Origin of the sequence: Nonomuraea sp. NPDC049625 (assembly GCF_040675285.1) — a bacterium.
Lineage (GTDB): Bacteria > Actinomycetota > Actinomycetes > Streptosporangiales > Streptosporangiaceae > Nonomuraea > Nonomuraea angiospora_A.
Genome location: NZ_JBFAOQ010000027.1, coordinates 43,842 through 98,186, shown reverse-complemented (window position 1 = coordinate 98,186; position 54,345 = coordinate 43,842). Strand labels below are relative to the sequence as shown.

The 54,345-nt window shown below is 69.9% G+C and carries 57 protein-coding genes and 1 pseudogene (1 of these 58 cut by a window edge); 30 read left to right on the top strand and 28 right to left on the bottom strand.

Going from position 1 to position 54,345, the window contains the following annotated elements; genetic code table 11:
- The 3 genes in view from AB0J87_RS59010 to AB0J87_RS59000 are tightly spaced (at most 49 nt apart) and all read left to right on the top strand, a layout consistent with a single transcriptional unit that may run on beyond the window.
- On the top strand, positions 1-241 hold the final stretch of the coding sequence (locus tag AB0J87_RS59010; RefSeq protein ID WP_363983989.1) for an adenylate/guanylate cyclase domain-containing protein. It extends 1,772 nt beyond the left edge of the window; only the last 241 of its 2,013 coding nucleotides appear in the window; its start codon lies beyond the left edge, outside the window; it ends in the stop codon at positions 239-241.
- Positions 242-274: 33 nt separating this feature from the next.
- On the top strand, positions 275-937 hold the full coding sequence (locus AB0J87_RS59005) for a Crp/Fnr family transcriptional regulator (RefSeq protein WP_363983987.1): 663 nt from the start codon (positions 275-277) through the stop codon (positions 935-937).
- Between the two features lie 49 nt (positions 938-986).
- Positions 987-2,456, top strand: a complete 1,470-nt coding sequence (locus tag AB0J87_RS59000; RefSeq protein ID WP_363983985.1) for an MFS transporter — start codon at positions 987-989, stop codon at positions 2,454-2,456.
- On the opposite strand, the gene AB0J87_RS58995 is transcribed toward AB0J87_RS59000, so the two are convergent.
- Together AB0J87_RS58995 and AB0J87_RS58990 are read right to left on the bottom strand one after the other, a co-directional pair.
- Positions 2,417-3,163: a methylenetetrahydrofolate reductase gene (locus AB0J87_RS58995; RefSeq protein WP_363983983.1), complete on the bottom strand. Its 747-nt coding sequence runs from the start codon at positions 3,161-3,163 to the stop codon at positions 2,417-2,419. The genes AB0J87_RS59000 and AB0J87_RS58995 overlap by 40 nt on opposite strands.
- Before the next feature lie 10 nt (positions 3,164-3,173).
- Positions 3,174-3,812, bottom strand: coding sequence for a TetR family transcriptional regulator (locus tag AB0J87_RS58990; RefSeq protein WP_350737639.1), 639 nt, complete (start codon positions 3,810-3,812; stop codon positions 3,174-3,176).
- A gap of 67 nt (positions 3,813-3,879) precedes the next feature.
- On the opposite strand from AB0J87_RS58990, the gene AB0J87_RS58985 reads away from it, so the two are divergent.
- Positions 3,880-5,298, top strand: a complete 1,419-nt coding sequence (locus tag AB0J87_RS58985; RefSeq protein WP_363983981.1) for a DHA2 family efflux MFS transporter permease subunit — start codon at positions 3,880-3,882, stop codon at positions 5,296-5,298.
- On the opposite strand, the gene AB0J87_RS58980 is transcribed toward AB0J87_RS58985, so the two are convergent.
- Both AB0J87_RS58980 and AB0J87_RS58975 read right to left on the bottom strand, forming a co-directional pair.
- Positions 5,265-7,139: an ABC transporter ATP-binding protein gene (locus AB0J87_RS58980; protein WP_363983979.1), complete on the bottom strand. Its 1,875-nt coding sequence runs from the start codon at positions 7,137-7,139 to the stop codon at positions 5,265-5,267. The two genes, AB0J87_RS58985 and AB0J87_RS58980, sit on opposite strands and share 34 nt — an antisense overlap.
- Before the next feature lie 35 nt (positions 7,140-7,174).
- The gene (locus tag AB0J87_RS58975; protein ID WP_363983977.1) at positions 7,175-9,238 is read right to left on the bottom strand and encodes a PhoX family phosphatase; all 2,064 of its coding nucleotides are present in this window, start codon (positions 9,236-9,238) and stop codon (positions 7,175-7,177) included.
- Positions 9,239-9,352: 114 nt separating this feature from the next.
- On the opposite strand from AB0J87_RS58975, the gene AB0J87_RS58970 reads away from it, so the two are divergent.
- Entirely contained in the window at positions 9,353-9,799 is a 447-nt protein-coding gene (locus AB0J87_RS58970) for a sterol carrier family protein (protein WP_350737399.1), read from the top strand.
- Here the strand turns inward: AB0J87_RS58970 and AB0J87_RS58965 are convergent.
- Positions 9,796-10,692 (bottom strand): DUF4190 domain-containing protein, encoded by an 897-nt coding sequence (locus tag AB0J87_RS58965; protein WP_363983975.1) that lies wholly within the window; start codon positions 10,690-10,692, stop codon positions 9,796-9,798. The two genes, AB0J87_RS58970 and AB0J87_RS58965, sit on opposite strands and share 4 nt — an antisense overlap.
- Before the next feature lie 138 nt (positions 10,693-10,830).
- On the opposite strand from AB0J87_RS58965, the gene AB0J87_RS58960 reads away from it, so the two are divergent.
- The 4 genes from AB0J87_RS58960 (at position 10,831) to purM (ending at position 14,586) form a co-directional block, all read left to right on the top strand.
- On the top strand, positions 10,831-11,238 hold the full coding sequence (locus AB0J87_RS58960; RefSeq protein ID WP_350737404.1) for a MarR family transcriptional regulator: 408 nt from the start codon (positions 10,831-10,833) through the stop codon (positions 11,236-11,238).
- Positions 11,239-11,329: 91 nt separating this feature from the next.
- Complete coding sequence (locus tag AB0J87_RS58955; protein ID WP_363983973.1) at positions 11,330-12,076, top strand: SDR family NAD(P)-dependent oxidoreductase; 747 nt, start codon at positions 11,330-11,332, stop codon at positions 12,074-12,076.
- A gap of 51 nt (positions 12,077-12,127) precedes the next feature.
- Entirely contained in the window at positions 12,128-13,564 is a 1,437-nt protein-coding gene (purF, locus tag AB0J87_RS58950; protein ID WP_355207726.1) for an amidophosphoribosyltransferase, read from the top strand.
- On the top strand, positions 13,561-14,586 hold the full coding sequence (purM, locus tag AB0J87_RS58945) for a phosphoribosylformylglycinamidine cyclo-ligase (protein ID WP_363983970.1): 1,026 nt from the start codon (positions 13,561-13,563) through the stop codon (positions 14,584-14,586). The genes purF and purM overlap by 4 nt, the downstream gene beginning before the upstream one ends.
- 7 nt (positions 14,587-14,593) lie before the next feature.
- Here the strand turns inward: purM and AB0J87_RS58940 are convergent, their stop codons facing one another.
- Complete coding sequence (locus AB0J87_RS58940) at positions 14,594-15,319, bottom strand: TetR/AcrR family transcriptional regulator C-terminal domain-containing protein (protein ID WP_363983968.1); 726 nt, start codon at positions 15,317-15,319, stop codon at positions 14,594-14,596.
- Between the two features lie 106 nt (positions 15,320-15,425).
- On the opposite strand from AB0J87_RS58940, the gene AB0J87_RS58935 reads away from it, so the two are divergent.
- From AB0J87_RS58935 to AB0J87_RS58920, 4 genes are all read left to right on the top strand, one after another.
- Positions 15,426-16,019 (top strand): NAD(P)H-dependent oxidoreductase, encoded by a 594-nt coding sequence (locus AB0J87_RS58935; RefSeq protein ID WP_363983966.1) that lies wholly within the window; start codon positions 15,426-15,428, stop codon positions 16,017-16,019.
- Positions 16,020-16,025: 6 nt separating this feature from the next.
- The gene (locus tag AB0J87_RS58930; RefSeq protein ID WP_363983964.1) at positions 16,026-17,576 is read left to right on the top strand and encodes an MDR family MFS transporter; all 1,551 of its coding nucleotides are present in this window, start codon (positions 16,026-16,028) and stop codon (positions 17,574-17,576) included.
- Between the two features lie 83 nt (positions 17,577-17,659).
- Positions 17,660-17,959, top strand: coding sequence for a hypothetical protein (locus tag AB0J87_RS58925; protein ID WP_363983962.1), 300 nt, complete (start codon positions 17,660-17,662; stop codon positions 17,957-17,959).
- Positions 17,956-18,177, top strand: coding sequence for a hypothetical protein (locus tag AB0J87_RS58920; protein ID WP_363983960.1), 222 nt, complete (start codon positions 17,956-17,958; stop codon positions 18,175-18,177). Before AB0J87_RS58925 ends, AB0J87_RS58920 begins: the two co-directional genes overlap by 4 nt.
- Before the next feature lie 171 nt (positions 18,178-18,348).
- On the opposite strand, the gene AB0J87_RS58915 is transcribed toward AB0J87_RS58920, so the two are convergent.
- Entirely contained in the window at positions 18,349-18,600 is a 252-nt protein-coding gene (locus AB0J87_RS58915) for a hypothetical protein (RefSeq protein ID WP_363983958.1), read from the bottom strand.
- A 319-nt stretch (positions 18,601-18,919) separates the two neighbouring features.
- Between AB0J87_RS58915 and AB0J87_RS58910 the strand changes: the two genes are divergently transcribed.
- The 3 genes from AB0J87_RS58910 (at position 18,920) to AB0J87_RS58900 (ending at position 21,146) form a co-directional block, all read left to right on the top strand.
- Positions 18,920-20,032, top strand: a complete 1,113-nt coding sequence (locus AB0J87_RS58910) for a helix-turn-helix transcriptional regulator (protein WP_363983956.1) — start codon at positions 18,920-18,922, stop codon at positions 20,030-20,032.
- A 269-nt stretch (positions 20,033-20,301) separates the two neighbouring features.
- Positions 20,302-20,433 (top strand): hypothetical protein, encoded by a 132-nt coding sequence (locus AB0J87_RS58905; protein WP_363983954.1) that lies wholly within the window; start codon positions 20,302-20,304, stop codon positions 20,431-20,433.
- Between the two features lie 155 nt (positions 20,434-20,588).
- Positions 20,589-21,146, top strand: coding sequence for a dihydrofolate reductase family protein (locus tag AB0J87_RS58900; RefSeq protein WP_363983952.1), 558 nt, complete (start codon positions 20,589-20,591; stop codon positions 21,144-21,146).
- A gap of 758 nt (positions 21,147-21,904) precedes the next feature.
- Here the strand turns inward: AB0J87_RS58900 and lpdA are convergent.
- Positions 21,905-23,284 (bottom strand): dihydrolipoyl dehydrogenase, encoded by a 1,380-nt coding sequence (gene lpdA, locus AB0J87_RS58895; RefSeq protein ID WP_355207656.1) that lies wholly within the window; start codon positions 23,282-23,284, stop codon positions 21,905-21,907.
- Positions 23,285-23,304: 20 nt separating this feature from the next.
- Entirely contained in the window at positions 23,305-23,679 is a 375-nt protein-coding gene (locus AB0J87_RS58890; protein WP_363983950.1) for a tautomerase family protein, read from the bottom strand.
- 18 nt (positions 23,680-23,697) lie between these two features.
- Here AB0J87_RS58890 and AB0J87_RS58885 point away from each other — a divergent pair, with 18 nt between their 5' ends.
- Genes AB0J87_RS58885 through AB0J87_RS58875 form a run of 3 tightly spaced genes read left to right on the top strand, consistent with a single transcriptional unit; the run spans position 23,698 to position 25,981 of the window.
- On the top strand, positions 23,698-24,348 hold the full coding sequence (locus AB0J87_RS58885; protein ID WP_350737450.1) for a response regulator transcription factor: 651 nt from the start codon (positions 23,698-23,700) through the stop codon (positions 24,346-24,348).
- 6 nt (positions 24,349-24,354) lie between these two features.
- Positions 24,355-25,407 carry a quinone-dependent dihydroorotate dehydrogenase gene (locus AB0J87_RS58880; protein WP_363983948.1) on the top strand — a complete coding sequence of 351 codons (1,053 nt, stop codon included), beginning with the start codon at positions 24,355-24,357 and terminating at the stop codon, positions 25,405-25,407.
- Between the two features lie 19 nt (positions 25,408-25,426).
- On the top strand, positions 25,427-25,981 hold the full coding sequence (locus tag AB0J87_RS58875) for a GNAT family N-acetyltransferase (RefSeq protein WP_363983946.1): 555 nt from the start codon (positions 25,427-25,429) through the stop codon (positions 25,979-25,981).
- Between the two features lies 1 nt (position 25,982).
- Here AB0J87_RS58875 and AB0J87_RS58870 read toward each other — a convergent pair whose 3' ends face one another.
- The 4 genes from AB0J87_RS58870 to AB0J87_RS58855 all read right to left on the bottom strand — a co-directional run bounded on the left by AB0J87_RS58870 (position 25,983) and on the right by AB0J87_RS58855 (position 29,936).
- Positions 25,983-27,584 carry a beta-N-acetylhexosaminidase gene (locus AB0J87_RS58870; RefSeq protein ID WP_363983944.1) on the bottom strand — a complete coding sequence of 534 codons (1,602 nt, stop codon included), beginning with the start codon at positions 27,582-27,584 and terminating at the stop codon, positions 25,983-25,985.
- Complete coding sequence (locus AB0J87_RS58865; RefSeq protein WP_363983942.1) at positions 27,581-28,420, bottom strand: N-acetylmuramoyl-L-alanine amidase; 840 nt, start codon at positions 28,418-28,420, stop codon at positions 27,581-27,583. The genes AB0J87_RS58870 and AB0J87_RS58865 overlap by 4 nt, the downstream gene beginning before the upstream one ends.
- A 97-nt stretch (positions 28,421-28,517) precedes the next feature.
- Positions 28,518-28,766, bottom strand: coding sequence for a hypothetical protein (locus AB0J87_RS58860; RefSeq protein ID WP_185069048.1), 249 nt, complete (start codon positions 28,764-28,766; stop codon positions 28,518-28,520).
- A gap of 120 nt (positions 28,767-28,886) precedes the next feature.
- On the bottom strand, positions 28,887-29,936 hold the full coding sequence (locus AB0J87_RS58855) for a LacI family DNA-binding transcriptional regulator (RefSeq protein ID WP_350737465.1): 1,050 nt from the start codon (positions 29,934-29,936) through the stop codon (positions 28,887-28,889).
- Positions 29,937-30,083: 147 nt separating this feature from the next.
- Here AB0J87_RS58855 and AB0J87_RS58850 point away from each other — a divergent pair, with 147 nt between their 5' ends.
- The gene (locus tag AB0J87_RS58850) at positions 30,084-30,734 is read left to right on the top strand and encodes a TetR/AcrR family transcriptional regulator (protein WP_350737468.1); all 651 of its coding nucleotides are present in this window, start codon (positions 30,084-30,086) and stop codon (positions 30,732-30,734) included.
- A 133-nt stretch (positions 30,735-30,867) separates the two neighbouring features.
- Here AB0J87_RS58850 and bldC read toward each other — a convergent pair whose 3' ends face one another.
- On the bottom strand, positions 30,868-31,071 hold the full coding sequence (bldC, locus tag AB0J87_RS58845; RefSeq protein WP_013133571.1) for a developmental transcriptional regulator BldC: 204 nt from the start codon (positions 31,069-31,071) through the stop codon (positions 30,868-30,870).
- A 322-nt stretch (positions 31,072-31,393) separates the two neighbouring features.
- A complete protein-coding gene (locus AB0J87_RS58840; RefSeq protein WP_350737470.1) occupies positions 31,394-32,257 on the bottom strand; it encodes a hypothetical protein in 864 nt (287 codons plus the stop codon).
- A gap of 107 nt (positions 32,258-32,364) precedes the next feature.
- Here AB0J87_RS58840 and AB0J87_RS58835 point away from each other — a divergent pair, with 107 nt between their 5' ends.
- Together AB0J87_RS58835 and AB0J87_RS58830 are read left to right on the top strand one after the other, a co-directional pair.
- Complete coding sequence (locus tag AB0J87_RS58835) at positions 32,365-33,444, top strand: Glu/Leu/Phe/Val dehydrogenase (RefSeq protein ID WP_363983938.1); 1,080 nt, start codon at positions 32,365-32,367, stop codon at positions 33,442-33,444.
- A 152-nt stretch (positions 33,445-33,596) separates the two neighbouring features.
- Complete coding sequence (locus AB0J87_RS58830; RefSeq protein WP_350737475.1) at positions 33,597-33,827, top strand: DUF3073 domain-containing protein; 231 nt, start codon at positions 33,597-33,599, stop codon at positions 33,825-33,827.
- An 89-nt stretch (positions 33,828-33,916) separates the two neighbouring features.
- Here the strand turns inward: AB0J87_RS58830 and AB0J87_RS58825 are convergent, their stop codons facing one another.
- Complete coding sequence (locus tag AB0J87_RS58825) at positions 33,917-34,750, bottom strand: alpha/beta hydrolase (RefSeq protein WP_363983936.1); 834 nt, start codon at positions 34,748-34,750, stop codon at positions 33,917-33,919.
- Positions 34,751-34,835: 85 nt separating this feature from the next.
- Here AB0J87_RS58825 and AB0J87_RS58820 point away from each other — a divergent pair, with 85 nt between their 5' ends.
- The gene (locus tag AB0J87_RS58820; protein WP_363983934.1) at positions 34,836-35,393 is read left to right on the top strand and encodes an ABATE domain-containing protein; all 558 of its coding nucleotides are present in this window, start codon (positions 34,836-34,838) and stop codon (positions 35,391-35,393) included.
- Here the strand turns inward: AB0J87_RS58820 and AB0J87_RS58815 are convergent.
- The gene (locus AB0J87_RS58815) at positions 35,378-35,845 is read right to left on the bottom strand and encodes an anthrone oxygenase family protein (RefSeq protein WP_363983932.1); all 468 of its coding nucleotides are present in this window, start codon (positions 35,843-35,845) and stop codon (positions 35,378-35,380) included. The two genes, AB0J87_RS58820 and AB0J87_RS58815, sit on opposite strands and share 16 nt — an antisense overlap.
- Before the next feature lie 70 nt (positions 35,846-35,915).
- On the opposite strand from AB0J87_RS58815, the gene AB0J87_RS58810 reads away from it, so the two are divergent.
- A complete protein-coding gene (locus AB0J87_RS58810) occupies positions 35,916-37,355 on the top strand; it encodes a hypothetical protein (protein WP_363983930.1) in 1,440 nt (479 codons plus the stop codon).
- Here the strand turns inward: AB0J87_RS58810 and AB0J87_RS58805 are convergent.
- Entirely contained in the window at positions 37,326-38,144 is an 819-nt protein-coding gene (locus AB0J87_RS58805) for a hypothetical protein (protein ID WP_363983928.1), read from the bottom strand. The two genes, AB0J87_RS58810 and AB0J87_RS58805, sit on opposite strands and share 30 nt — an antisense overlap.
- Positions 38,145-38,258: 114 nt before the next feature.
- Here AB0J87_RS58805 and AB0J87_RS58800 point away from each other — a divergent pair, with 114 nt between their 5' ends.
- From AB0J87_RS58800 to AB0J87_RS58790, 3 genes are all read left to right on the top strand, one after another.
- A complete protein-coding gene (locus AB0J87_RS58800; RefSeq protein WP_363983926.1) occupies positions 38,259-38,852 on the top strand; it encodes an exonuclease in 594 nt (197 codons plus the stop codon).
- 46 nt (positions 38,853-38,898) lie between these two features.
- Positions 38,899-39,381, top strand: a complete 483-nt coding sequence (locus AB0J87_RS58795; protein WP_363983924.1) for a hypothetical protein — start codon at positions 38,899-38,901, stop codon at positions 39,379-39,381.
- Positions 39,382-39,525: 144 nt separating this feature from the next.
- Positions 39,526-40,257: a hypothetical protein gene (locus AB0J87_RS58790; protein ID WP_363983922.1), complete on the top strand. Its 732-nt coding sequence runs from the start codon at positions 39,526-39,528 to the stop codon at positions 40,255-40,257.
- Here the strand turns inward: AB0J87_RS58790 and AB0J87_RS58785 are convergent.
- Positions 40,254-41,114 carry a fructosamine kinase family protein gene (locus AB0J87_RS58785; RefSeq protein ID WP_363983920.1) on the bottom strand — a complete coding sequence of 287 codons (861 nt, stop codon included), beginning with the start codon at positions 41,112-41,114 and terminating at the stop codon, positions 40,254-40,256. The two genes, AB0J87_RS58790 and AB0J87_RS58785, sit on opposite strands and share 4 nt — an antisense overlap.
- A gap of 123 nt (positions 41,115-41,237) precedes the next feature.
- Between AB0J87_RS58785 and AB0J87_RS58780 the strand changes: the two genes are divergently transcribed.
- Positions 41,238-43,277 carry a cellulose binding domain-containing protein gene (locus tag AB0J87_RS58780; protein WP_363983918.1) on the top strand — a complete coding sequence of 680 codons (2,040 nt, stop codon included), beginning with the start codon at positions 41,238-41,240 and terminating at the stop codon, positions 43,275-43,277.
- A 36-nt stretch (positions 43,278-43,313) separates the two neighbouring features.
- Here AB0J87_RS58780 and AB0J87_RS58775 read toward each other — a convergent pair whose 3' ends face one another.
- Positions 43,314-43,712 carry a DUF1761 domain-containing protein gene (locus AB0J87_RS58775; protein WP_363983916.1) on the bottom strand — a complete coding sequence of 133 codons (399 nt, stop codon included), beginning with the start codon at positions 43,710-43,712 and terminating at the stop codon, positions 43,314-43,316.
- Between the two features lie 123 nt (positions 43,713-43,835).
- On the opposite strand from AB0J87_RS58775, the pseudogene AB0J87_RS58770 reads away from it, so the two are divergent.
- Positions 43,836-45,050: pseudogene (locus AB0J87_RS58770) on the top strand (amidohydrolase family protein); the annotation flags it as partial.
- Between the two features lie 11 nt (positions 45,051-45,061).
- Here AB0J87_RS58770 and AB0J87_RS58765 read toward each other — a convergent pair.
- The 6 genes from AB0J87_RS58765 to AB0J87_RS58740 form a co-directional block, all read right to left on the bottom strand.
- Positions 45,062-45,985, bottom strand: coding sequence for a LysR family transcriptional regulator (locus tag AB0J87_RS58765; RefSeq protein ID WP_363983914.1), 924 nt, complete (start codon positions 45,983-45,985; stop codon positions 45,062-45,064).
- A 140-nt stretch (positions 45,986-46,125) separates the two neighbouring features.
- Entirely contained in the window at positions 46,126-47,334 is a 1,209-nt protein-coding gene (locus AB0J87_RS58760) for an RICIN domain-containing protein (protein WP_363983912.1), read from the bottom strand.
- 124 nt (positions 47,335-47,458) lie between these two features.
- Complete coding sequence (locus tag AB0J87_RS58755) at positions 47,459-48,100, bottom strand: response regulator transcription factor (protein ID WP_363983910.1); 642 nt, start codon at positions 48,098-48,100, stop codon at positions 47,459-47,461.
- Positions 48,093-49,265, bottom strand: coding sequence for a sensor histidine kinase (locus AB0J87_RS58750; protein ID WP_363983908.1), 1,173 nt, complete (start codon positions 49,263-49,265; stop codon positions 48,093-48,095). The genes AB0J87_RS58755 and AB0J87_RS58750 overlap by 8 nt, the downstream gene beginning before the upstream one ends.
- A 6-nt stretch (positions 49,266-49,271) precedes the next feature.
- Positions 49,272-49,967, bottom strand: coding sequence for an ABC transporter permease (locus AB0J87_RS58745; RefSeq protein WP_363983906.1), 696 nt, complete (start codon positions 49,965-49,967; stop codon positions 49,272-49,274).
- A gap of 110 nt (positions 49,968-50,077) precedes the next feature.
- On the bottom strand, positions 50,078-50,986 hold the full coding sequence (locus AB0J87_RS58740; protein ID WP_363983904.1) for an ABC transporter ATP-binding protein: 909 nt from the start codon (positions 50,984-50,986) through the stop codon (positions 50,078-50,080).
- 485 nt (positions 50,987-51,471) lie between these two features.
- On the opposite strand from AB0J87_RS58740, the gene AB0J87_RS58735 reads away from it, so the two are divergent.
- Positions 51,472-52,536 carry a serine hydrolase domain-containing protein gene (locus AB0J87_RS58735; RefSeq protein WP_363983902.1) on the top strand — a complete coding sequence of 355 codons (1,065 nt, stop codon included), beginning with the start codon at positions 51,472-51,474 and terminating at the stop codon, positions 52,534-52,536.
- Positions 52,537-52,787: 251 nt separating this feature from the next.
- Here the strand turns inward: AB0J87_RS58735 and AB0J87_RS58730 are convergent, their stop codons facing one another.
- Together AB0J87_RS58730 and AB0J87_RS58725 are read right to left on the bottom strand one after the other, a co-directional pair.
- Positions 52,788-53,825 (bottom strand): hypothetical protein, encoded by a 1,038-nt coding sequence (locus AB0J87_RS58730; RefSeq protein ID WP_363983900.1) that lies wholly within the window; start codon positions 53,823-53,825, stop codon positions 52,788-52,790.
- 237 nt (positions 53,826-54,062) lie between these two features.
- A partial coding sequence (locus tag AB0J87_RS58725; RefSeq protein ID WP_363983898.1) for a hypothetical protein occupies positions 54,063-54,345 on the bottom strand: 283 nt, incomplete at its 5' end.

The following is a 54,345-nucleotide window of genomic DNA, read 5'->3' as shown; positions in this document are numbered from 1 at the left end:
CACCGGTCCCGCGCTGGTCGGCAACATCGGCAGCCCGGAGCTGCGCGGCTTCAACGCGATGGGCGACTGCGTGAATGTGGCCGCCAGGCTCGAGGGCATCGCCGAGCCGGGCACGGTCGTCATCGGCGAGACGACGCTCCGGCAACTGGGACGTGGCGCGTCGGTGAACCCTCTGGGCCCGCTCAACCTCAAGGGCAAGGAAGAGCTCGTCAATGCGTATGTTCTGACTGATTTGCAATAGAAGGGTGACTCCCGTACCGCCATAATCGGGCGCATGGAGCCAGAGTCCGGCGAGTTTCTGTCCATGCTCACCGAGGAGGAGGTCGCGGCCCTGCGCGCGGCCGGTCGCCCGCGACGCTGGGATCGCGGCACGACCGTGATCAACGAGGGCGACACGTCCGACTGGGTCCTCGTGCTGACGGAGGGCCGGGTCAAGTGCTCGTCGCACACGAGCGCCGGCACCGAGGTGGTGCTGGCCGTGCGCGGTCCCGGCGCGCTGCTCGGGGAGATGTCGGCCATCGACGGATCGCCCCGCTCGGCCACGGTGACCGCGCTGGAGCCGATCGCGGGCATCGTGGTGCGGGACTTCTCGTCGTTCCTGGAGTCCCACGGGCGCATCGCCGTGCTGCTCATGCAGCTCGTCACCGGCAGGCTGCGGGACGCGGACAGGAAGCGCATCGAGTACGGCGCGTTCGACACCACGGGCCGGGTCGCCACGCGCCTGCTGGAGCTCGCCGACCGCTACGGCGAGAAGACCAACAGCGGGGTACGCGTGGCGCTGCCCCTGTCGCAGGACGAGCTGGCCGGCTGGACGGGCGCCTCCCGCGAGGCGGTCAGCAAGGCGCTGCGCACGCTGCGCGACCGGGGGCTCATCGAGACCGGGCGGCGGCGGGTGGTCATCCACGACCTCGACGGCCTGCGCAAGAGGGCCCGCTAGCTCCCGCCCGCCAGAACCGGTACGTACGCCGTACGTCATAGTGGAGGGCATGGTCGCGGTCATTCCTCACGACGCCAGCCGCTTACGCTACGCCTGGCAGGTCTGCGCGGTCACCAGCCTGGGGCTGGTCCTCATCGGCATCGCCGGCAGCACGCTCAACGTCGCGCTCCCGACGGTCGTGCGGCACTTCCACGCCAACGCCCTGGAGTCGGGGTGGATCCTCCTGGCGTTCCTGCTGGTGAACACCGCGAGCCTGGTCTTCTTCGGCCGGGTGGCGGACCTGCTGGGCAGGCGGGAGGTCTACCTGACGGGGTTCGCTATCTTCACGGTGGCCTCGCTGCTGGCCGGGCTGTCGCCGAGCGTGTGGTTCCTGATCGCGATGCGCGTGCTGCAGGCGATCGGGGCGGCGATGATCCTGGCGAACGGCACGGTGATCATCACGGACGCGTTCCCGCGGGACCGGCTGAGCCAGGGCATGGGCGTCTACATCGGCACGCTGTCGGTGGCGCAGCTGGCCGGGCCCACGCTGGGCGGGCTGATCGCGGAGACCGCGGGCTGGCAGTGGATCTTCTGGGTGAACGTGCCCGCCGGGCTGGCCGCGCTGACCGTGGGGGCGGTGATCCTGCGCAGGATGCCCAGGCGGCCGAAGGAGCCCGTGGACGCGCTGGGCAACGTGCTGGTGTTCGCGGCACTGACGGCGGTGCTGCTGGCGCTGTCGGAGACGGGCTCGGCCGGGCTGACCAGCCCCGTGGTGCTGACGGGCGCGGCGGTCTTCCTGGTGCTGCTGCCGCTGATCGCGCTGGCCGAGCGGCGCTCCTCGAACCCGGTGCTGGACCTGCGGCTCTTCGGCGGGCGGCTGCTGGCCTACGCGAATCTGGCCTCGTTCTGCAACGCCCTGGCCCGCTCGGCGCTGATCCTGGTGGTGGCGCTGTACTTCCAGGCGGCCAGGGGGGTGGACGCGTTCACGGCGGGGCTGAGCGTGCTGCCGGTGCCCGTCGGGATCGGGCTGGCCTCGCCGATCGTGGGCCTGCTGGGACGGCGGGTGTCGCCGTACGCGCTGTCCATCGGCGGGGCGGTGCTCAGCGCTCTCGGGCTCGGGACGCTGATGCTGACCGCCGATCCCGCCACGCCGTACTGGGTGATCGGGATCGGCCTGTTCGTGGCCGGCTGCGGCAGCGGAACGTTCCTGACCGGCAACACCACCCAGGTCATGCGGGCGCTGCCGACCGGCAGCCTGGGCGTGGTCAACGGGTTCCGCGTCATGATCATGAACGTCGGCATCGTGATCAGCGTCGGCCTGTCGCTCAGCGTCCTGACCGCCTCCGTGGGGCCCGGGCTGCGGGCCCAGGTGTACGCGGGCACCCTGTCCAGGCTGTCGCCGGTGGCGGTGGGACAGCTCATGGACGGCTTCCAGCGCGCGTACGCCGCGCTCTTCGCCGTGGCCCTCACGGGTGCGCTGCTCGCGGCCCTGGCGCGTCCTCAGAGGGCGGTGGCGAGCCTGGACTCCACGTCGCGGTAGCGGGAGACCGGGATGAGGTGGACGCCGTCGAAGGCGCCCGAGTCGCGCAGGGCGAGCACCTGCTCGCAGGCCGCCTCCACGCCGGCCATGCGGTCCGCGGCCACCTTCGCGATCAGGTCCTCCGGCAGGTGGATGTCGGGGATGGCGGCGGCCAGCATCCTGGCGTGGCGCTCGCTGGCCAGGACCATGACGCCCGCGTAGACCGGCACGTCCACCGGGTGGGTCTCGCGCCAGCGCAGCTGCGCCTCCAGCGAGAAGCCGACCTGAAGGAACAGGAAGTCGGCCGCGCGCTTCCACGCGGGCAGCGAGCGCATCGAGGCCGCCGCGCCCAGCCGCATGCCGGGCGAGAACTCCCTGGCCTCCTCGATCATCGAGCGCACGGTGAGGTCGCTGGTCCGGTTGCCGCTCGTGGGCTTGTCGCCGTAGACGAACAGGAACTGGTCCACCCCGTAGGCCGCCGCCGTGAGCAGGTCGCGGCGGAAGCCCAGCAGGTTGCGGTCGCGTGAGTTGAGGCAGGCGATGCCGCGCCCGCCCATGGCCTCGACCTCGTGCGCCACCGCCACGCTCGACACCGTCGCGCGCCCGATGTGGTTGTCGGGGATGAGGAACGAGTGGGCGATCTTGCTCATGGTGCCGATCTGGTGCCTGACGTGCTTCAGATCGGGCTTGGTGGGAGGTTCGATCTCGCAGATCAGCTCAAAGGGCATGATCGAGACTCTAACCTTTGGGCGCGAGCGCCTCTATGCCGCTGAGCACCAGATCGACGCCGAACGTGTCGTACAACCCCGGCTCCGTCCCCCTGACCAGCGGTGAGGCCATCTCGACCAGGTGCGGGTACGTCTCCTCGGGCAGCGACCGCAGGCCCGCCAGCTTGGTCCTGAGCGCATCCGGGTTGACGGTCTTGACGTGCACGGGGGCGTCGGCGATGGCGATGGCGCTCTGCAGCAGATATTTGCTGATCAGGCAGCTCTCGTCGACGCCGAACCCGGCGCTGCGGGCCAGGCCGAGCGCCTGGTCCCAGACGGCCAGGAAGTTCGGCACCTCGACGGGGTCGATCTGCTCGATCACGCTCTTGGCGCAGGGATGCGCGCGCAGCGTCCTGATCAGCCCCTCGATCAGGTCGCGGAACTGCTCCTGCCACGGGCGTTCGTCGGCCTGCTTGGGCGCGAAGCCGCCGATCAGGTGGTCGGCCATGCCGACGAGCAGCTGGTCCTTGTTCTTGTAGTGCCAGTAGAGGGCCATCGGGGTCACGCCCAGGTCCGTGGCCAGGCGCCGGATCGTCACGGTGTCGAGCCCTTCGGCATCACCGATCTCCAGTGCCCGCTCCGCGATCGCCTGGGCGGTCAGTTTTCCCATCACGGTTGACAACTATACGCCGTACAAGTTCAACTATACGACGTACAAGTACGGCGTATAGGAGGAGATGTCCGTGCGGTGGTGGGCGTTGGTCGCGGTGACCTTGGGCACATTCATGACTTACTTGGACAACAACGTCGGCAATGTCGCGTTGCCGACGATCCAGCGGGAGCTCGGGCTGGCGATCTCGGGTCTCGAATGGATCGTGAGCTCGTACATCCTGGTCTTCGCCGGGCTGATGCTGGTCGGCGGCCGGCTGGCGGACGTGTTCGGGGCCCGCAGGGTGTTCCTCGGCGGGCTGGCCGTCTTCACGCTGGCCTCGCTGGCGGCCGGGCTGGCCACGTCCGGCGCGGCGCTGATCGCCGCGCGGGCCGTGCAGGGGGTGGGGGCGGCGCTGCTCACGCCCACCGCGCTCACGCTGATCAGCCAGATCTTCCCCGACCCCGGCGAGCGCGGCAGGGCCGTGGGCATCTGGAGCGCCGCGGGGGCGCTCTCCATGGCGCTCGGGCCGATCACGGGCGGCTTCATCAGCCAGAACCTGCACTGGGGCTGGATCTACCTGATCAACGTGCCGATCGGCGTGGTGACGTTCGGCCTGGGGATGTGGGCGGTCAGGCCCGCGTTCACCCGCGTGCGGCACCGGATCGACCTGCCCGGGCTGGCCACCTCCGCCCTCGCCTTGTTCGCCCTGACATATGCGCTCATCGAGGGTGAGAGCGTGGGGTGGACCTCGCCGGAGATCCTGGCCGCGTTCGGCGTGTTCGCGGCGGCGGCCGTGGCGTTCGTGCTGGTCGAGGCGCGGGCCTCCGAGCCGATGATCGCGATCTCGCTCTTCAGGTCCAGGGTGTTCAGCGGCGGGCTGCTCACCAGCGGCATCTGGTCGTTCGGCGTGTTCGGGATCTACTTCTTCAGCGCCCTGTGGCTGCAGAACGTGCTCGGCTTCTCCCCCACCCAGGCGGGCGCGTCGTTCGTGCCGATGGCCCTGGTCATGGCCGTGATCGCGATCCTGTCGCAGCGGATCAGCGCGCGCATCGGCATCGGTCCCACGGTGGCGCTGGGGATGGCGCTCATGGGCACGGCGATCTACCTGCTCTCCGGTGTGGGCGCCGACGCCGACTACGCCGACGTGGCCCCCTGGTTCCTGCTGTACGGGCTGGGCGGTGGCATGCTCGTGCCCCTGACGGCGGCGGTCCTCGGTGGCATGCCCCAGGGCAGGTCGGGCGTGGCCTCGGGCGTCCTGAACGTGTCACGCGAGGTGTTCGGGCTGCTCGGCATCACCGTGCTGGGGGCGATCCTGAGCGCCAGGCAGAGCGGCAGCGACCGGGCGCCGCTGCTCGCCTTCCTGGACGCGTACCAGTTCACGCTGGTCATCGCGGCCGTCGTGGTGCTGGCGGCGATCCCGGTCGCCCTCTACTCGCTGCGGGACCGCCGCGAGACCCGGCGCGACGAGCCTCAGACCATGGCGACCGTCGGCTCGTCGAACTGAGTGCGGTAGAGCTCCTCGTAGCGGCCCCCGGCGGCGAGCAGGTCGGCGTGCGTGCCCCGCTCGACCACGAGCCCGTCCTCGATCACGAGGATGAGGTCGGCGGCGCGGATCGTGGAGAGCCGGTGGGCGATCACCACGGCGGTCCTGCCTTCGAGCGCCTCCCCGAGCGCCGCCTGCACGGCCGCCTCGGAGGTGGAGTCGAGCGCCGCCGTGGCCTCGTCCAGGATGACCACCCGGGGCCTGGCCAGCAGCAGCCGGGCGATCGTCAGCCGCTGGCGCTCGCCGCCCGACAGGCGGTAGCCGCGCTCCCCCACGACCGTGTCGAGCCCGTCGGGCAGCGACTCGATCAGGGTGGCCAGCCTGGCCCTGGTGAGGGCGTCCCAGATGTCGTCCTCGCTCGCCTCGGGCCTGGCCAGCAGCAGGTTCGCCCTGATCGTGTCGTGGAAGAGGTGGCCGTCCTGGGTGACCATGCCGAGCGTGTCGCGCAGCGAGTCGGCGGTCAGGTCGCGCACGTCCACGCCGCCGAGCCGTACGGCGCCGGAGTCGACGTCGTACAGCCTGGGCAGGAGCTGGGCGATCGTGGACTTGCCCGCGCCGGACGAGCCGACCAGCGCCACCATCTGGCCCGGCTCGGCCCGGAACGAGACGCCGTGCAGCACCTCGACGCCGCCGCGCGAGTCGAGCGTGGCGACCTCCTCCAGCGAGGCGAGCGAGACCTTGTCGGCCGAGGGGTAGGCGAAGCGGACGTCGTCGAACTCGACGGAGACCGGGCCCTCCGGGACCTCGCGGGCGTCGGGCTTCTCCTTGATGAGCGGTTCGAGGTCGAGCACCTCGAAGACGCGCTCGAAGCTGACGACCGCGCTCATGACGTCCACGCGGGCGCTGGCGAGCGCGGTCAGGGGCGCGTACAGGCGGGTGAGCAGCATGGCCATCGACACGAGCGCGCCGGGCGCGAGCTGGTCGCGCAGGGCGTAGAAGCCGCCGAGGCCGTACACGAGCGCCAGGGCCAGGGCCGAGACCAGCGTCAGCGCGGTGACGAAGGCCGACTGGGTCATGGCGGAGCGCACGCCGATGTCGCGCACCCGCCTGGCTCGGTGGGCGAACTCGGCCGATTCGTGCGCGGGCCGGCCGAACAGCTTGACCAGCGTCGCGCCGGGCGCCGAGAAGCGCTCGGTCATCTGCGTGCCCATGGCCGCGTTGTGGTCGGCCGCCTCGCGCCGCAGCCTGGCGATCCGGGAGCCCATCCGGCGGGCGGGCAGTACGAAGACCGGGAGCAACAGGAGCGCGAGCAGCGTGATCTGCCAGGAGATGCCGATCATGGCGATGAGCGTCAGCACGAGCGTCACGACGTTGCCCGCCACGCCGGACAGGGTGTCGGTGAACGCCCGCTGCGCCCCGATCACGTCGTTGTTCAGGCGGCTGACCAGCGCGCCGGTGCGCGTCCTCATGAAGAACGCGACGGGCATCTTCTGCACGTGGTCGAAGACGGCCGTACGCAGGTCGAGGATCAGGTCCTCGCCCAGGCCCGCCGACAACCACCGGTTGAGCAGCCCGAGCCCCGCCTCCGCGAGGGCCAGGCCCGCGATCGCGAGCGCCACCACCACGACCACGTCGAGCGGCTCGCTGTTGAAGATGGCGTCCACCACCCGGCCCGCGAGCAGCGGGGACCCCACCGCCAAGCCCGCCATCACCACGCTGAGCACCAGGAACAGCGTCAACTTCCGCCGGTGCGGGCGCGCGAACCCGCCGATACGCCGGAGCGTCGCCCTGGAGACAGGGCGACGCTCCTTCTGGTTGTTCATCGAATACAGCTGGTGCCAGGCGGTCATCTCCATGCTCATGGCATGGAACGGTATTGCCTCAAGTTAACTTGAGGTCAAGCGCCGATCTTCTTGCCCTGGCCGTGCCAGACCACCGCGACCGACGGACGCGGCTGGTCGCCGTCGGGCCAGTGGCTGCTGGGGTTGTCGGGGTTCGCGCCGTCGGTCTCGCCGGGGTGCTGCACCGCGACGAAGACGCTGCGCTGGTCGGCGGTCACCAGCGGGCCGCAGGTCTCCGCGCCGAACGGGACGGTGAGGAACTGGCGCAGGTGGCCGCGCTCCTTGCCGCGCACGGGCATCACGAACATGCCGTCGTTGCTGCCGAGTTGGTTGCCGTCCGTGGAGATCCACAGGTTGCCGTCACGGTCGAACGCCACGTTGTCCGGGCACGAGATCGGCGAGACCTTGGTCTTGTCGTAGCCGGCGAAGTAGGTGTTGGGGTCGTTCGGGTCGCCGCAGACCAGCGGGAGCGACCACGCGAACGTCTTCTCGCCCGCGTCGTCGCGCCGCTCCACGATCTCCAGGACGTGGCCGTGCTTGTTCGAGGGGCGCGGGTTGGCCTCGTCCACCTGGGCCGCGGTGCGGTTGGTGTTGTTGGTGAGCGCCACGTACACGGCGCCGGTGACCGGGTTGCGCTCCATGTCCTCCGGGCGGTCCATCTTGGTCGCGCCCACCTTGTCGGCGGCCAGGCGGGTGTAGACCAGGACCTCGACGGCGGTCATGCCGTCCACGTACGACTTGTCGCCCGAGACCAGCGGGATCCACTCGCCCGAGCCGTCGAACTCGCCGTCGGAGGGCAGCTTGCCGCTCCCGTCGATCTCGGAGGCGGGGCTGTCGCCGGTGAACTTGGCCACGTACAGGGTGCCCTCGTCCAGCAGCGTCCGGTTGTGCCGGTCGAAGCCGGGGATGTAGCGGTTCTTGGAGACGAACTTGTAGATGTACTCGGAGCGCGAGTCGTCACCCATGTACACGACCAGGCGGCCGTCGCGGGCCAGCGTGGTGTTGGCGGCCTCGTGCTTGAAGCGCCCGAGCGCGGTCCGCTTGATCGGCGTGGAGTCGGGGTCGAACGGGTCGATCTCCACGATCCAGCCGAACCGGTTGGCCTCCTGCGGGTGCTTGGCCAGGTCGAAGCGCTCCTCCACCCGGTCGAACCGGCGGTTGCCCGACGGGGTGCCGGTGGTGATGGTGTAGCGGGTGATGTACGGCTTCTGCGCCTCGGGCACCTTGTCGCCGTTGACGAAGTACTGGTCGAAGTTCTCCTCGGCGGTCAGCACGGTGCCCCAGGGGGTGGTGCCGCCCGAGCAGTTGTTCAGCATGCCGACGGGGGTGCGGCCCGCGGGGTCGGCGGCCGTCTTGAGCAGGTCGCTGCCGGCCGCGGGGCCGGAGAACTTCATCTTGGTCTGGGCGGTGATGCGGCGGTTGTAGCGGCGGCGGCCCTTGGTGACCAGCTTCCACTCGCCCGCGCCGGCCCGCTCGACCTCCACGACCGAGCCGCCGTGCGCGGCCAGCGCGATCTTGATCTGCTCCTCGGTCGCGGCGGCGCCGCCGGTGTAACCGCGGAACATCAGGGCCTCGTTGGTGTACTCGTGGTTCACCCACAGCAGGGCGCGGTCACGGCCCATCGGCAGGAGCGTGACATAGTCGCAGTTGTAGCCGAACTGCTTGGCCTGCGCGTCGGCGCTCTGGTTGTCGAAGTCGAAAGCGGGGGCGTCGGGCAGCACGGGGTCGCCCCAGCGCACGACCACGGACGAGCGGTAGCCATCGGGGATGGTCAGCTTGTCGTCCTTGTTCGGCGCGACCGGGGTGAACCGGAGGTCGCCGGAATTCCCGCCCCGGGCGAGCTCAGCGGCCTGCGCCTCGGGGTCGTCGGCCATGGCCGGCACGGCCCCCGCGATCCCCGCGCCCGCCACGAGGGCGCCGAGCGCGCCGGCGCGCAGCACGCCCCGGCGCGACAGCGCCTCCTTGACCACATCGCCGAAATAAGCGTTGCCACTGGTGTTCGCCACGTCATGCGCGCACGCGTTCCCGCAGCGGAACTGACACGTCATCGCGGAGCGACCGCCCTTGTGCGGGGTGGAAATCAGCGGCAGCAGCCGCCCGCCCGCGTTCCGGTTCGCCACAGATCCTCCATATTTGTGCGCGGTTGTACGGCGGGGAGGCTACGGCCGCTGTCAAAACCGGAGGTGAACGATGACCTCCGTCTCGATGAACGCTGCCAGGGAGACAATGGTGAGGTGCCACCACGCAAACTGGATCAAGAGAAGCTGAGAGCGGCGCTCGACGCCCAGCTCGTCGCCCTCGACGAGCCCGCCTACGACGGTCCCGCGTCGTCGTTGCCCGACGCGCTCGTGGCCGCCGTGCTGGCCGCCTACGACCGGGGGCTCGAGCCCGAGCGCGCCGCGGCCAGGCAGGCGGTGCGCTACCTGCTCGACCGGCTGGCGACCGCCGCGCCCGGCAGGACCGTGGAGGTACGCGTGCCGCCGTACGCCGCCGTCCAGGCCGTCGAGGGCCCCCGCCACACCCGGGGCACGCCGCCGAACGTGGTCGAGATGGACGGCCGCACCTGGATGGAGCTGGCCCTGGGCCGACTCACCTGGGCGGAGGCGATGGCGAAGAACCTGGTGTCCGCCAGCGGGTCGCGGGCGGACCTGTCAGAGCACCTGCCGCTCCAGCCTTCCTAGCCGCGGGTGCCGCCCATCCAGGGAAACTTGTCCTGGACGCACTTGTCCACGAGCGGGCTGGGCAGGTGCGCGCACTCCTGCACCACGTGCCAGAACCAGATCGCCACGATCGCGAAGAGCACCAGCGAGAGCCCGCTGATCACGATGCCGGCGATCGCGCGGCCCTTGCCGGCGCGCTTGGCGAGCGCCACGCAGCCGAAGACGATCGACAGGATGGCGGTGATCAGGCCCGTGAAGCAGACGAAGACCAGAAAGGGGCTGGCCACGCCCAGCACCAGCGACGCCGTGGCCAGGCCGCTGCCGGGCTGGGCCTGCTGGTAGGGGACGCCGTAGGGCGGCGGACCGTAGCCGGGCGGGCCGCCGTACGGGCTGGACGGCGTCGTGCCGGGGACGGTCGGCTCCTGTCCCGGTGGCGGGGCGGCGTACCCGCCCGGGGTGCCGCCGCCGGGCGGCCCCTGGTCCGGCGGCGGGGGCGGGTAGGGCCGCTGGTCGTCCTGTTCGTAGCGGGATGGCGCCGGCCTGGCCGGCGGCTCCCCCTGGGCGGCCCCCCAGCCCGGGTAGGTCGGGGTGGCCCCGGGGATCTGGTACGCCTGGGTCGCCTCGGCGTCGCCTCCCGTGGGCGGCGGGGTCTCGGGTGAGGTGGGCAGGTCGGGATGGGTCGGCTCACCACCCGGCCTGGGCTCGTGCGTGGGCGGCACGTCGGGCGGGGGCACCACGGGCGGCACGGGAGCGATCGGCTCCTCGCCCTCCTGAGCAGGCTCCCGCCGCTCCTCCTCCGGCTCGCCGTCGCGCCACCACTCAGGCGCGTGCCGGCCGGGCTCTTCCTCTTCCGGACGGCCTTCGCGCGGGCCCTGGCCCGGGCGGGGCTCGTTCGGGTCCTCAGGTGTGGTCATACGTCTCCCCGACGGCTCAATTGCCGGACACTTCACCCTTTCGCGGAGGGGGTCGGCTAAACCACGCGACACGGTAAAAGGCTTCCGATACTTGGGTCACCATGCGCCAAAACCGCAGGCGGCGGGCAAGATGGGTGCATGCTGGAGGAGACCCTGACGTACGCGCTGATCAAGGTCATGAAGGCGCACCGCAACCAGTTGGCCGCCGAGCTGGGCCCGCTCGGGCTGCACGCCGGGCAGGAGTTGCTGCTCAACCAACTGTGGCGGCAGGACGGCCTCTGCCAGGGCGAGCTCATCACCAGGCTCGGCGTCGAGCCGCCCACTGTCACGAAGACCCTCCAGCGCCTGGAGCGCGCCGGGCTCGTCCGCCGCGCGCCCGACCCCGGCCGGGCGCGGGTGACCCGCGTCTACCTCACGGACGCGGGCAAGGCGCTGCAGCAGCCGGTGGAAGCCATCTGGAACCGGCTGGACGAGGAGCTGCTGCGCGGCTTCGACGCCGAGGAGCGCACCCTGCTGGCCCGGCTCGTACGCGCCATCACCCATTAGTCGTTTCGCTCCCAGCGAAATCCCCTTGCGACCAGGGCGGCTTCTCCAGTTAGCTGGCTAATTAGTCGGCTAACTTGAAGGGATCGTCTCCATGCACGTACTGATCACAGGTGGCTCGTCGGGCATCGGCGCCGCCACCGCGCTCGCGTACGCCAAGGCCGGGGCGCGCGTCACGATCACCTACAACACGGGCGCGGACCGGGCGGCCGGGGTCGTCAAGCGGATCGAGGAGGAGGGCGGCCAGGCCGCGGCCGTACACCTGGACCTGGAGGACCACGCGACCATTGCGCCCGCGGTCGCCCAGGCGGGCGAGGTGGACGCCCTGGTGGCCAACGCCGTCCGCTGGGGCACCATCATGCCCAACAGCGTGCCTTTCGAGGGCGTGCCCGCGGCCGAGTGGTCGGCGGTCATGCACGCCAACGTGGTGGCCAACGCCCTGCTCGTGCAGGCCGTGCTGCCGGGGATGCGGCACAGGGGGTTCGGGCGGATCGTGTTCGTCTCGTCGGGCGCGGGCGAGGAGGGGCTGCCGGGGCCGGGCGCGTACGGCACCGCCAAGATGGCCCTGCACGGCATGGCCCGCGCGCTGGCCTGGGACGCCGGCAAGGACGGCATCCTGGTGAACGTGGCCGTCGCCGGGCTCACGCTGACCGAGCGGGAGCGCCCGGTGTCGCAGGAGGCGCTGGACGCCATCGCTGCCCGCACGCCCACCCGCAGGCTGTCCACCGCGGACGACCTGGCCGCGCTGATCCTCTTCCTCGGATCCGCGGCGAACCGAAACCTCACCGGAGAGATCATCCGGGACGGTTCAAATGCGGGCAGATCCAGCCACGTCGCCTGATATCGCCCCCGAGTGTGCGAGCACAGAAGCGGCCGACCTAAACTGAGGCATGTGCTGAAGGGCGACGGCCGGCTCGGCCATGACCTGGACCTCGATGACCGCGCGCCTAAAGATGCCTGTGGCGTCTTCGGTGTCTGGGCTCCAGGCGAGGAAGTTTCCAAACTCACCTACTACGGGCTGTACGCGTTGCAGCACCGCGGGCAGGAGTCCGCGGGCATCGCGGTCAGCGAGGGCAGCCGCATCCTCGTCTACAAGGACATGGGCCTGGTCGCCCAGGTCTTCGACGAGTCGGTGCTCAGCACCCTGCGCGGCCACCTGGCCATCGGCCACTGCCGCTACTCCACCACCGGATCGAGCGTGTGGGAGAACGCGCAGCCCACGCTGAGCTCCACCGACGTCGGCGGCCTCGCGCTCGCCCACAACGGCAACCTGATCAACACCCCGGAGCTGGCCCAGCGCCTGGCTCCGGGCTCCACCCGCGCGACGACCGACACCGAGGTCCTGACCACGCTGCTCGCGCAGGACCGCACGCGTTCCATCGAGGACTCGGCGGCGGAGCTGCTCCCGCAGGTCAAGGGCGCCTACTCGCTGGTGTTCATGGACGAGAAGACGCTCTACGCGGCCCGCGACCCGCAGGGCATCCGCCCGCTGGTCCTGGGCCGGCTGGAGCGCGGCTGGGTGGTGGCCTCCGAGACGGCCGCGCTCGACATCGTGGGCGCCACGTTCGTCCGCGAGATCGAGCCGGGCGAGCTGCTGACCATCGACGAGCGCGGCGTCAGGTCTCGCCGCTTCGCGCTGGCCGAGCCCAAGGGCTGCCTCTTCGAGTACGTCTATCTCGCCCGCCCCGACACCACCATCGCCGGGCGCGGCGTCCAGGTCACCAGGGTCGAGGTGGGCCGCGTGCTGGCCCGCGAGCACCCCGTGGAGGCCGACCTGGTCATCCCCACGCCCGAGTCCGGCACCCCGGCGGCCGTCGGCTACGCCGAGGAGAGCGGGATCCCCTACGGGCAGGGCCTGGTCAAGAACTCCTACGTGGGCCGCACGTTCATCCAGCCCTCGCAGACCATCCGCCAGCTCGGCATCCGGCTGAAGCTCAACCCGCTGCGCGAGGTGGTCGCGGGCAAGCGGCTGGTGGTCGTGGACGACTCGATCGTGCGCGGCAACACCCAGCGGGCCATCGTCAAGATGCTGCGCGAGGCTGGGGCCAAGGAGGTGCACGTACGCATCTCCTCGCCGCCCGTGGCCTGGCCGTGCTTCTACGGCATCGACTTCGCCACCAGGGCCGAGCTGATCGCCGGGTCGCTGTCGGTCGAGGAGATCCGCGCCTCGCTCGGCGCCGACTCGCTCGGCTACATCTCCCTGGAGGGCCTGACCAAGGCCACCACCATCCCCGCCGACCGCCTGTGCAGGGCCTGCTTCGACGGCTCCTACCCGATCCCCATCGACCAGGACAACGTGGGCAAGTTCGTGTTGGAGAGCAAAGCGTGAGCACTTATGAGGCCGCGGGCGTCGACATCGAGGCGGGCGAGCGTGCCGTCGACCTGATGAAGAGCAAGGTGGCGCGCTCGCGGCGGCCCGAGGTGGTCGACGACGCCAGCGGGTTCGCCGGGCTGTTCGACGCCTCGGCCCTCCTGCGTTACGAGCGGCCGCTGCTCGCCACCTCCACCGACGGCGTGGGCACCAAGGTCATGATCGCCCAGCGGTACGGCAAGCACGACACCATCGGCATCGACCTGGTCGGCATGGTCCTCGACGACCTGGTGGTGTGCGGGGCCGAGCCGCTGTTCATGACCGACTACATCGCCTGCGGGAAGGTGGTGCCCGAGCGCGTCGCCGAGATCGTCGGCGGCGTGGCCGAGGGCTGCCGCCTGGCCGGGGCCGCGCTGGTGGGCGGCGAGACGGCCGAGCACCCCGGGGCCATGGGGCCGGACGAGTACGACCTGGCGGGCGCCGGGACGGGCGTCGTCGAGGCCTCCGCCATGCTGGGGTCCTCCCGGGTCGTGGCGGGTGACGTGGTGCTGGGGCTGGCCTCCTCCGGGATCCACTCCAACGGCTACTCCCTGGTACGCCACGTGCTCCGCGAGGCCTCCCTGTCGCTCGACGCCGTCCTGCCCGAGCTGGGGCGGCCGCTGGGCGAGGAGCTGCTGGAGCCGACCCGGATCTACTCCCTCGACTGCCTGGAGCTGGCCCGGACCGTCGACGTGCACGCCTACGCGCACATCACCGGCGGCGGCATCGAGGGCAACCTGTCACGGTCGCTGCCGGGCCATCTCGACGCCGTGCTGGACCGGGCCTCCTGGACGCCGCCCGCCGTTTTCGGGGTGCTCGCCGGGCACGGGCAGATCGCCCAGAAGGACATGGACCGCACGTTCAACCTCGGGGTCGGGATGGCGGCCATCGTGGCCGCCGGCTCGGCGGACGAGGCCGTCAGGGTGCTGGGGGCACGCGGGCTGGACGCCTGGGTGCTCGGGGAAGTGGTGCCGGGCGAGGGCCGCGCCCGCTACCGGTAGCCGTTCCTCAGATCCCCAGCTTGGCGGCGATGCCGTCGAGGACGTACTCGAGGCCGGTCTCGAACCGCCAGAGAACGTCGTCCTTGCGGGTGGCCGTCATCAGATAGCCCTCGAAGGTGGGGTAACGCCCGGTCTGGATGTGCCAGGTCATCTGCGGGGCGAGCTCACTGCGCAGCTCGCCCCCGTCGGCCCAGCCCTGCTGGTCCATGAAGCTCTGCACGGCGATCTCGTACGCCATGGCGCCGTTGGCGTAGGCGTCCACGGCGCGGAACACGCTCATCGTCGTGTCGGGGTCGAGCCCCGATCCGGCCAGGGCCGAGAGGGAGCGCTCGGTGACGGCCATGCGGCGCGGGGTGAGCGCGAGCATGGCCTGCGGGGACAGCTGAGCCAGCCACGGGTGCCGCAGCATCATCTCGCGCGTGCCGTGCCCCAGGGCGCGCATCGTCTCCCGCCAGCCGAGTCCCTCGGGCAGCCGCAGCTCCTCGTAGACGTGGTCGACCATCAGCTCCAGCAGCTCGTCCTTGCCTGACACGTACCGGTAGGGCGCCATGGGCGCGACGCCCAGCTCGGTGGCCAGGCGGCGCATGGTGACCGCGTCCAGGCCCTCGGCGTCGGCGATCCCCACCGCGGCCGTGGCGATGCGCTGCGGCGAGAGGGTCTGCCGCGGGGCGGGGGCCGGACGTTCCAGGCGCGCCCAGAGCGGTTCGCGCGGTTTGTCTTTCTCAACGGCCATGTGGCTCCCCTTCCGTGTCCGATACAGCGTATCCGAAGTGGACAACGTACATTCTCGTGTGTACGTTGTATCTCGCTGGATACGACGTACACAAACGGAGTCCCCCATGAACGACAGCCCGCTCAAGGTCGCGGTCATCCTCGGCAGCACCCGCGACGGCCGCCTCGGCACGGTCGTGAGCAACTGGATCGTCGGCCTGCTCGACCAGCGCGGCGACATGGAAGCCGACCTCATCGACCTGGTCGAGACGCCGCTGCCGACCGTCTTCCCGGTCCTCGGCGAGCCCCCGGCCTCCCAGGAGGCCAGAGACCTGCTGGCCGCGGTGTCACCGCGGATGGCGGCGGCCGACGCCTTCGTGATCGTCACGCCGGAGTACAACCACAGCTTCCCGGCCGCGCTGAAGAACGCCATCGACTGGCACGGCCCCGAGTGGCACGCCAAGCCGGTCGCCTTCGTCTCCTACGGCGCCTTCTCCGCCGGTTTGCGCGCGGTCGAACAGCTGCGCCTGGTCCTGGCCGAGCTGCACGCGGTCACCATCCGCGACGGGGTCGGCTTCCAGCGCGTCTGGGAGCAGTTCGACGGCGAGGGCAGGACGGTCGACCCGGCCGTCGAGCCCGCCGCCAAGGTGATGCTGGACCGGCTCGCCTGGTGGGCGCAGGCCCTGCGCGAGGCCAAGGCCGTCCGGCCGTACGCGGCGTGACGCGCCATGACCCGATCCCTCTACGTCGGCGTGTTCGGCCTGCTGCTCGGCATGTTCCTGGCCATGCTGGACGGCCTGATCGTGGGCACCGCGCTGCCCACGATCGCGGGCGACCTCGGCGGCCTGGACCGCCTCCCTTGGGTCGTGACCGCCTACCTGCTCGCCGCCGCGGCCACCACCCCGATCTGGGGCAAGGTCGGCGACCTGTTCGGCCGCAAGGCGACCTTCATCAGCGCGATCGCGCTCTTCCTGGCCGGGTCGGGACTGGCCGGGCTGTCGCAGGACATGGGCCAGCTCATCGCCTTCCGCGCCGTGCAGGGGCTCGGCGCGGGCGGGCTCATGGTCGGGGCGCTGGCCATCATCGGCGTTCTCGTACCGCCGCGTGAGAGCGGCCGGCTGCAGTCGATGATCGGCGTCATCATGCCGATCGCGTACGTCGGCGGGCCACTCCTCGGCGGCCTGCTCACCGACTACCTGAGCTGGCGCTGGACCTTCTACGTCAACCTGCCCGTCGGCGCCGTGGCGCTGCTGATCATCTCCACCCGGATCCACCTCCCGCCTGCCGAACGCGTCAAGCCCCGCATCGACTACGGCGGCGCGGCCCTGCTCACCACCGCCATCGTGGCCCTGACCCTGCTGGCCGGCTGGGCGGGCACCGCGTACGCCTGGACCTCACCCCAGGTCCTCGGCCTGGGCGCGCTCTCCGCGCTCGCGCTGGCCGGATTCGTCGCCGTCGAACGCCGGGCCGCCGAACCGGTCATCCCACCCCGGCTGTTCGCCGACCGCGGCTTCACCCTGGCCCAGGTCCTCAGCTTCCTCGTCGGCGCAGCCATGGTCAGCGTGACCAACTACCTGCCCCAGTACATGCAGTTCGTCCAGGGCGCCTCGCCCGCGGCGGCCGGCATGCTGCTGCTGCCGCTGATGTTCGGCATGCTCGCCGCGCAACTGGTCACAGGCCGCCTCATCAGCCGAGACGGCCGCTACCGCCGCTATCCGATCCTCGGCGGCGCGCTCATGACCGCAGGTGCCCTGGCCCTGCTCCTGCTCGACGCCTCCACCCCCGCACCGGCCGCCTCGGCGCTCACCCTCGTCATCGGGACGGGGATCGGCCTGGTGATGCAGAGCACCACGCTCATCACGATCAACGGCGCCGACCCGCGCGACATGGGCGCCGCCAGCGGCACCGTCACCCTGCTGCGCACCGTCGGCGGATCGCTGGGCATCGCCGTGCTCGGCACCCTGTACGCGGCCCGGATGCGCACCCACCTGACCGCCCACCTCGGCCCCGGCCAGGCCGGGCAACTGGAGCGGAGCGGCGAGCTGACACCCGGCTCGCTGCCCCACCTGCCCGCCCCCGTGGCCGACGCCGTCCGCGAGGCCGTCACCAGCGGCCTGCACGCCCTCCTCATCGGCGCCTCGGCCCTCGCGGCGATCTCCTTCGCGATCGCCTGGCTCATCCGCGAGATCCCACTCCGCACCGAAACCCCACCCCGGCCCGACCCCGGAGCGACACCCCAGCCAGACTCCGAAGCGGCGCCCTCACCCCGGAAAGGCTGAGTCAAAATTCCCGCGACAGCGGGATCCGAGCCCGGGAAAAGGGAATCGCGCCGATAGCGGGCACTGCGATCCCAGAGGGAGTCATGAACGGATTCTATTGGGGATTCGCCACGGCGGGACTCGCGGCCATGGTCCTGACGATGGCCGGCAACTCCGGCATGCGTGCGGCCCTCCACGCCATATTCAGACGCCCTCTCGGCGAGCTGACCCTGATCGTGAAAGCCGGGACCACGCTCGAGTCCCCGCAGGGAGCACGCCCGGCCACGGAGGAAGAGGTCATCCCCATAGACGGGCTGATCATCAAGGTCGATGCGGACCGGAACGGCCCACCCGTGCCGAGCCCGGCGGCGCGCTCCCGCCGGTACGCAGGAGGGCCGGAATGAGCCCGGGCGGCGGCGCGACGACCGTGGACCGGAATTTCCGGCTCGTTTTCTTCGTGGTGCTCGGCTTTACCGTCCTCTTCGTGGGTGGGGCTATTTATTCAGGTTTTTTCATCGCCAATCCCACTCCCTCACAGGCGTCAACGACGGAATGGCTGCAGAGAGCCGCGTGGGCGGGTCTGGGCGTGATTTTCGGCCTGCTCGGCGGCAAAACAGTTTGATACGGGACGTCTCCCGACGTGACTTCTTGCCCGATGTCCTGGAGCCACGCGATCGGCCTTCACATCCCTTGGCCGGGGCAGCAAACCGTTACAGCCGATCCCGTCTGGCCGGCTGGTCGCGGACTTTGAGCACCCGACTGCGTGGCGGCCAGGCTCACATAGCCGGGGCGTCTAGGATGCCCGTTTCGCCTCTGCCCGAGGCGCTACGACATCGCGCAGGAATTCCACCCAGATCGCATGCGCACGCTCGTGCGCCTTGGTGCGCGCCTGCTCCATGGACGTGCTGCCATTCACCTCGAACGTCTCACTGCCCATCGGGAGACCGTCACGCCCGGGGAGCCGATGATGCAGTGTCAGCTTGTAGCGCTCGTCGATGATCGAGAACAGCATTCGAGCGCCGACCCAGCCCTTCTCGCAGGTCATGGAACCAGGGGACGGCTTCCATCCGATCTCGGGCGCTCTGGTCCTCGGTTCCTGCCTGCCCTCGGCCCGAGCGCTCATTGCGTCGCCTCCTGCGCGGCCAGCTTCTCCGCCAGCTCGTCAAGCTCGAGTCGCACCGTTCGCCTCCGTCGTCGCGTCACGGGAATAGATCTGATGTAGTTCACCGGCCGACGGCCAGGTTTCCCCAACCGTTTCCACGACGCCAGCGCGGGTATTCTTCAGAGGTATAGGGCACTATTTGGCTAATACCTCTCCGCTATAAACTCAGCTAGTGGAAGTTCGGACACTCCCCGAAGCCCTCATGGCGATCATGCAAGAACGCGGCTGGACCCAAGCCCAGCTCGGCCATGAGTTAGGTGTGTCGCAAGCATGGATCTCTCGCGTGTGCCGAGGTGTCGCCGATACGGGCCTGGCCAAGGCAAAGGAGTTGCTTGCGCGTGTCGGCTGGGAGGTGCGATTTACGCCTTCTGTGGAGGGACCTGTGGAGCGCAGGGAGTTCCTGGCAGCCGCGGCATCAGTCGTGTTCGTCCCGTCCGCTGCCAGCTCAAACCCTTATCTTGATCCCGACTACGTGCGAGCACTGGCCGGCAGTATGGCGCGAGGCCGCTACGAACTTGGAGGGCTACCCCTCACGGCCCGCGCCCTGGGCCATGTGAAGCAAATAGACGGCCTTCGAGCCAGCTCTCTTGGCTGCGATCTGCAAGCGGCGACATCGGATCTGCTGTACCAGGCCAGCATCGCTCTGTATGACGCCGGCAGGCTTCCCCAGGCGGAGCATGCCGGCGTGATCGCTCTCGAACTGGCGCACCATGCCGGGGATCCGTCAGCGCGGGCGCGGGCCTATGACGCGCTGAGCCGCGTCAGCCTCTATCGCGGCGACCAGTTCCGAGCGGTGAAGTATGCCCAGCGCGGACTACGAATCGCCGACCTTTCCCCAAGCCGCCTGTCCAGCCTGCATATGCGGCTGGGGCGTGCGCTGGCGGGCATCAAGGGGAATCAGAGGGAAGCTCGCGAATCCCTGGATCGAGCCTTGGACACTCGCGGGCTGAGTCCGTTCGCCGAGGCTGCTCTCGGCGGCGATGTGGCCATCGGCTTAAGCCAGCTGGGCCAGTACAACGAGGCCGACCGGCTCCTGCACGAAGCAGCTCAGGCCATGGGGCAATGGTCACCGCTCTTTCATGCTCAATATCTCGGCCGGCAAGCACAGACAGCTATACGAGCGGGAAAACCAGCACTTGTAGGCCAATACATGCAGAACCTCACCCGAGCACTACCCTTCATCAGCTCTGCTCGCGTGAATGCACGAGCGAAAGAGATCATTGCAGCATCGGCCAAATGGGAGCGCATTTCGGATATTCGCGTAGCACGCGAGCATCTTCAGTCCATGCTGCCCCCCGAGCACCCTTCCGCTTGACTGATCATCGCATTCATGCATCGGCTTTCTGAATCTGGCAGCCATTGCGAATATACCCGTCGCGGCATATCTGTTGAGAGCCGCCCCTTAAGGAAGTCGCCCCCACCAATCCGGCTTCGGGGCACCGTCACACCCGAGACGCAATGGGCAGGGCCGGGCCGGCACGGCCGCTACTGCCGGGCGGCCGGACCGTGGCCACTTAGGTCACCTCGGAAACGCGACTTTGGTTGCTGCCTGACCGTCCCGGCGCCCGGCTACGCTCTGCGGCTATGTTCGTGGCCACCGTGCAGGACCTGCGGCCCAGCCTGCTCCGGTCGCGCCGCGACCGTGCCGCCGCCGGGAGCAGCTTCCTGCTGCTGCGAGTGAGCGGTATCGATGGCGCTGAGCGCGATGAGTTTTGAGGTAACCGGCGGTCTGAGTGTGCGAGTGACCAATCACTGAGCACGAGCTGATCGAGCGGTGGACGCCGATCGGAGCTCATGCAAGCGCCCCCCTGGGGGTGTTGGGCCCGTGCTGGGACCGTCCCGGCGTGGGAAGAAACACATGGAGGCACCCGATGCGGAAGTTGATTCTGGGTTTTTACGTCTCGCTCGACGGCAAGAGCGCTGACGGGGACAACGGAATCCGGGACGTCATGATGAGCATCGACGACCCGAAGCAGGAGGAGTACTTTGTCAGCCGGCTGTGGGAGGCCGGGGCCTTCCTCATGGGCCGCAACACCTACGAGATCATGGCCGGATACTGGCCCACCTCCGACCACCCCTCTGCCAAGGCCATGAACGAGATCCCCAAGGTCGTGTTCTCCCGCACCCTGAAATCGGCCGACGACTGGCCCGAGACCCGGATCGCCGGCGGTGACACGGCGGAGGAGATCGCCAGGCTCAAGGCCGAGCCCGGCAAGGACCTCGTCGCCGCCGGCGGCACCGCGTTCATGCACTCCCTGATCAAGCTCGGCGTGGTCGACGAGTACCGGCTGTGGGTGCTGCCCGCCGTCACCGGCAAGGGCGCGCCGCTGTTCCCCGAGCTGGATCAGGCTGTGAACCTGCGCTTGGTGAAAAGCACGGCCTTCCCGTCCGGAATCCTCGAACTGGTGTACGTGCCAGCCGACAAGTAAGACCCAGCAAGCGACACACAGTCACGGTGGCACCAGGAGCAGGCGCCTGCCCGTCCCCGGTGCCGTTCAGTTCTCGGGCCAGGTCGTACCGGCCGCTGGTCCTTGATCGTTGGCGTTCGCTCGCCATTGATCGGCCCAGTAGCTCCTGACCTGGTCAAGCTTTACCTTGACGGTGTCGGGGCGTTGTGCGGGCGGCGGCGGTGTGATTCGGCACCGACCTGGAGCGCTCCCGGGCAGGACGAATTCGGATAGCCTCCCGGGCGTCGGTCAGGCGGGGGCGATCTGCAAGGACAGAGCCGCGGCACTGCAGCGGCAATGCGCCGCCCTTGATATCGGGCTCATCGACCAGCGTCCTGAGCGCGCCGCCTGGCACCAGCGGGCAGCGCCGCAATGATCGGCAAGCAGCTTGCCAAGATCGGCCACGTTGACCGCGATACGGGCGGCCGAACAGGCGAAGGGGCGCTGTTGCTTCTCACTGATTTTCCTGGCCCAATCGGGCCTCGAGCGCTGTTCAAACCGACCGTCAAACGCTGCTGCTACTCCTCACCGAACGAAATCACCCATGGGAGACGCGGCCCACAGCCGGGGGAGCGCGAGGTGGCCGCCGGGGATCGGGGCGAAGCCCCGATCCCCCATCAGCACGCCCGAGCGTCAGCGAGGACCGCGCCTTTGGGGGGGATCGAAAGGGGCTCGCCCCCTTGGGAGGCAGGGCCCGGCGCGTAGCGCCTCCCAGGTGAGGACCGTGCTTTCGCGTAGGGTCACATGTTGATCATGTGGCCGGCGAGGCCGTGGATGGCTTCCTTGACCGCTTCGCCGAGCGTCGGGTGCGCGTGGACGTTGCGGGCGACCTCGTGCACGGTCAGGTCCCACTGCTGGGCCAGGGTCAGCTCCGGCAGCAGCTCGGTGACCTCGGGCCCGATCAGGTGGGCGCCGAGCAGCTCGCCGTGCGTGTTGTCGCTGATGATCTTGACGAAGCCGGCCGAGTCGCCCAGGCCGTGCGCCTTGCCGTTGGCCGTGAAGGGGAACTTCGCCACCTTCACGTCGTAGCCCAGGTCGCGCGCCTGCGCCTCGGTGTAGCCGAAGCTGGCCACCTGCGGCTGGCAGTACGTGGCCCGCGGGATCATCACATAGTCGAGCTCCATGGTCTCCGCGTCGGCGATCGTCTCGGCGGCGATGATGCCCATGGACTCCGCGGCGTGCGCCAGCATCAGCTTGGCGGTGACGTCGCCGATGGCGAAGATGTGCGGCACGTTCGTGCGGCAGCGCCCGTCGACCGCGATGGCGCCCCGGTCGGTCAGCGCCACGCCCGTCTTCTCCAGGCCGTAGCCCTCGACGCGCGGCTGGAACCCGATGGCCTGCAGCACCTTGTCGGCCTCGAGCACCCGGGTCTCGCCGCCGCGGGTGACGGTGACCTTGACGGAGGCGCCGGTGTCCTCGATGGCGTCCACGCGGGTCGAGGTCAGCACCTCGATGCCGAGCCGCTTGTAGCGCTTGGCCAGCTCGGCCGACACCTCCTCGTCCTCCAGCGGCACCACCCGGTCGAGGAACTCCACGATCGTCACCTTGACGCCGTAGTTGTGCAGCACGTACGCGAACTCCACCCCGATGGCGCCCGCGCCCGCGATGATGATGCTCTCCGGCAGCTCCTCGGTGAGGATCTGCTCCTCGTACGTCACCACACGCTCGGAAAGCCGCGTGCCCGGGATCAGCCGGGTGGTCGCGCCCGCCGCGATGATGCAGTGGGAGAACGTGATCGTCTCGCCGTTCACCTGGATCGTGTTCGCGTCCAGGAACGTGCCGCGGCCGTCGTACTCCGTGATGGCGTTCTTCTTCATCAGGTAGTGAACGCCCTTGACCCGACCGTCGGCCACCTTGCGGCTGCGCTGGAAGGCCGCTCCGTAGTCGAAGGTGACCGAGCCACTGATGCCGAACGTCTTGGCCTCGTTGTTGAAGATGTGGGCCAGTTCGGCGTTGCGCAGCAGCGCCTTGGACGGGATGCAGCCCACGTTCAGGCAGACGCCACCCCAGTACTTCTCCTCGACGACCGCAGCGCGCAGTCCGAGCTGGGCGGCGCGGACGGCGGCCGTATACCCTCCGGGACCCGCGCCGAGAACGACGACGTCATAGTGAGTGCTCATGAGTCGGACCATACCGTCAGCTAGACCTCGACCTTGTACGAGAGGGTGAGCTCGTCGGCGGGCACCCCGCGGATCCCCCAGTTCACCTTGGGCATCTCGATGATCGTGATCTCCACGTCCTCGGGCTCGTAGCCGGATTTGTCGTAGATCTCCCTGATCAGCGCCCGCTTGGCGTCGTCGCTGCGCCCGGTGAAGCAGATCACCTCGATGATGAGGTAATTGTCACTGCGCCCAGGGCAGACGAAGTCGTCCTCCTCCAGCAGCAGGAACCGGTGGAACCGCTTCTCCGGCGGCACGCCCCACGCGCTCACCAGGCACGACTGCACCAGATCCGAGATCTCCCGCTGCCGTCCGGCCCACACATCCCTGCGCCCGTACACCTTCACCTGTGCCATATCGGCAATATAGAGGGCGTGATCCGCGTACTCCTGGCCGACGACGAGGCCATGATCCGGGCCGGGGTCAAGGCCATCCTCGCCTCCGACCCGTCGCTTGAGGTGGTGGCCGAGGCCGGGGACGGCAGGCAGGCCGTCGACCTGGCCATCAGCCACCGCCCCGACGTGGCGCTGCTCGACATCCGCATGCCCAGGCTCGACGGTCTGGGGGCGGCGAGCGAGATGCGCCGGGTCGCGCCGGGCACGGCCGTGGTGATGCTGACCACATTCGGGGAGGACGACTACATCGCCAAGGCGCTCGACATCGGGGCGAGCGGGTTCCTGCTCAAGTCGGGCGATCCGCGCGAGCTGATCGCCGGGATCCACGCGGTGGCCGACGGGGCCGCGTACCTGTCGCCCAGGGTCGCCCAGCGGGTGATCGCACACTTCGCGGGCGGAAAGATGACCAAGGGGGCGCAGGCCCGCGACCGCGTCGGCCCGCTCACCGACCGGGAGCGCGAGGTGCTCGCCCTGGTCGGCGCGGGCATGTCCAACGCCGAGATCGCCCGCGAGCTGCACATCGTCGAGGGCACGGTGAAGGCGTACGTGAGCGCCATCCTCACCAGACTCGGCGTGCGCAACCGCGTGCAGGCCGCAATCATCGCCCACGAGGCCGGATTGGTAGCCTGACCCGTGATGTATCGCCTCGTGTTCACGCAGGTCTTGCGGCGTTTCGACGCCGAGGCCGTGCACCATCAGACCGTGAGCGCCCTCGCGCTCCTCGCAAAGCTGCCCGTGGTCAAGCGGCTGCTCTTCCGCGCGCTCGCGCCCCGCGACCCGGCCCTGCGGGTGACCGCGTTCGGCGTGCACTTCCCAGGCCCGCTGGGCCTGGCCGCCGGGTTCGACAAGGACGCCGCGTGCGCCGAGGGCATCGCCGCGCTCGGCTTCGGCCACGTCGAGGTCGGCACGATCACCGCGCACGCCCAGCCGGGCAACCCGCGCCCGCGCCTGTTCAGGCTGGTCGGAGAGCGCGCGGTGATCAACCGGATGGGCTTCAACAACGCCGGGGCGGCCGCCGCCGCCCGCAGGCTGCGCCGCGCTCGCGGCGTCCCCGTCGTGGTCGGGGTGAACATCGGCAAGACCAAGGTGGTGCCCGAGTCGGAGGCCGTGGCCGACTACGTGGCCAGCGCCAAGGAGCTCGCGCCGCTGGCCGACTACCTGGTGGTCAACGTCAGCTCGCCCAACACCCCGGGGCTGCGCAACCTCCAGGCGGTCTCGCTGCTGCGGCCGCTGCTCACGGCGGTCAAGGAGGTGGCGGACGGCACGCCCCGTACCACTCCCCTGCTGGTGAAGATCGCGCCCGACCTCGCGGACGAGGACGTGGACGCGGTCGCCGACCTGGCGCTGGAGCTGGGCCTGGACGGCATCATCGCCACCAACACCACGATCAGGCACGACGGCGAGACCGGCGGGCTGTCGGGCCGCCCGCTCAAGGGCCGCTCGCTGGAGGTGCTCAGGCGCCTGCGCGCCAGGGTCGGCGACCGGCTCACGCTGGTGTCGGTCGGCGGGGTGGAGGACGTGGACGACGTCTGGGAGCGCCTGCTCGCCGGGGCCACCCTGGTCCAGGGCTACACGGGCTGGGTCTACGGCGGCCCGCTCTGGGCCTCGCGCATCCACCGTCAGCTCTCCCGGCGCGTGCGCCGTCACGGCCTCAAGTCCATTACGGACGCCATCGGCCGTACCGCCTGAATCCCTTATCGTGGGGCGAATGATCGAAGAGGTACCACTAGCGGACGGCATCACCCTGCGCCCGGCCGACGAACAGGACGTCGAGGCCCTGGTACGCGCCTACGACCGCAACCGCGACCACCTCAAGCGGTGGGAGCCCCGCAGGCCTGACGAGTTCTTCACCGCGGACGGACAGGCCAAGCGGCTCAAGGGCCTGCTCGAAGATCAGGCGCAGGGCCGGGCGATGGCCTGGGTGCTCGCGGACGGCGAGGAGATCGTGGGCCGCGCGACGCTCAGCGGCATCGTCCGCGGCCCCTGGCTGAGCGCCGACCTCGGCTACTGGGTGGACGGCGGCTACATCGGGCGCGGCCTGGCCACCGGCGCCGTGCGGGAGGTGTGCCGGATGGCCGACGAGGAGCTGCGGCTGCACCGGATCGCGGCCAGCGTCCTGCTCGACAACGCGGCCTCGCAGAACGTGCTGGTCAAGACCGGGTTCGAGCCGTACGGCACCGCCGACCGCTACCTCGAGATCGACGGCAGGTGGCAGACCTGCCGCCTCTTCCAGCGCATCCTCAACGACCGCCCGGCCCTGTAAGTCACACGCTGGGGCGGGTCGACTCCGCGTCGTGCGTCATGCCTTCGATGTGGGCCATCGCCTCCTGGACGCGCAACACGCCCGGCCGGTGCGGGCGCCGGCGCTGCCAAGGGTGCGGCCCCGCCGGCGGGCGGTACTCCACCCCGAGCGCGTCCAGCCGCCCCAGGTGCTCCTCCAGCCGTCCCTCGAAGCCGCCCGTGAAGCCGTCCGTGGGGCCGGCCCACGCGATCTCCGCCAGCGCGCACGCCCGCGGCCACAGGCGGTAGTCGACCGTGCGGGCGTCGGGCACGCGCTCGGTCCAGAGCTGCGCCTGGGCCCCCAGGACCCGGGCGCGCTCCTCCTCCGTCCACGAGGCCGGCGCGGGGTCGAAGGCGGCCACGTCCGAGACTGTGGTGGCGTCGCCGATGGCCATGGGCTCGTCCGCCGAAGAGGCCTCCGCGTAGTCGAAGTACAGCGGGAACACCGGGGTCGCCACCACGTCGTGCCCGGCCGCGGCGGCCCGGCGGCCCACCCCCATGCCCCGCCACGGCATGACCACGGTGTCCTCCCGCAGCCCGCCGCTGACGAACGCCTCGTCCCACACCACGGCCCGCGCGCCCCGCTCGGCCAGCGCGTCCGCGAGCCGCCGCAGGAACCACGCCTGCAGGTCGTTGGAGGTGGCCAGCCCGAGCGAGTCGCGGTACGCGGTGATCTCGGCGGACTCGCCCCAATGGTCCAGCACGACCTCGTCACCGCCGATGTGCACGTAGGGCGTCTCGCCCAGCGCCCCGATCAGCTCGTCGAAGATCGTGGTCAGGAACTCGACGGTCGGCGGCAGCGGCGACAGGATCGCCGAGGAGATGCCCCACCGGTCGAGCACGTCGTACCGCTCCCCGGTGGCCCCGAGCGACGGGTACGCCGCCAGGATCGCCGACGCGTGCCCGGGCACGTCGATCTCGGGGACGACCGTGACGCACCGGGCGCGGGCGTAGGCGCCGATCTCGGCCAGGTCGTCGAGCGTGTAGTAGCCCCCGTGCGGCAGGTCGTCGTATGTGTCCGGCTCCCGCCAGTAGTTGGACGCCGTACGCGGCCGGTGCGAGGAGACCTGGTGCAGCAGCGGGTACGCCCTGCTCTCCACCCGCCACCCCTGGTCGTCCACCAGGTGCAGGTGGAGGCGGTTGAGCTTGTGCGTCGCCATCAGGTCGAGCAGGCGGAAGATCTCCCGCTTGGGGAAGAAGTGCCGCGCCACGTCCAGGTGCAGCCCGCGCCAGGCGAAGCGCGGCGCGTCCTCGATCCGCACCCCTGGAACGAGCCACGAGGCCCCGGTGGAGAACCGGTAGGAGGCGGCGGGCAGCAACTGGTGCAGCGACTGCGCCGCGTAGAAGGCCCCGGCCCGTCCGCCGGCCACGATCTCCACGCCCCGCGAACCCACCGTCAGCCGGTACGCCTCCTCGCCGAGCGCCGGATCCCGCCGGACGTCGATCTCACCGGCGTCGCCGGGCCGCAGGTCGAGCCGCGGAAGCGCGAGGCGTACGGCGTCCACCAGGTCGCCGGACACGGTCGCGCCCGAGGTCAGCTCGAAGGAACCGGAAAGATCGCTGAGCAGCTCTGGGCGAGGAATCATGTTTCGAGATAGTGCTGCAATCCGTTCGCCAGCGCCAGCGCGATCTTCTGCCGGAAGCCGGGATCCTGGAACTTGGCCGCCTCGGCGGCGTTGCGCATGTTGCCGCACTCGATGAAGATCTTCGGCACGGTCGACAGGTTGAGGCCGCCGAGGTCGTTGCGGTAGTCGAGCGCGTTGCGGCCGATGTAGGTGGAGTACGGCAGGCCCGTGCCCTTGGCGAACGCGTTGCGCACGTCGATGCCGAGCCTGCTGGAGGCGCCCACGACCTTGTCCACGGGGCCGTTGATCTTCTTCGGCATGATGACGTGGAAGCCGTGGTTGGCGGGGGCCGCGCCGTCGCCGTGGATGGAGATCGCCGCGTCGGCGCGGGCCTTGTTGCCGATGGCGGCCCGCTGGGTGATGCACGGGCCCACACCGTCGTTGCTCGTCCTGGTCAGCTTGACCGTGGCCCCACGGGATTCGAGGATCTTGACGAGCCGCTTGGAGACGTCGAAGGAGAAGGCGGCCTCGGTGTAGCCGCTGTTGGTCTGGGTGCCCGTCGTGTCGCAGGGCTTCCACTTGGTCAGCACGTTGACCTTGCGGTTGACGGCCGCGGGGTCGCGGTAGTTGCCGCCGTTGTGGCCCGGGTCGATCACGACGACCTTGCCCTCCATGGGCTTGGCGTCGGGCGGGGACTGCTTGGCGGGAGTCTGCTCGGAGGGAGTCTGCTCGGCGGTCTGCTCCGCGCTGGTCGCGGGAGCGGCCTGACCTGCCGCGGCACCACCGGTGCCGGTGCCGCCACACGCGGAGGCGATCAGGCCGCAAACAACGAGAGCTGAGGCTGGCAGAGCACGCATGGCATCCAACTTACGGCAAGCCCGGAGCTCAAGCCCTTCTTATGCCAACTACGGCGAGTGGCGGGGAATGCTACATCCTGGCCGGGCCCCTAGCCCTTCACCAGACACGCTCGCCGATCTCCTGGCGCTCCAGCAGGGCGGCCAGCTCCCGCGCGTCCTCGGCGTCGAGCCCGAGGACGACGCGGGGCCGGCCCCACGGGTGGTCGAGGGAGTGGGCGACGTAACTGGCGACCGACTCAGCGGCGCCGTCGACGCCCCGCCCCCTCCCCGCCCGCCAGTGGCCCCAGGCGCGCTCGAGCTCGGCCGCCGCGCGCTGGGCGCAAGACACTAGTTCCGGATCACGCATGACTGTTCCCCCGGATCAGATCGTGGCCGGATCGAATCCGGCCACAAATAGCATGACCCTGACGAGTAAACAGCCGCGCGGCCACGTCTCCGCGCGGCTTGACCCAGCCTTGATCCTCTTTTAAGCGGGACCGGTGCTGCGTCGCACGATCAGCTCGGGGCGGATCTCGCGCAGGCGCGAGACCTTCGCGGGGTCCCCGATCCGGTCGCTCAGCAGCGCCGCCGCCGACCTTCCCATGGTGCGGCGGGGCTGGTCGACCGAGGTGAGCGAGATGTGGTGGGAGGCCGACAGGTGCGTGTTGTCGTAGCCGACCACCGAGAGGTCTTGCGGGACTCGCAGGCCCAGGTCGCTGGCGGCCGAGAGCACGCCGAGCGCGACCACGTCATTGGCGGCGAAGATCGCCGTGGGCCTGGGGTCGCGGGTGAGCAGCGCCGTTGCCGCCTCCCTGCCACCCTCCTCGGTCGAGTCCGCGGCTTCGACCATGATGTACGGCGCCAGCGAGTGCCTGCGCATGGCCACGAGGTAGCCCTCGCAGCGCGACGAGCGCCGGCCCTCGATGTGCGCGATGCGCTTGTGGCCGAGTTCGACCAGGTGGTCGATGGCCAGGCGAGCGCCGAGCTGGTCGTCGTCGACCACGATGTCGACTCCGTCGAGCTCGATGTCACGTTCCCCTACGACGACGGTCGGGGTGTAGGCGGTGGCCTCGATCAGCGTCTCGCTGGTCGGCGCGATCCCCAGGAGGACCAGCCCGTCCACCCTGAGCTCGAGGAAGGCCTCGACGGCCTCGTCCTCGAACGCCGGGTCCCACTGGCTGTTCCCTATGAGCATGCGCAGGCCGTCGCCGTGCAGGCTCTCCTGCAGACCGTCGAGGAACTCCGCGTAGAACGGATTGTGCAGGTCGGCGACGAGCGCGCCCACCAGATGCGTACGGCCTTCGACCAGGCTTCGCGCGACCGCGTTCGGCCGGTAGCCGAGTTCGCGGGCGGCCTGCAGCACGGCCTGGCGCCGGTGCTCGCTCACGTGCGGGGATCCGCGCAGCACGAGAGAGACCAGCGATTTCGAGACGCCGGCTCGTTCGGCGACGTTGCGGATGGTCGGTCTGGGCCGAGGCAGTGTGTCTACCTCTCTGAGCTCGGTAATGGTTGAAGTGTTGACGGGCGGTCCTGACATGTGTCTCCCCCGCGATGCGGATATGGGCACCTGTCTGACCAAACGATCGAGTTCGCGGCAGGGTACGGCCTTCTCACTGTTTGACTCAGGGAATCGTCGCGGGTTGACCCGGGGAACGGCCGGCACGGCGTCGGCTACTGTGCAGGTGTGACACCCGGGAAGTCAGCCGAGACGGCACGGCCGGCGCGGCGCAGGCTCAGCGTCGACCGGCGTCGCGAGGAGCTGATGGCGGCCGCGCTCGAGCTGTTCAGCACCCGTGACGCGGAAGACGTCTCGATCGACGACGTGGCCTCGGCGGCGGGCGCTTCGCGGGCCCTGGTCTACCACTACTTCGGTGGCAAGCAGGAGCTCTACGTGGCCGCGCTGAGGAGCGCGGCGGAGCAGTTGGAGTCCCGGCTTCGCCCCCATGAGGGCGGCAGGCCGCTGGAAGAGCTGGCCTCCGGGCTCAGGCGCTACTTCGACTTCGTCGAGGAGCACGCGGCCGGGTTCGCCGCGTTGCTGCGCGGGGGGCCCGCCAACCGGGCGGGCGAGATCGGCGAGATCGTCGACGGCGTACGCCAGCGTCTCTTCCGCCTCATCCTGAAGCAGATGCGGGTCGATGAGGCCAGCCCGGTGCTGCGCACGACCCTGCGCTCGTGGATCGCCTCCGTGGAGACGGCCGGCCTCGACTGGCTCGAGCACCGTGACATAGAGCGACCGACGCTGGAAAAGATGCTCGTCGATCACATGGTCGCGCTGCTCGGCGTGGCCGCCGCCTACGACGGCGCCGTGGCCACGCTGTTGGAACGACTCAAATAGAGAGATAGAGAGAAGGATGGCGCCGGGCGGGCGGCGCCAACTCTCCCATGCGACGTTGTGTCGCCACGACGGTGGACCAGGCCGTCGGCCTGGCTCACCCTCAACCCCCCTGAGGATCCGTGACGACCCTCACTTACTCCGAGCGCTGCTGCGGAATCCCCGCGAGCAGTGCCCGGACCTCGGTCTCCCGGTAACGCCGATGACCGCCGAGGGTTCGAATCGACGTCAACTTACCCGCCTTGGCCCACCGCGTAACGGTCTTGGGGTCGACCCTGAACATGGTCGCGACCTCAGCGGGCGTGAGCAGTGGCTCGGCCTCGGGTGTACGAGCTGACATTTGTGCGGCCTCTCCTCCGTGTGGACCGGCTTAGCGATCCTGTGACTGCCTTTGCGCGTGTCACGGATGTCCCCCTATGGCACAGAGCGTGCGGCTTTTCTGAGCCATATGCGGCATCACCCGATGTGACCATACCGCCACGCAGAGCGATTGGCGAGCCCTTCTTTGACCCAACTGCCCGCCCCCGCGGCGATGTCACGCTCGGTGATTCTAGCGACACGGTTCGTGGTATCGCAGTGAAAACGGCAAACTACTCAGTTCGCAGAAGAGAGCAGCCGGGAGACGTGACCTACTCATGCAGGTCAGACGGTCGTATTGAGCCTCAGTTGGCAGATTCCAGCTGTTGCATTGACTTCCACCGGAGGATCACCCTCTGGTACATGGCGTAGGCAAGTTCTTCTTGACCCGTGTCCAGGCCCGTCAGGGCGCCCGCCAGCTCGGCCACCGACTGGTCCGCCTGCAACGCGTCGTCGTCCATGAGGTGGACGAGGCCGCCGTAGTCGAGCTCGACCAGCGAGTGCGGGTGGAACTCCTCCAGCCACCTGGCGACGTCCTCCACGTCGAAGTTGGCCGCCACGTCGCCCAGGTGCCTGCGCAGCACGTTGAGCGCCCTGGCCGCCCGCCTCCTGGCCTGCGCCATGGAGGTGACGTAGATGAGGTTGCGTCCGGTAGCGGTCGTCACGTCCTGTCCCGGGTTGGCGGAGCCGAGCACCAGCCAGCGCTCGTTCCCATCAAACGGCACGAACCACGATGGCGGCACATGCCACGCCGTGGTGCGAATGTGCGTACGCAACGCGGACGAACCGGCCTGCCGCTTGTACCGGTCGAAGTCGTCCGCCACCTGGTCCGCGATCGCCTTGGGCACCAGATGGTCCATCAGCTTCACAGGAGTGGTGCCACGCAGCCTTGAGAACGCCAGCCACGAGCGCAAACGGCTTTGCCAGGGACAGACATAGAGACGGTCCTCAACACGCCGCAGATAGGCGTTGGGGCTCTCCTGGGCGGGAACGGGTTGAGGGGGCATACCGAGGAGGCGCATGACCGACTCGCCGTGCTCCGCATTGAGCGCGTTCGCGCGGCGCGGGCGGTCCCGTGAGTCGGCGTAGTCGGCCCACACCTTGCGCTCGGGTTCGGCGAACGCGGTCAGTGGCTCATAGACGCGGAGGTAGGCGGCATAGGGCAGCACGGAGGCATCGTGTCATGAAGCGAACCTGCGTGCACCGTTGTGGCTTACTACGCTGTGAGGTGATCTCCGTCGCAAAGGTGCGGCGGACCGGACAGGGAGTCACTACCGTGACCGACGTCTTCGGTTCGTCCCAAAAGGACGTCCACGAGCAGGTCGTGTTCTGCGCCGACGAGCAGAGCGGCCTGCGTGCCATCATCGCCATCCACAACACGGCCCTGGGCCCTGGGCTGGGAGGCACCCGCTTCTATCCGTACGAGAGCGAGAGCGCGGCCCTGGCCGACGTGCTCAACCTCGCCAAGGGCATGTCCTACAAGAACGCGCTGGCCGGGCTCGACCTGGGCGGCGGCAAGGCCGTCATCATCGGCGACCCGGCCCACGACAAGAACGAGGCTCTGCTGCGCGCGTACGGGAGGTTCGTGCAGTCGCTCGGCGGGCGCTACATCACGGCCTGCGACGTGGGCACCTACAGCGAGGACATGGACCTCATCGCCCGCGAGTCACGCTTCGTGACCGGCCGCTCGCCGGCTTACGGCGGGGCGGGGGATTCGTCCATCCTGACCGCGTACGGCGTGTTCCAGGGCATGCGGGCCTCGGCCGAGCGCGTGTACGGCACTCCGTCGCTGCACGGCAGGCGCGTCGGCGTCGAAGGGGTCGGCAAGGTGGGCCACCGCCTGGTCGAGCTCCTGCGCGAGGACGGCGCCGAGGTCGTGATCTGCGACGTCGCCCCCAAGGCGGTCGAGCGGGTGCGCCTGCGCCATCCGGAGGTCGACGTGGTGGCCGACGCTGCCGAGCTGAGCGGATCCGACCTCGACGTGTTCGCGCCGTGCGCGCTCGGCGGCGCCCTCGACGACGCGACGGTCGCCAGGCTCCGGGCGAAGATCGTCTGCGGCGGGGCCAACAACCAACTCGCCCACCCCGGGGTCGAGAAGCAACTCGCCGAGCGCGGCATCCTCTACGCGCCCGACTATGTCGTCAATTCGGGAGGCGTGATCCAGGTCGCGGACGAGATCGAGGGCTTCGACATGGAACGAGCCAGATCGAAGGCCACCCAGATCTACGACACGACCCTGAAGATCTTCCAAATCGCTGCCGATGAGGGCGTTCCGCCCGCTGTCGCAGCGGATAGGCTAGCCGAGCGCAGAATGTCGGAAGTCGGGCGTATTAGGGGCATTTGGCTGGGCCGCTGACGGCCCACGCCCATACGACGTACCGAGCTGGGCACAAAACAGGTACGGTAATAGGCGAACGATAGGCTGACGCCCAAAGAGACGCGGCGTCAGTGTGTGGTGCGTTAGCGACGAGGGGGTCGGGGACGACCCCACACGAGGGGGTCGAGCCAATGGGGCGCGGCCGAGCAAAGGCCAAGCAGGTCAAGGTTGCTCGCCAGCTGAAGTACAACAGCGGTGGCACGGATCTTGACCGTCTTCGCGATGAACTCGGGGTCGGAGACTCCAGCAGCAATGACGACGCCGACGACCTCAACGATGAGCTGGCGGATCGCTATGCCGATTACGCCGATGACTATGGCGCCGGAGACGACGAAGACGACCGTCCTCCCGGCCGTCGATAGCCGTTCCTGGTTGACGTGACGAGGACCGGCGCCCGCGCCGGATTCTCGTTCACGCTCGTCGGGCCCCACGGGTAACCGTGGGGCTTTCGTCACGTGGTCGTCTTTTCCAGGAAGTCCGCGATGACCGGCGCGATCTCCGGGAGCTTCTCCTCCAGCGCGAAGTGCCCGGTGTCGAAGACGTGCACCTCCGCCTCGGGCACGTCCCGCCGGTACGCGTGGGCGCCCGGCTCCAGGAAGATCGCGTCTCCCCGCCCCCAGAGCACCAGCGTGGGCGGGCGATGCAGGCGTAGCCATGCCTGCCAGGCCGGGTAGCGCGCGAGGTTCCCGGCGTAGTCGCGGGCGAGGGCCAGCTGCGCTTCCTTGCGTCCCGGCAGGTCCAGGAAGTGCTGGTCGAGCGTCCATCCGTCGGGCGCCACGAGCGCCGGGTCCGCCGTGCCGTCCTCGTACTGGCCGCGGGTGAACGGCAGCGTGAACAGCTCCCCGGACGGCGCCTTGACGGCCTGGCGCGCCACCTCGGACAGCCCTTCGTCGTACGCGTTGGCGTTCTGCACGATGAGCCCCGCGATCCACTCGGGATGCCGCTCGGCCACCCGGAACCCGACGGGCCCGCCGAAGTCGAACGCGTACAGCACGAACCGCCCGAGCCCGATCGCGCGCACGAACCCCTCGACGACGTCGGCCAGCCGGTCGAAGGAGTACGCGAAACCGTCGGGGACCCGCGTGTGCCCGAATCCGGGATAGTCGGGCGCGATCACCCGATAGCGACTGCCGAGGGCGTCCATGAGCCGCCGGTACTGGTGCGACGCGGACGGGAACCCGTGCAGCAACAGCAGCGGGACCCCGCCTTCCGGCCCCGCCTCCCGGTAGAAGACCTCGACCCCCTCGACGTCCACGAACCCGTGCCTGATGTCTGGAATCCGCATCTCACATGCCTCTTTCTTGCGAAGACACATTAGTTATAGACCGACAGGAGCTAATGGGTCAACTCGTGGATGTAGCATTAGCGGCATGGAGTTGCTGACGGGTGAGCCCCTGGCCCTGGACCTGGTCAACACACGGTCCCGCGACCACGACGCCCTGGACCGGACCGCCGACTTCGGCGACTGGCTGGCCAGGCAGTCGGACCGCCTCACCCTGCCCGGCGAGCCTTTCCCGGCCGCCGACCTGGCCGCCGTCCGCCGGCTGCGCGGTCATGTGGAAGCGGCCCTGGACGCCGCCCGCCAGGCCGTCCCCGCGCCGCCCGACTCGATCGCGGCGATCAACGAGGCCCTGCGGCTCTCCCCGCCGTACCCTCGGCTGGAGGCCCGGGGAGTCGTCTTCACGAGCGTCGCGCGGCGGGACGGGACGGACGTGAGCCGCCTGCTCACGCAGCTCGCCGAGGCGGCCGTGGAGCTGCTGACGGACCCCGACGTGGGCAAGGTCCGCTCCTGCGAGGCACCCGACTGCCGGATGCTCTTCCTCCCGGCCCACCCCCGCCGCCGCTGGTGCTCACCGACGCTCTGCGGCAACCGGATCCGCGTCGCCCGCTACTACCAGCGGCACAAGCCGGATCACTCCCAGACGTAGAGCGCGGCGCCCAGGAGGACGACGGTGAGCGCGCAGGCCCAGCCGCGCACGGTGTTGAAGCGGGTCCAGCGGGGCAGGTAGTCGGCCCAGTCGACCTCGCCCGCGTCGATCGCGTTGTTCAGCGGGACGTTGACCGCTCCCGTCACCATGATCGAGCCGGCGAAGGCGACGACGGCGCCCACCACGGCCAGGATGCCCGGCAGGCTGCCGGGCCCGGCCACGAACAGCAGGATCCCGGCGACCAGCGCGAGGATCGGCGCCAGCGTGAACGTGGACAGGAACGCCGGATTGAGGATCTTCTGGTTGATGCTCCGCATGACGGCTGCCGCCTGCTCCTTGTCGACGGCGTCGAGGCCCGGCATCACCGACGTCGAGAACGCGAAGTAGACCCCTGCCATGAGGCCGTTGAGCACGAGCGCGAGGATCACCGCGACGGCCGCGAGTACGTCCATGCGGCAATGATCCCGCGCGGGCGGGATCATTGCCACGGGGTTGTCGCCCGCGGTTGCTAGCCTGCCGGGCATGCTGGAGATCGGTGACGTCGTGGCCGTGCCCCTGCCGCTCGGCGGTTTCGGCGCGTGCCAGGTGACGGCGGCGGGCGGCGAGCTGACGGTGTGCGTGTTCGACTGGCACTCCGACGCGGCGCCCGCGCTCGACGACCTGCGCGGGGCCCGCCCGCTGATCATCGACCACCACAGCTGGGAGGGTGTCCCCCAGATCCTGTCCGTCGACGCGGCCGCCCCGCTGCCCGCCGGTTTCGTCCGGCTCGGGTCGCTGCCGGTGAGCGCCGGCATTCCGCGCTCGACCAGCGCGTACGGCGGATGGCCCGCCCTGGGCGTGCAGGTCGTCCTGCAGCGGCACTGGGACCTGCGGGTGCCCGACGAGGTCAAGGCCGCCTACAAGAGCGCAGCTCCCGGGCAGATCGAGGCCGACTTCGGCGGCCGGCGGATCCGCAGGCCGGCCATGGTGTCCGGGCTCGACCTGCGGGAGCTCCACGGCGAGGTGCGCTGGGCCGGGCTGGACGCGCTGCCCCGGGTGACCTCGCTGACCTGGGCCGGGCCCGACCGCGGTCTCGCCGCCGCCCTCTCGTCCCGGCCGATCATCACCAGCCTGCACTGGGCCGATCCGCCCGGCGAGGTCGAGCTGGGCGGGACGCATCTCAACGATCTGACGTTCGCCGGAGACTCGCCGCGCCGGCTCGTCCTGCCGCCCACCCTGACCCGCCTGCGCCTGGACGCGGCGCCGCCCGAGCTCGTCACTGCGGCCGCCGGCGGGCGGTGGATCCGCGTGACGACCCGCTCCGGCGTCCCCGCCGGGCTGAGCGGCGTGCGCGAGGTGGCGATGGAGGTGGCGGGCGACCTGCGGCTCGCGGCGCTGGACGGGCTCGCCGAGCTGGAGTCGCTGCGGATCCAGTGGCTCCGCTCGTACGGCGGGCTCGTCGGCGCGACCGCGTTCCCCAAGCTGCACACGCTGGAGCTGATCGACGCGTACGGGGTCGACGCGTCGATGCTGCCCCCGCCCGGCGGCGCCCTGCGGCACGTCAGCGTCGCCTCGCTCAGGAGCAGCCAGAGCGGGCCGATCAAGCAGCGCTACCGGGGATCGGAGGTGCGGGTCCGGTTGCGCGGCGCCAAGTCGGACAAATGGCTGGCCGCCAACATCGACAATCCGCTGCGCAACTGGGTCGACGACGACCGGCGGGCGGGAGCGGCGGCGTGCCGGGCCTACACGACGGCCTCCGAAGCCATCGGGCGGCTGAGCGCCGACGATCCGGGCGGGGTGGCCGACGCCAGGCAGACGCTGCGGGAGTTCGTGGAGAGGCTCAACGACCTCGACGGACGGCACGGGATGATCGACACGTTGCGGCGGGAGGAGGCGGGCGACGCCTTCATGGCGCTGGCGGCGCGGGCGGGCGTGCCCTCGGGCGAGGCCGGCTCATGGTTCGACGAGTGGCGTGATTTCTGAGGCCAGCGTCTGGCCCGCCTCGACCGCCTCGCGCAGGCTCCTGGCCAGCGTGTCCGCCTGCTCGGTCAGGTCGCGCAGGCCCTCGGCGTCGCCGGTCTGCGCCAGCAGGTCCCGATATCTGTCGTTGCTGCGCTGCAGCTCCTGGGCGCGCAGGGCCGAGTCGGCCGCCTTGACGCGGCCGGCGTACACCTCCAGCTCCCACACCCGCTCGGTGACCGCCGCCACGGAGCGGCGCAGGGCCTCCTGCTGGGGTTCGAGCACGGCGGCCAGCTCGGGCGTCATCAGCTCCACCCGCGCCTCGGCCTGCTCGGCCCGCAGCTCCGTCTGCGTACGCAGGAGGCGGGCGACGTGCCACAGCCGCTCGGGGAGCACGACGTCGTTGGCGACGGTGTCGAGGAGCCCCAGGCGGTTCACCCGGGAGTCGGTCACCTCCAGGATCGCCTGCCTGGCCCGGGCCAGCAGGGTGAGCGCCTCGGAGTCCAGCTCGGCGGGGTGGACGTGACGCTCGCCGCCCCTCCGCTCCGGCTCGGGCCGGGCGACGCCGATGTAGAGCACCATGACGAGGAAGACCATCAGCCCCGCCATCCCCGCCGACTCGTGGTCGGTCCTGAGGGCCGCGGCGCCGAACAGCGCGCCGCTCAGCCCCGTGACCCCCGCGGCGACGGCGAGCAGGCGCCTCGTCCACGGCGGCGGCGCGGGCTCCCGGCGGCCGAGCAACAGCATCCGGACACCGCGGATCCGCCGCCGTTCCCGCCGGGAGGCGGCGGGATCCACGATCGGTTCGTCCATACGCGACGCCTCCCCCACTAGGCTGCTCCTCGAGCACACCGCGTGCGGCCCCGCCGGATCCACCAGCCCCGTGTGCGGATGTGGTGCAGATGTCGTGCAGCTACGCTTTCACCCGTGTCACGACTTCCTGAGCTGTATGTCGCCGTGGACGTGGAGGCCGACGGGCCGATCCCGGGCCCGTACAGCATGATCTCCCTGGGGATGGCCGTGGCCGGGCGGCCCGGCCTGACCTTCTACACGGAGCTGCGGCCGATCTCCGACGACTTCGTGCCCGAGGCGCTGGCCGTCTCGGGTCTTGACCGCGACCGGCTGCTGCGCGAGGCCCCCGCGCCCGAGGTGGCCATGACGGCGGCCGCCCGCTGGGTCGACGGCCTGCGGAAGGTCGGCCGCCCGGTGTTCCTGGCCGCGCCCGCGGTGTGGGACGGGATGTTCGTGCACTGGTATTTCGTACGGTTCACCGGCAAGAGCCCGTTCGGGGTGACCGGCTCGGGTATCGACCTGCGCAGCTACTGGATGGGGCAGACCGGCTGCCAGTGGTCGGAGACGGGCAAGAGGACCATGAAGCGGCGGCTGGGCCTCGAAGGGCTGCCGCACACGCATCACGCCGAGGAGGACGCGGCGGAGCTGGCGCGGATGTTCGAGGCGGTCATTCTCACGAGATCTTCAGAATCCGCACAGGAAGCTCTGAGGGATCCCGGAGAGCGTTGAGGGGACCGGAGATTCCCCCCTCTCTCGTATCGGACGGTGGTCCCGCATGGCCTCGACCTCGACCTCGACCTCGGTGAAGCCCGCTGCCCGCTCGACGGGCCGCGCGGTGGTGCGTCTCGGCCTTCTGGGGCTGGTCGCGATCGGCATCATGGGCGCCGCCCTCGAGCTCGCCTTCGAACGCCACTGGCAGAGCCCGGTGCAGCTGATCCCGTGGGTGGCACTGGCGCTGCTGGGGTTCGCGCTCGTGCTGCTCGCGCTGCGCGACACTCCCCGGGCGGTCACCGTCGTACGGGTGGTCGCGCTGGCCGTGCTGCTCGCGTCCGCGTACGGCGTCTTCATGCACGTGAGCGTCAACCACGGCGCGGGCGCGGCCGATCCCACGTGGGACACCCTCTCCCCGCTCACCCAATGGTGGTACGCGCTCACCAAGTCGGTCGGCCAGGCGCCGCCGCTCGCCCCCGGCATGCTCGCCCAGAGCGCGCTGCTGCTCTCGCTGGCCACGCTGACGTCCAAGACCGATCGTCCGTGAACGGCGGCTGAACGTTCCCGCATCGGAACCTTTCCCCCACCTTTCGCGTCACACCCAGACAAAGCGCGTGTGACTCGTAAGGCTGGTGAGGTTCGAGTGGCGTTAGGTCGTACATTCATAGCGGCGGTCGCGGTGGCGGCCACCGTGTTCAGTGCTGACGGGGCGGCGGCGAAGACGGAGCCCGCGCCCCAGGCGGAGCCCCGGCCGCCCGTTCCGGCGGTGGCCGTGTCCACGCCCGCCGCCGCCGCCGTCGCGGCGGAGCCCGAGTGCGTCCGGATCAAGGGCGCGGAGGCCTGCGTGGGGCCGGACGGGAGCGACCGTCCGGGCATCACGATCGAGGACACGGCGAACGACGAGCTCCACGCCACCGTGGAGTACTACCTCAACGGTTACCTGGGCACCAAGTACGTCATCCACAACCTGGGGCGTAAGGGCGAGGTCCGGGGTAACCGAGAGATCGGGAAGATCGTGACGTTCCGGGCGGTGGTTTACGAGGGCAACCACCGGGTGCGGTTCGGGCGATGGAAGACCGTCCGCAATATCACGAAATATCCGATCAAGCGGGAGACGCGGGTCACGACGGCCGCCGCGCGGTCCCGGTCCAAGGTGTGCACCTCCACGAAGGGCGCCTCCACCCTGTGCTTCAACGAGCGGAACACGGTCGTGTTCGCCTGTGACACGAGCGCCGACCAGTACCAGGCCCGCGCCGAGTACTTCATCGCCGGCGACCCGACCGCTCGTTTCGAGATCCACCAGCTGGCCGGGGTGAACACCTGCGGCAAGGCCGAGCACGGGGACCTCGCCGTCAGCATGTACCGCGCCTCGCTCTTCGACCACAACAAGCGGGTCGCCACCAGGCTGTACAAGTACAACTAGGCGAAGGGCCTGATGATCTCCCGTACGGCCTCGGCGGACTCCCTCGGGTTGTCGTCGTGGGCGAGGCTGCTCAGCAGCTCGCGCAGGTGGAACACCCGCATGCGGTCCCGCCAGCCGTCGGCCAGGTGCGCCGCGTCCGCGTACACCTCGAAGAAGCGGTCCGAGGCGGGCGGGCGCGGCGAGCACCAGAGCATGCTGAGGTCGGCCTCGGCCCAGCTGTAGGAGACGGCCGGGTCGATCAGCGCCGGGCCGCCCGCGCGGCCGGACAGGATGTTCTCGCGCCACAGGTCGCCGTGCGTCAGCACCGGCGGCCGTGGCGGGAGCAGGTCGGGCAGGGCGGCGCACAGGCGTTCGAGCGCCCGCCGCTCCTCGCCGCCGAACGCGGCCGCCACCAGCGGCTCCGGCAGCCAGCGCAGGATCCTGCGCTCGGCGAAGAACGCGTGGCCGTCGGCGTCCCAGGTGTTGTCCTGGCGCAGCCGCCCCAGCCAGCCGTCCCGGTGCCAGCCGAACCTGTCGGCCGCGGTGGTGGTGTGGAGGGTGGCGAGGGTGCGGGCCAGGTCCTCCCAGAAGCGCTCGTCGCCGTCGCGGCGCGGTGGCAGGGGTTCGAGCACGAGCAGGCCGGGGGTGGCCGCCAGCACCTCGGGCGTGGTGACGCCGCCCAGCTCGCGCAGCGCCCGCAGCCCATCGGCCTCCACCTCGAACAGGCCGGGCACGGGGGTGCGCAGGGTCTTCGCGAACACGCGCGAGCCGTCGCGCAGGGTCGCCAGGCCGGCCAGCGCCACCACTCCCCCGCCGGCCGCCTCCGCGGACACGGCGTCGAACCCGGCCTCCCGCAGCCGTACGAGCAAGAGATCCACGATCGGCCCCCATGAAAGTTTCAACGGTGTTTGACGGGCGAGGCGGCGCACCTCATGATCATGATGCCTCCTGGTCAGGAGGAGGCGTCGAGTGAATTCCGCTATCCATGGCGAGGAACGCCGATGCCCACACCGCTGTTACGAGCCGCGTCCGCCCTCCTGCTGACGCTGACCGCCCTCAACGCCCCCGCGGCCCACGCCGACGACGTCACCCCGGTAGCGGTGACCGTCAACGCGCGTGCCGCTCTCGCCACCGTCCCCGGAACCGGCATCGGCTCCAACCATGCGATCTGGGACACCAATCTCGGGACCGACGACACCGCCGACCGGCTCAAGGACGCCGGCGTGAAGATGCTGCGCTATCCCGGCGGGTCGTACTCCGACATCTACCACTGGGCCACCCACACCGCCCCCGGCGGCTACGTGGCGCCCGACACCGACTTCGACACGTTCATGCGCGGCGTCCGCCGTACCGGGGCGCAGGCCATGGTGACCGCCAACTACGGCACCGGCACCGCCGAGGAGGCCGCGGCCTGGGTCCGCCAGGCCAACGTCACCAAGGGCTACGGCATCAAGTACTGGGAGATCGGCAACGAGAACTACGGCAACGGCCACTACGGCTCCGCCTGGGAGGCCGACGACCATGCCGACAAGAGCCCGGCCGAATACGCCCGCAACGTCGTGGCCTACGCGGACGCGATGAAGGCGGTCGACCCCACCATCAAGATCGGCGCGGTGCTGACCACGGCCGCCAACTGGCCCGACGCCATCACCGCCGACGGCGACAGCGGCACCTGGAACAAGGTCGTCCTCGCGAACGCCGGATCGAAGATCGACTTCGTGATCCTGCACTGGTACCCCGGTGCCCTCGACAGGGCCGGCCACGTGACCGACATGATCCAGCTCACCCGCCAGCAGATCGCCAAGTACGTGGGGCCCGGCTCGGAACGGATCGGCATCGCGATGACCGAGTTCAACACCGGGTCCAGCAGCAACGGCACCAACACCCAGCCCGGCGCGCTGGCCGCCGCCGACGCGTACGCGACGCTGCTGGCGAACGGGGTGTTCACGGTCGACTGGTGGAACGTCCACAACGGGATCGGCACCGTCACCCAGGTCGAGGGGCACACCGACTACGGCGACTTCGGCCTGCTGTCGAGCGGCACCTGCACCTCCGACAACAGCGTCTGCGAGCCGGCGCTCAACACGCCCTTCGCCCCCTATTACGCGCTCCAGATGGTGAGCAAGTTCGCCCGGCCGGGCGACCAGTTCGTCCGCGCCGCGACCGACCAGGCCAAGGTCGTCGCGCACGCCGCCCGCCGGCCCAACGGGGATCTGGCGGTCATGCTGATCAACACCTCGAACGACACGTCGTACCCCGTCGCGATCGACTACTCCGGCTACACCCCGGCGGCCGGCGCGCCGACCGTGCTGACCCACACCAACGGCGCCACCGCCATCACCACCTCGACCGGCGGGACCGCGGCCGCCCAGACGCTGCCGCCGCTCTCCCTGACCACCCTCGTCCTGCACCCCGCGTCCCCGCAGACCGGCCTCCCCGGCGCCCCCGGCCAGCCGGCGGCCACGCAGGTGACGGACACGACCGCCACGATCTCCTGGTCCGGCGCCGCCCCCGGCTCGCGCCCCATCGCCAAGTACGAGCTCCACCGCCAGCACGGAGCCGTCAGCGAGCAGCTCGGCGAGACCTCCGGCACCTCGTTCACCGTGAACAACCTCAAGCCGGGCACCCGCTACACGATCAACGTGATCGCCCGTGACAGCGGCGGCGGCCTGTCGTGGGCCTCCCCACCGCTGACGTTCACGACCGGCACGCCCGCCACCAGCTCCTGCTCGGTACGGCTGACCGTCACGACCGACTGGGCCAGCGGCTACGTCGGCGCCATCGACATCACCAACAACGGCGCCCCGGTCAGCGGCTGGACCCTGAACTTCGGCTGGCCCAGGTCGTGGCAGAGCCTGGGCAGCGGCTGGGGCGGCGTCTGGACGCAGACCGGGCCGGACGTGAAGGTCGTCAACGAGGCGGGCAACGGCGCGCTCGCCACGGGGGCCACCGCCACGGTCGGCTTCGTCGGCAACTACTCCGGCCCGAACGTCCTGCCCGCCGTCTTCACCCTCAACGGGTCCGTCTGCACGACCCGGTGACAGCGCGATCCGGGGCCGCTTCTGCGGCCCCGGATCTCAGGAGGTCGCGGGGCGCCAGGTGGAGAGGATGAACACCACCAGGAGGGTGGTCATGAGGGCATCGCCGACATGCAGGACGTACAGCCCCACCGGGTACGACTCATGCAGGACGGAACCGGCGATCATCATGGCCTGGAACCCGAGCCACACCAGCAGCCCGAACCCCACGGCCTCGCGCCGCGTGCGGATCTGGAACCGGCTCAACAGCACGGCCATGACCAGCACCTCGATGAGGTTCCTCCCGAGCTGCCCCGTGAGCTCCCAGGGCTGCGGCGCGGCGGTGGCCACGCCGCGCAGCGACGCCCACACCCCGCCGAAAACCATGTAGTAGACGGAGCTCGCGACGAGCGTCGCCACCGCCGCGGCCCCTACGGCCCAGTAGTTGATTCTGTTCATGCCGGTCATTGTGGGCAGCCGCGCAGGAGGCGGACAAAGGCTATCTCCGCATGCCAGCGATGAGTCTGGCTCATCGATGGGGTGAGCGGTCCGCCGTTGTTCCGGCGCGGGCATCGGCGAACGATGAAGGGCATGAGACTCTCAGATCCCCCTTGCCGCCCCGGCCGTCTCTGGTTGACCAACGCCCGGCTGTTCGACGGGACCGGCGGCCCCGTCCGGCCGGCCGCCGGGATCCTCGTCGAGGACGGCGTGGTCAGGCTGGTCGGGCGGGCCGGCGACGGTGTGCCGGACGGGGCGGAGGTCGTCGACGTGGCGGGCCGTACCGTCCTGCCCGGCTTGATCGACGCCCACGCGCACGTGTTCGCGACGCCGTCCGCGCCCGCCGAGGGGGCCGAGCCGCTGTGGCCGGACGTGACCGCGCACTTCCTGGCCGCGCGGTTGCGGGAGACGTTGCGGATGGGGTTCACGACGCTGCGCGACGTCGGCTCGTACGGCGACGCGGTCGTCACGGCGAGGCAGGCGATGCGGTACGGGGCCTTCCGCGGGCCGCGGCTGCTGACCTGCGGCCGGATCGTGTCGGCCACCGCGCCCGGCGGCCGGTTCTTCGACGGGATGTACCGGGAGGCGGACGGGCCGGACGAGGTGCGCAAGGCCGTGCGCGAGCAGGTGCGGCGGGGCGCCGACTTCATCAAGATCATGTCCACCGGGGCGCGCTCGGTCGAGCTGGAGGACCCGCGGCCCGCGCAGGTGACCGAGGAGGAGATGGCCGCGCTGGTGGACGAGGCGCACCGGCTCGGGTACCGGGTGGCGGCGCACGCGGAGGGCCCGCCCGGCACGGAGTTGTCGATCAGGCACGGCGTGGACACCGTCGAGCACGGCATGTACCTCCACCGGCGGCCTGACCTGCTGGACATGATGGCCGCGGCCGGGCAGATCCTCGTGCCGACGCTGTCGTGCTACTACGGCGTCGCGGGCCTCTCCGAGGGTCTCTCTGAGGGAGGAGCTCATGCGGCGTGGACGCCGCCGTTGGCGGAGCTCGCCGAGCACAACCTGGTCGAGGCCGCCCGTACGCTCGCCGCGGCCCGCGCGGCCGGCGTGCCGATCGCGCTCGGCCACGACTGGCAGCCGTTCTCCGACGCCGCCGTCGAGGTCGTACGCATGGTCCGGCACGGCATGAGCCCCGCCGAGACGCTGGTCGCGGCGACCGCCACGGCGGCCCGCGCCCTCGGGCTGGACGAGCGCCTGGGCACCGTCGAACCCGGCAAGCTCGCCGACCTGGTCGTGGTGGACGGCGACCCGCTGGCCGAGCCGGCGGTGCTGCGTGACCGTACGCGGATCTGGCTGGTGTTTCAGCTCGGCGAGCCCGTGGCCGGCCAGGCGCTGGAGGCCCCGCCGAGCCGCCCGGCCACCTCGGCGAACGCGCGGACCGCCGCCGTCTCCCGCTCGGCCGCCCACACCAGCGCGCTCTCCAACGGCGGCAGCCCGCGCAGCGGGATCACCGACACCCCGGGATGGGTGTAGTAGTCGGACAGCGAGGCCACCGTCGGATGGACGATCTCGCCTCGGGCCACCAGCGACAGCACCTCGATCATCCGGCCCTCCCGGTGGCGGCGGCCGATCGGGCGCCCCGCCGGGGTCAGCGGCGGGTAGAGCGCCTCCAGCGTCTCGGCCGGGACCATTCCCTCGGCGTCGATCACGTGGTGGTCGCCGAGGTCCTCGGCGGTGGCGTGGCCGCGTTCGGCCAGCGGATGCCCGGCCCGCACCACCAGCGCGCGATCGTCACGCATGAGGACGGGGCCGACGACCAGGTCCGGGCGGCGGATCGGCAGCCAGTGGGCGACGACGTCCAGCTCGGCGCGGCGCAGCCGGCCCAGCGCCTCGCCGGGGAACGCCTCGTACACCACGACCTCGCAGCCCGGATGGGCCGTGGTGAACGCCCGTACGATCTCCGAGAACGCCGGGCCGCCCGCGGCGAAGTTGAGCAGGCTGACCCGCAGCACGCCGGTGATCCCCGACGCGATCTCCCGGGCCTCGGCCAGGGCCAGGTGGATCTGCTCGAACCCCGGCCGCAGCCGGTCGCGCAGCCGCTCGCCCAGCGGGGTCAGCCGCACGCGGCGGGAGGAGCGCTCGAACAGCCGGCCGCCCACGCGCGTCTCCATGGCGCGGATGGTCTGGCTCACGCGCGACTGGGACAGGTACATCCGCTCGGCGGCCCGGCCGAAATGCAGCTCCTCGGCCAGCGTCAGAAAGATCTCGATCTCCCGGAGCTCCACCGGCTCCCTCCGTCCTCCCGGGGAGGACCAGACTAGGGAGTGACCGGCATCTTCGCCTAGCGCGCCTGTTGAGAGAGCGCGTTCTCATCAATTCCGGCATTTATAAAGGGCTCCTCCCTGGACGGGAGAAGCCCTTTACCCTAGGAGCGGGTCCACTTCTGGTTGGCGCTGCCCGCGCAGTCCCAGATCTGCAGCCGGGTGCCGTTGGCCGAGCTGGCGCCGGTCGCGTCTAGGCACCTGCCGGACTGGGGGTTGACGATCCGGCCGGTGCCGGAGTCGTAGGTCCAGCGCTGGGCGCCGGTGCCGTTGCAGTCGTACAGCTGCACCTTCGCGCCGTTGGCCGTGGCGCCGTCGGTGATGTCCATGCATTTGCCGAGCGCGCGTACCGAGCCGTCGGCGTTCCACGTCCAGCTCTGGGCGGCCGTGTTGTTGCAGTCGTACAGCTGGACGGCGGTGCCGTTGGCGGTGGCGGCGCCGGCCACGTCGACGCACTTGCTACCGATACCGGTGATCCGGCCGCCGGAGCCGCTGGTGGGCGGGGCGTAGACGCGGACGTAGTCGACGGACATCGTCTGCGGGAAGGTCGTGGTGCCGTCGGGGTAGCCGGGCCAGTAGCCGCCGACCGCCACGTTCATGATCATGAAGAACGGGTGGTCGAAGACCCATCGGTTGCCGCCGAGGTCGGCCGGCGTCCGGCGCTGGTATTCGACGCCGTCGACGTACCAGATGATCAGGTTCGGGGACCAGTCGACGGCGAAGGTGTGGAACGCGTCGGCGAAGACGCCGCCGATCGAGTACGGGGCGCCGATGCCTCCGGAGCCGGAGTAACCGGGGCCGTGGATGGTGCCGTGGACGGTGCTGGGCTCGCGGCCGATGTTCTCCATGATGTCGATCTCGCCGCTGCCGGGCCAGCCGACCGGCCCGATGTTGTCGCCGAGCATCCAGAAGGCCGGCCAGATGCCCTGGCCGCGGGGCAGTTTCATGCGCGCCTCGAACCGCCCGTACGCCCTGGTGAAGGTGGCGGCGGTGAGCAGGCGGGCGGAGGTGTACTGGCAGGTGCCGTAGTGGCACTGGTAGTTGGCCGGGTTCTCGCGGCGGGCGGTGATCACGAGGTTGCCGGCGCCGTCCATGGCGGCGTTGCGGGTGCTGTCGGTGTAGTACTGCTGCTCGTTGTTGCCCCAGCCGCTGCCGCCGATGTCGAAGCGCCACTTCGACTGGTCGACGGCACTGCCCGCGGCTCCGTTGAACTCGTCGGACCAGACCAGCGGCCCGGGGGCGGGGGCGGCGCCGGCGGTGCCCACCAGAGGGGCGAGCAGCGCGACGAGAACGGCGCCGACGGTGAATAACACTCTGAAATGGGGGGTGCGGACCATACTGATTACCTCATCCGATCCACGGCTGTCGCTTTACGGAAACAATCCGGCAACATCACGCCCATTGTCAAGAGAGCGCTCTCTCACGAACGGACTTTTGTCAGCCGTTCTCGAGGGTGAGCAGGCCGCGGCGGAAGGCGACGGCCACGGCGGCCGCGCGGTCGTTGACGCCGAGCTTCGTGTAGATGTGCAGCACGTGGCTCTTCACCGTGGCCTCGCTGATGAACAGGCGCGTGGCGACCTCGCGGTTGGTGGCGCCGTCGGCGATGAGCTGGAGGACCTCCAGCTCCCGGGCGCTCAGCGGGTCGGCGGGCGCGCGGACCTGGCCGAGGAGCCTGGTGGCGACCGACGGGGAGAGCACGGCCTCGCCCCGCGCCGCCGTACGGACCGCGCGGACGAGCTCGTCGCGGCCGGTGTCCTTGAGGAGGTAGCCGGTGGCTCCGGCCTCGATGGCGGGCAGGACGTCCCGGTCGGTGTCGTAGGTGGTGAGCACGAGGACGCGGGCCGCGATGCCCAGCCTGGCGAGCTCCTTGATGGCCGAGACGCCGTCCATCCTGGGCATGCGGAGGTCCATGAGGATCACGTCGGGGTCCAGCGCCCGCGCGAGCTCGACGGCCTGGGCACCGTCCCCGGCCTCGCCGAGCACCTCGAAGTCGGGGTCGCCGGCGAACATGCCGCGGATGCCGTCACGGACGATGGGGTGATCGTCGGCGATCAGCAGCCGGATCGGGGCCTCAGCCACGGGCCACCGCCGGGACGCTCGCGGAGATCGCGGTGCCGAAGCCGGGCTCGGACTCGATCTCCAGCGTGCCCGCCACCCGACTCACCCGCTTCCGCATCGAGGTCAGGCCGAAGCCGCCGCCGTCGCTGACCCGCTCGGGGTCGAACCCGGCGCCGTCGTCACGCACGTCCAGGGTGACCACATCCTCCATGTACGACAGGGTCAGCCCGACCCGGGACGCGCCGGCGTGCTTGGCCGCGTTGGCGAGGGCCTCCTGCGCGGTGCGGAGCAGCGTCTCCTCGACCTCCGGATGCATGGGACGGACCGTACCAGTGATGGTCAGATCCGCACGTACCCCATTGAGCTCCCCCCACTGAGCGACGACCTCCGCCAGCGCGTCGGGCAGCGGCGCCGCCTCCAGCTGCCCCGGCCCCACCGCGTGCACGGAGCGCCGGGCCTCGGCCAGGCTCTCCCGCGCCAGCCGGATCGCGTTGTCCACGTGTCGCCGCCACTCCTCGGTCCGGTGCGCCGCCTGGAGCTGGGTGATGATGCCGGTGAGGCCCTGGGCGAGCGTGTCGTGGATCTCCGCCGCCATGCGCTGCCGTTCGTCGAAAACGCCTGCCTCGCGGGCCTGGACCAGCAACTGGGCGTGCAGTCCGGCGTTCTCCTTCATGGTCGCTTCGAGCTGCGCCACCATCCGCTTGCGCTCGGCGCTCCGCTCGGCGGTGATCTCGCCGACGAAGCTGAACAGGCCGACCAGGGCCACGATGGCGGTGGTGAAGAACAGGAAGGCGAGGATCCCGGTCGGGGTGGGGTCGGGCAGGCCGCCGTTGTAGGTCGCGACGCTGATCGCCGCTGTGGCGGTCACCCCGGCGAACCGCCATTTCCCTTTCAGGTACTGCCACGAGTGGAGATATCCGGCGAAACCAAAGAAGCTCGCGAACCACAGCCCCTGCGTACAGAGCGCTCCGATCAGCACCACCAGCCCGGCCACGTACGCCGCGCCGCGGGGCACCAGCCAGATCCAGACGGCCGCGAGCGCGGCCAGGGCGAGCATGACCCACGGCCTGCCGCCCGTCTCGCCGGTCAGCAGGGAGAGCACTGTGGAGGTCCCGAGCAGGACATACGGTGCGGCCGCCATCTGGCGCTCCAGCAGCCGCTCCCATCGGTCGAGCCGCCCGGTCATACCTCACTACTCCCAGCGGAAGAACTTGGCCGCGGCCATGCTGATGACCACAGCGTACGCGGCCATCACGGCGAGCAGCAGCGGGCTGGGAGCGCCGCCTTCCCAGACGTCCCGCAGGCTCTGCCGGAACGCTCCCAGAGGGGTGAACTCCCCGATGCGGGCCACGAATGCGGGCATCTGCTCCGCGGGCTGCATGAGTCCGGCGAGGTAGGCCATCGGGAAGTACAGCAGGACCCCGATCCCGTTGGCGCTCCGGCCGTTCTTGGCCAGGGCCGCGATGAGCAGGCCGATGGCGAACATGGCCGCAGTACCGAGCAGGAAGACCAACACGCCGGGCAGCACCTGGGCGGGCAGGTGGGCTTTCAGCACGGTGCCGGCGACCGTCACCAGCAGGGCGCATGCGGTCAGCGCGAGGACGAGCTGCAGGAGCAACTGGACCACCAGCATGTTGACCGGACGTACCGGTGTGATGGAGAGCCTGCGCAGGATGCCGCGCTCGCGGTAGGTGGCCATGGTGGTGGGCAGCATGTACAGGCCCACGAGCCCTACGGCGATCGCCAGCGCCATCGGCAGGAGCACGGTGTCGCCCGGGCCGATCGAGCTTCCGAAGACGACCATGATGAACAGCGGGATGAGCAGCGAGAACATCGCTCCGGGTTCGCGGGTCAGCAACTTCAGTTCGACTATGGCGAGCTTGGTCATGATCTTCCTCCGTTGGTGGATGAGACGTTCGGTCGTCGGCGGGTCCATCAGCCAGGACCTTCGTCGGCCTGGACGCCGGCGGTGAGGGGCGGACCTCCGGGAGACGGACGTCAGGGCCCGTCGAACGAACGGCCGGTCAGCGCGACGAACGCATCGTCAAGGGTGCGTTTGTCGATGCGCAGATCGCTGACCAGGACGTGGTGACGGGCGAGCTGCGCGGTGACCGCCGTGGCGAAGTCGCCCCTGCCCGTGACGACCACCCGATCCCCCGTCCTGTTCACGCCGGTCACCCCGGGCAGCCCACCCAGCTCGACCATGTCCCCCGCCATCAGCGTGAACCGCATCTGGTGCTCGGCGTCGATCCCGTCGACCAGCCCGGCCGGGGTGTCGAGCGCGACCACCCGGCCGCGGTCGAAGACGGCCACGCGGTCGCAGAGCTCCTCCACCTCGTCCATGAAGTGGCTGACCAGCACCACCGTCACGCCACTCGCCCGGACCCGCTTGATCAGCTCCCAGGTGGTACGGCGAGCCTGCGGGTCGAGCCCCGTGGTCAGCTCGTCGAGGAACGCCACCCGCGGATTGCCCACCAGAGCCAGCGCGATGAACAACCGCTGCTTCTGCCCACCCGACAACTTCCCGAACCGGCCGCTGCGCTTGTCCGCCAGCCCCCACTCCTCCAGCAGCTCCCGCCAGTCGCGCGGTTCGGCGTAGAAGGAGGCGTACAGGTCGAGCGCCTCCCACACCTTGATGTTCTCGGGGAGCTGCGTGTCCTGGAGCTGCACCCCGATCTGCTCACGCACCCGGGGCCCGTCCTGGACCGGGTCGAGCCCGAGCACCTTGATCGACCCGCTGTCGGCGCGCCTCAGCCCCTCCACACACTCCACGGTGGTGGTCTTCCCGGTGCCGTTCGGACCGAGGATGCCGAAGATCTCGCCCTCCTCCACGGAGAACGACACCCCATCCAGAACCGTCAGGTCCGCGTACTTCTTGCGGAGGTCTGTGACTTCGATGACTGCCATGGCTCAAGCATCGTTTTCCCGCCCCCGGACCGAATCGATCTGCCGGCCATGCTCTCCGGCGAATGCTGCTGACCCGAAAATCCACCGAACGGTTGATGCGCCTCCCCCATCCTCGGCCGTCACCACGGCACTTGGCGTGACGTGGTACCGCTCGAACCGCCACAGCACCATCGCCGCCTGAGCGAAGGGACATGCATAAGGAAAAAGACTTCGACCGCCGTTTGCGGCTCCAGCGCACGGAAACCAACCCACCGAAAATAGTCCACCTGGCGCTCTCTACCGACAATCACCCGCTTCGGAGAAACGCCCATATTTCGGGACTTTGATACGTTCCGGGGGATAAGATGTCCAAATTTCCTAATATCGCCTGGGTTCTTGCGGTCGGTGCCGCGCTGACTGGTGGGGTCATGCCTGCGGGCGCTCCTGCCATCGCCGCATCCGCCGCCACAAGCCGAGCACCTCAGAATCCGGATCCGCTGGCCACCGTGCCGGCACCGCGAGGCGATCGGACCGCCGCGGCGATGCGGGAGTACGTCCGGGACCTGGCCCGGAAGGAGCAGTTCACCGGCTCGGTGCTGGTGGTACGGCATGGGCAGGTGCTGCTGCGTACCGCTGCCGGCGCGGCCGACGAGGAGAGGCACATCCCCAACCGGCCCGACACCGTCTACCGCATCGCCTCGGTCACCAAGCAGTTCACCTCGATGCTCATGCTGAAGCTGCGCGACCGCGGGTTGCTCGGCCTGGACGACCCGATCTGCCCGCATCTCATCCCGGCATACATCGAGACCTGCCCGCAGGCGTGGCGGCCCGTCACGATCCGCCAGATCCTCACGCACACGTCCGGAATCGTCAACATCCAGGATCTGCCGGGCTTCTATGCCGAGCTCTCGCAGCCGACCACGACCCGGGCGCTCATCCAGCGGTTCGTGCACAGGCCGCTGGACTTCAAGCCCGGGACCAACTGGAAGTACAGCAACGGCGGCTACGTCCTGGCCGGGGCGATCATCCAGGCGGTGACGCACCAGCCGTACGGCACCGTACTGCATGAAGAGATCACCGGCCCGCTCCACCTCCGGCACACCGGCTACAGCCGGGGCAATCCGCCCGCCGGGTACGCGAAGGGCTACTTCACGGTCGGATCACCGGCCCCGCCCACCAACGGCTCCCAGGCGTTCTCCGCGACCGGCATCTACTCCACCGTGGACGACATCGCCCGCTGGGACCGGTCGTTCGGCGCGGATCTGGTCGCGCCGCCCGCCACCGTCAAGCAGGCGTTCACGCCACAGTTCCCGTGTCCCCCGAACGGCTGTCTCACCCTGCCGTCGACCGCGTACGCCTTCGGCTGGGCCGTCGACCGGCTCCACGGGCACCGGCTCCGGTATCACCACGGACTTCTCCAGGGCTACGCGGCGATGAACATGTACCTGCCCGATGACGACATCGAGGTAGTCGTGCTCAGCAACGTGCAGGACACCGACACCTACGGCATCGGCCGCCACCTCGCCACGATGGCCCTCGAGTCTGCGGACGCGGAGCGATCCTCGCGATGACGGGGCGCTTGTAACGGCGAAGCCCGGCGATGGCGTAGGGATGCCGTCATGGCCTGAGCAAGGAACCTTGGAAACGAGCTGAGGCGCCGCCCTCCGAGGGTGACGCCTCAGTCGTTCAGCTCTGTGCACGGTTGACGGCTGCCGGTTTCGGGCGGTGGCTCAGCTCCGCAGTCCGACCACTTATGCCGCCCTGCGCAAACCGGGCAACGCCCTCGGACAGCCAACCGCTTCCCGGCTGGTGCAGCACGCCGTCACTGTGCGTGCTTCCATTTGGTCCGATCCCGGAGAACACGAACGTAGTCGAATCCCTGAGCTTCCAGTTGCCCCACGACCCACTGAGCAGCACGATCGTCCGGATCAAGTTCCCGCAGGTGGAATCGGAGGCTCTCGATCGCCTTCCGCTCACGGATCTTGCGCCTCTTGGGGAACAAGTCCTGCGGAAGGTTGTGACACACGTCCGCGATCATGCGCATGTGCTCCAGATGTCTCAGGGCCGTGTCCGTCTCCCCGGCAGCCAGCGCGCGCTTCACGAGGTGGCTGTCGGCTCGGATCTCCATGAACCCCATGGCCATCAAGATCCTTACGGCCTCCTGCGCCGAACCACGTTCCAATCCGGCGGGCCGGTCACGCGCTGTCCGCATATCTTCCATGAACGTGAAGCAGGAGCAGTGGCCTGCACGTTCTTCAACGCAGCGCGGGTGCTCGCAGCTGTGGTCGTGCCGGTGATCACGGGACCACCGATGAAAGTCCCGCCCAATGCCCTTCGCACGTCGCGCTGTCCGATACTCCTCCCACCGTGACAGCGTCTTGGGAAGCTGCTGGAACCGCGTCATGGGCACAGACCTGTGGAGTCCGCTCTTGATGAGCGCACCGTCGTTCATCCTGAGCACCACGGCCGCAGAGACACAGCCTTCGACGGGCACATCCCACGGCCTACGTGGCCAAGGGATCACATAGTGCGTTCCTCCCGGAGCAAGGTGAGCGGCCAGAAGCTCGGTGGCCTGCGGCTTGGCGGAACCTGAGGTCTCTCGCAACAACTCGATCATCATGGCCGTGTCGACGGCACGAACGGTCCGAAGCACCCTGGGCAACACCGTGCCGTGATCAGGATCTTTCGCCACAGGCCAGGGAAGTAACCACACGAATATCAGCCTGCCAGCGAAGGTGGCGACGTTGCCGCCGCAAACACGAAAACACCCCGGAACGTTTCTCGCTTCGGGGCGTTTTGGCTGTTCAATGCTGGTGGCCAGGGGCAGGGTCGAACTGCCGACCTTCCGCTTCTCAGGCAAGCCGAGGACCCGCTCTCGCTGGGCTCATGACGCCGCTGACCAGGCCCGACCATCCGCAAGCGTCCGTCAACGTCCCTGATCGTCTGCCGCGGTAAGCATTCACCGCCTGACGTTCCGGAGCCGGTCGTACCGTTGCACACCTCTGAACGATCACGCACCGCGATCAACAGAAACGCACAGGCCGTGAATGCTTACTCATGGTGACCATCTTGCCGTGTCACCGCGACACCCTCGCCTCTATTTCAGCGTTTCGTAAATCCCCTTCGCCGTCATAGACGGCACCGGCCGACCGGACGCCGCCTCAGCGTCGAAATCAAACCTGCTCAGCTCCGCAGTTCCCGTCTCCGCCTGGTAGGACAGCAGATAACACTTACCGTACAGCTCGAACGGAGCGAGCGTCGTCCACCCCGTCGCCCAGTTCTGCTGCCACACATTGCTGTACGAGCCGTCTTCGCCGAACTTGTCAAGACTCGCTTCGCCCGACCCGCTCTTGTACGACAGGAGGTAATACTCGCCTACG

What these genes read in the sequence shown, in the direction of transcription:
- AB0J87_RS59005 (WP_363983987.1), top strand. Translation starts at nt 275, where the DNA reads ATGGAGCCAGAGTCCGGCGAGTTTCTGTCCATGCTCACCGAGGAGGAG.
- AB0J87_RS59000 (WP_363983985.1), top strand. Translation starts at nt 987, where the DNA reads ATGGTCGCGGTCATTCCTCACGACGCCAGCCGCTTACGCTACGCCTGG.
- AB0J87_RS58995 (WP_363983983.1), bottom strand. Translation starts at nt 3,163, where the DNA reads ATGCCCTTTGAGCTGATCTGCGAGATCGAACCTCCCACCAAGCCCGAT.
- AB0J87_RS58990 (WP_350737639.1), bottom strand. Translation starts at nt 3,812, where the DNA reads ATGGGAAAACTGACCGCCCAGGCGATCGCGGAGCGGGCACTGGAGATC.
- AB0J87_RS58985 (WP_363983981.1), top strand. Translation starts at nt 3,880, where the DNA reads ATGTCCGTGCGGTGGTGGGCGTTGGTCGCGGTGACCTTGGGCACATTC.
- AB0J87_RS58980 (WP_363983979.1), bottom strand. Translation starts at nt 7,139, where the DNA reads ATGAGCATGGAGATGACCGCCTGGCACCAGCTGTATTCGATGAACAAC.
- AB0J87_RS58965 (WP_363983975.1), bottom strand. Translation starts at nt 10,692, where the DNA reads ATGACCACACCTGAGGACCCGAACGAGCCCCGCCCGGGCCAGGGCCCG.
- AB0J87_RS58960 (WP_350737404.1), top strand. Translation starts at nt 10,831, where the DNA reads ATGCTGGAGGAGACCCTGACGTACGCGCTGATCAAGGTCATGAAGGCG.
- AB0J87_RS58955 (WP_363983973.1), top strand. Translation starts at nt 11,330, where the DNA reads ATGCACGTACTGATCACAGGTGGCTCGTCGGGCATCGGCGCCGCCACC.
- AB0J87_RS58940 (WP_363983968.1), bottom strand. Translation starts at nt 15,319, where the DNA reads ATGGCCGTTGAGAAAGACAAACCGCGCGAACCGCTCTGGGCGCGCCTG.
- AB0J87_RS58935 (WP_363983966.1), top strand. Translation starts at nt 15,426, where the DNA reads ATGAACGACAGCCCGCTCAAGGTCGCGGTCATCCTCGGCAGCACCCGC.
- AB0J87_RS58930 (WP_363983964.1), top strand. Translation starts at nt 16,026, where the DNA reads ATGACCCGATCCCTCTACGTCGGCGTGTTCGGCCTGCTGCTCGGCATG.
- AB0J87_RS58925 (WP_363983962.1), top strand. Translation starts at nt 17,660, where the DNA reads ATGAACGGATTCTATTGGGGATTCGCCACGGCGGGACTCGCGGCCATG.
- AB0J87_RS58920 (WP_363983960.1), top strand. Translation starts at nt 17,956, where the DNA reads ATGAGCCCGGGCGGCGGCGCGACGACCGTGGACCGGAATTTCCGGCTC.
- AB0J87_RS58915 (WP_363983958.1), bottom strand. Translation starts at nt 18,600, where the DNA reads ATGACCTGCGAGAAGGGCTGGGTCGGCGCTCGAATGCTGTTCTCGATC.
- AB0J87_RS58910 (WP_363983956.1), top strand. Translation starts at nt 18,920, where the DNA reads ATGGCGATCATGCAAGAACGCGGCTGGACCCAAGCCCAGCTCGGCCAT.
- AB0J87_RS58905 (WP_363983954.1), top strand. Translation starts at nt 20,302, where the DNA reads ATGTTCGTGGCCACCGTGCAGGACCTGCGGCCCAGCCTGCTCCGGTCG.
- AB0J87_RS58900 (WP_363983952.1), top strand. Translation starts at nt 20,589, where the DNA reads ATGCGGAAGTTGATTCTGGGTTTTTACGTCTCGCTCGACGGCAAGAGC.
- lpdA (WP_355207656.1), bottom strand. Translation starts at nt 23,284, where the DNA reads ATGAGCACTCACTATGACGTCGTCGTTCTCGGCGCGGGTCCCGGAGGG.
- AB0J87_RS58890 (WP_363983950.1), bottom strand. Translation starts at nt 23,679, where the DNA reads ATGGCACAGGTGAAGGTGTACGGGCGCAGGGATGTGTGGGCCGGACGG.
- AB0J87_RS58880 (WP_363983948.1), top strand. Translation starts at nt 24,355, where the DNA reads ATGTATCGCCTCGTGTTCACGCAGGTCTTGCGGCGTTTCGACGCCGAG.
- AB0J87_RS58875 (WP_363983946.1), top strand. Translation starts at nt 25,427, where the DNA reads ATGATCGAAGAGGTACCACTAGCGGACGGCATCACCCTGCGCCCGGCC.
- AB0J87_RS58870 (WP_363983944.1), bottom strand. Translation starts at nt 27,584, where the DNA reads ATGATTCCTCGCCCAGAGCTGCTCAGCGATCTTTCCGGTTCCTTCGAG.
- AB0J87_RS58865 (WP_363983942.1), bottom strand. Translation starts at nt 28,420, where the DNA reads ATGCGTGCTCTGCCAGCCTCAGCTCTCGTTGTTTGCGGCCTGATCGCC.
- AB0J87_RS58860 (WP_185069048.1), bottom strand. Translation starts at nt 28,766, where the DNA reads ATGCGTGATCCGGAACTAGTGTCTTGCGCCCAGCGCGCGGCGGCCGAG.
- AB0J87_RS58855 (WP_350737465.1), bottom strand. Translation starts at nt 29,936, where the DNA reads ATGTCAGGACCGCCCGTCAACACTTCAACCATTACCGAGCTCAGAGAG.
- bldC (WP_013133571.1), bottom strand. Translation starts at nt 31,071, where the DNA reads ATGTCAGCTCGTACACCCGAGGCCGAGCCACTGCTCACGCCCGCTGAG.
- AB0J87_RS58830 (WP_350737475.1), top strand. Translation starts at nt 33,597, where the DNA reads ATGGGGCGCGGCCGAGCAAAGGCCAAGCAGGTCAAGGTTGCTCGCCAG.
- AB0J87_RS58825 (WP_363983936.1), bottom strand. Translation starts at nt 34,750, where the DNA reads ATGCGGATTCCAGACATCAGGCACGGGTTCGTGGACGTCGAGGGGGTC.
- AB0J87_RS58820 (WP_363983934.1), top strand. Translation starts at nt 34,836, where the DNA reads ATGGAGTTGCTGACGGGTGAGCCCCTGGCCCTGGACCTGGTCAACACA.
- AB0J87_RS58815 (WP_363983932.1), bottom strand. Translation starts at nt 35,845, where the DNA reads ATGGACGTACTCGCGGCCGTCGCGGTGATCCTCGCGCTCGTGCTCAAC.
- AB0J87_RS58810 (WP_363983930.1), top strand. Translation starts at nt 35,916, where the DNA reads ATGCTGGAGATCGGTGACGTCGTGGCCGTGCCCCTGCCGCTCGGCGGT.
- AB0J87_RS58805 (WP_363983928.1), bottom strand. Translation starts at nt 38,144, where the DNA reads ATGGACGAACCGATCGTGGATCCCGCCGCCTCCCGGCGGGAACGGCGG.
- AB0J87_RS58795 (WP_363983924.1), top strand. Translation starts at nt 38,899, where the DNA reads ATGGCCTCGACCTCGACCTCGACCTCGGTGAAGCCCGCTGCCCGCTCG.
- AB0J87_RS58780 (WP_363983918.1), top strand. Translation starts at nt 41,238, where the DNA reads ATGCCCACACCGCTGTTACGAGCCGCGTCCGCCCTCCTGCTGACGCTG.
- AB0J87_RS58775 (WP_363983916.1), bottom strand. Translation starts at nt 43,712, where the DNA reads ATGAACAGAATCAACTACTGGGCCGTAGGGGCCGCGGCGGTGGCGACG.
- AB0J87_RS58750 (WP_363983908.1), bottom strand. Translation starts at nt 49,265, where the DNA reads ATGACCGGGCGGCTCGACCGATGGGAGCGGCTGCTGGAGCGCCAGATG.
- AB0J87_RS58745 (WP_363983906.1), bottom strand. Translation starts at nt 49,967, where the DNA reads ATGACCAAGCTCGCCATAGTCGAACTGAAGTTGCTGACCCGCGAACCC.
- AB0J87_RS58740 (WP_363983904.1), bottom strand. Translation starts at nt 50,986, where the DNA reads ATGGCAGTCATCGAAGTCACAGACCTCCGCAAGAAGTACGCGGACCTG.